Origin of the sequence: Pseudomonas sp. PDM24 (assembly GCF_019218905.1) — a bacterium.
Taxonomy (GTDB): Bacteria; Pseudomonadota; Gammaproteobacteria; order Pseudomonadales; family Pseudomonadaceae; genus Aquipseudomonas.
Genome location: NZ_JAHUWR010000002.1, coordinates 687731 through 745401 on the forward strand (window position 1 = coordinate 687731; position 57671 = coordinate 745401).

General features: G+C 58.2%; 52 protein-coding genes and 2 pseudogenes (2 of these 54 running past the window's edge). 14 read left to right on the forward strand and 40 right to left on the reverse strand.

The annotated features are described in order from the left end of the window. Positions 1–961, forward strand: partial view of a glycosyltransferase family 4 protein gene (locus tag KW837_RS11025; protein ID WP_218395698.1) — the 3' portion only. The gene continues 170 nt to the left of window position 1, outside the view; the window shows 961 of its 1131 coding nt (coding positions 171–1131); its start codon lies off the left edge, out of view; the stop codon is at positions 959–961. A gap of 99 nt (positions 962–1060) precedes the next feature. Here the strand turns inward: KW837_RS11025 and KW837_RS11030 are convergent, their stop codons facing one another. From KW837_RS11030 to rpmH, 26 genes and pseudogenes are all read right to left on the reverse strand, one after another. After that, entirely contained in the window at positions 1061–1438 is a 378-nt protein-coding gene (locus tag KW837_RS11030; RefSeq protein WP_218395700.1) for a DUF6124 family protein, read from the reverse strand. A 459-nt stretch (positions 1439–1897) separates the two neighbouring features. Then, positions 1898–2274, reverse strand: a pseudogene (locus KW837_RS11035) (DUF6124 family protein). A gap of 609 nt (positions 2275–2883) precedes the next feature. Then, positions 2884–3819: pseudogene (locus tag KW837_RS11040) on the reverse strand (pyridoxamine 5'-phosphate oxidase family protein); the annotation flags it as partial. Between the two features lie 63 nt (positions 3820–3882). Continuing rightward, positions 3883–4509, reverse strand: coding sequence for a glutathione S-transferase family protein (locus tag KW837_RS11045; protein ID WP_192345178.1), 627 nt, complete (start codon positions 4507–4509; stop codon positions 3883–3885). Between the two features lie 129 nt (positions 4510–4638). Further along, positions 4639–5541 (reverse strand): LysR family transcriptional regulator, encoded by a 903-nt coding sequence (locus KW837_RS11050; protein ID WP_123495610.1) that lies wholly within the window; start codon positions 5539–5541, stop codon positions 4639–4641. Positions 5542–5620: 79 nt separating this feature from the next. Next, a complete protein-coding gene (glmS, locus tag KW837_RS11055) occupies positions 5621–7453 on the reverse strand; it encodes a glutamine--fructose-6-phosphate transaminase (isomerizing) (protein WP_192345180.1) in 1833 nt (610 codons plus the stop codon). A gap of 1 nt (position 7454) precedes the next feature. Continuing rightward, positions 7455–8231, reverse strand: a complete 777-nt coding sequence (locus KW837_RS11060; protein WP_218395704.1) for a DeoR/GlpR family DNA-binding transcription regulator — start codon at positions 8229–8231, stop codon at positions 7455–7457. Positions 8232–8435: 204 nt separating this feature from the next. Continuing rightward, positions 8436–9803 (reverse strand): bifunctional UDP-N-acetylglucosamine diphosphorylase/glucosamine-1-phosphate N-acetyltransferase GlmU, encoded by a 1368-nt coding sequence (gene glmU, locus KW837_RS11065; RefSeq protein WP_218395706.1) that lies wholly within the window; start codon positions 9801–9803, stop codon positions 8436–8438. Positions 9804–9920: 117 nt separating this feature from the next. Then, positions 9921–10346 carry a F0F1 ATP synthase subunit epsilon gene (locus tag KW837_RS11070; protein ID WP_010465460.1) on the reverse strand — a complete coding sequence of 142 codons (426 nt, stop codon included), beginning with the start codon at positions 10344–10346 and terminating at the stop codon, positions 9921–9923. A 45-nt stretch (positions 10347–10391) separates the two neighbouring features. Continuing rightward, positions 10392–11771: a F0F1 ATP synthase subunit beta gene (atpD, locus tag KW837_RS11075; RefSeq protein ID WP_008007883.1), complete on the reverse strand. Its 1380-nt coding sequence runs from the start codon at positions 11769–11771 to the stop codon at positions 10392–10394. A gap of 27 nt (positions 11772–11798) precedes the next feature. Then, positions 11799–12659 (reverse strand): F0F1 ATP synthase subunit gamma, encoded by an 861-nt coding sequence (gene atpG, locus KW837_RS11080; protein WP_007903034.1) that lies wholly within the window; start codon positions 12657–12659, stop codon positions 11799–11801. Positions 12660–12709: 50 nt separating this feature from the next. Continuing rightward, positions 12710–14254 (reverse strand): F0F1 ATP synthase subunit alpha, encoded by a 1545-nt coding sequence (gene atpA / locus KW837_RS11085; protein ID WP_007903032.1) that lies wholly within the window; start codon positions 14252–14254, stop codon positions 12710–12712. Positions 14255–14275: 21 nt separating this feature from the next. Beyond that, a complete protein-coding gene (locus KW837_RS11090) occupies positions 14276–14812 on the reverse strand; it encodes a F0F1 ATP synthase subunit delta (protein WP_007903030.1) in 537 nt (178 codons plus the stop codon). A gap of 12 nt (positions 14813–14824) precedes the next feature. Then, the gene (locus KW837_RS11095; protein WP_063342029.1) at positions 14825–15295 is read right to left on the reverse strand and encodes a F0F1 ATP synthase subunit B; all 471 of its coding nucleotides are present in this window, start codon (positions 15293–15295) and stop codon (positions 14825–14827) included. Between the two features lie 57 nt (positions 15296–15352). Continuing rightward, entirely contained in the window at positions 15353–15610 is a 258-nt protein-coding gene (gene atpE, locus KW837_RS11100) for a F0F1 ATP synthase subunit C (RefSeq protein ID WP_002555987.1), read from the reverse strand. A gap of 133 nt (positions 15611–15743) precedes the next feature. Beyond that, complete coding sequence (gene atpB, locus KW837_RS11105; RefSeq protein ID WP_123495598.1) at positions 15744–16613, reverse strand: F0F1 ATP synthase subunit A; 870 nt, start codon at positions 16611–16613, stop codon at positions 15744–15746. Between the two features lie 16 nt (positions 16614–16629). Then, positions 16630–17037, reverse strand: a complete 408-nt coding sequence (locus KW837_RS11110) for a F0F1 ATP synthase subunit I (protein ID WP_007903021.1) — start codon at positions 17035–17037, stop codon at positions 16630–16632. A gap of 148 nt (positions 17038–17185) precedes the next feature. Beyond that, positions 17186–18058: a ParB/RepB/Spo0J family partition protein gene (locus KW837_RS11115; protein WP_123495596.1), complete on the reverse strand. Its 873-nt coding sequence runs from the start codon at positions 18056–18058 to the stop codon at positions 17186–17188. Positions 18059–18067: 9 nt separating this feature from the next. Continuing rightward, complete coding sequence (locus KW837_RS11120; protein ID WP_008007890.1) at positions 18068–18865, reverse strand: ParA family protein; 798 nt, start codon at positions 18863–18865, stop codon at positions 18068–18070. An 18-nt stretch (positions 18866–18883) separates the two neighbouring features. Next, complete coding sequence (gene rsmG, locus KW837_RS11125) at positions 18884–19528, reverse strand: 16S rRNA (guanine(527)-N(7))-methyltransferase RsmG (RefSeq protein ID WP_218395708.1); 645 nt, start codon at positions 19526–19528, stop codon at positions 18884–18886. Further along, positions 19525–21423, reverse strand: a complete 1899-nt coding sequence (gene mnmG, locus KW837_RS11130) for a tRNA uridine-5-carboxymethylaminomethyl(34) synthesis enzyme MnmG (protein ID WP_063342028.1) — start codon at positions 21421–21423, stop codon at positions 19525–19527. Before mnmG ends, rsmG begins: the two co-directional genes overlap by 4 nt. Before the next feature lie 553 nt (positions 21424–21976). Then, a complete protein-coding gene (gene mnmE / locus KW837_RS11135) occupies positions 21977–23347 on the reverse strand; it encodes a tRNA uridine-5-carboxymethylaminomethyl(34) synthesis GTPase MnmE (protein WP_218395710.1) in 1371 nt (456 codons plus the stop codon). Positions 23348–23426: 79 nt separating this feature from the next. Further along, the gene (yidC, locus tag KW837_RS11140; protein WP_192345184.1) at positions 23427–25115 is read right to left on the reverse strand and encodes a membrane protein insertase YidC; all 1689 of its coding nucleotides are present in this window, start codon (positions 25113–25115) and stop codon (positions 23427–23429) included. Between the two features lie 2 nt (positions 25116–25117). Then, on the reverse strand, positions 25118–25363 hold the full coding sequence (yidD, locus tag KW837_RS11145; RefSeq protein ID WP_052966011.1) for a membrane protein insertion efficiency factor YidD: 246 nt from the start codon (positions 25361–25363) through the stop codon (positions 25118–25120). Beyond that, on the reverse strand, positions 25356–25757 hold the full coding sequence (gene rnpA / locus KW837_RS11150) for a ribonuclease P protein component (RefSeq protein ID WP_032830545.1): 402 nt from the start codon (positions 25755–25757) through the stop codon (positions 25356–25358). Before rnpA ends, yidD begins: the two co-directional genes overlap by 8 nt. Positions 25758–25773: 16 nt before the next feature. After that, positions 25774–25908 (reverse strand): 50S ribosomal protein L34, encoded by a 135-nt coding sequence (rpmH, locus tag KW837_RS11155; protein ID WP_003213577.1) that lies wholly within the window; start codon positions 25906–25908, stop codon positions 25774–25776. Positions 25909–26475: 567 nt separating this feature from the next. Here rpmH and dnaA point away from each other — a divergent pair. From dnaA to gyrB, 4 genes are read left to right on the forward strand one after another with little or no spacing between them, the layout of a single operon-like run. Continuing rightward, a complete protein-coding gene (gene dnaA, locus KW837_RS11160) occupies positions 26476–27996 on the forward strand; it encodes a chromosomal replication initiator protein DnaA (protein WP_008007897.1) in 1521 nt (506 codons plus the stop codon). A 39-nt stretch (positions 27997–28035) separates the two neighbouring features. After that, positions 28036–29139 carry a DNA polymerase III subunit beta gene (dnaN, locus tag KW837_RS11165; protein ID WP_007903001.1) on the forward strand — a complete coding sequence of 368 codons (1104 nt, stop codon included), beginning with the start codon at positions 28036–28038 and terminating at the stop codon, positions 29137–29139. Between the two features lie 20 nt (positions 29140–29159). Continuing rightward, complete coding sequence (gene recF, locus KW837_RS11170) at positions 29160–30263, forward strand: DNA replication/repair protein RecF (RefSeq protein ID WP_218395712.1); 1104 nt, start codon at positions 29160–29162, stop codon at positions 30261–30263. Between the two features lie 5 nt (positions 30264–30268). Further along, positions 30269–32686, forward strand: a complete 2418-nt coding sequence (gyrB, locus tag KW837_RS11175) for a DNA topoisomerase (ATP-hydrolyzing) subunit B (protein ID WP_007902994.1) — start codon at positions 30269–30271, stop codon at positions 32684–32686. 72 nt (positions 32687–32758) lie between these two features. Here the strand turns inward: gyrB and KW837_RS11180 are convergent, their stop codons facing one another. Further along, on the reverse strand, positions 32759–33481 hold the full coding sequence (locus KW837_RS11180; RefSeq protein WP_218395714.1) for a response regulator transcription factor: 723 nt from the start codon (positions 33479–33481) through the stop codon (positions 32759–32761). Between the two features lie 456 nt (positions 33482–33937). Between KW837_RS11180 and KW837_RS11185 the strand changes: the two genes are divergently transcribed. Both KW837_RS11185 and KW837_RS11190 read left to right on the forward strand, forming a co-directional pair. After that, a complete protein-coding gene (locus KW837_RS11185) occupies positions 33938–34867 on the forward strand; it encodes a FecR domain-containing protein (RefSeq protein ID WP_256348707.1) in 930 nt (309 codons plus the stop codon). An 18-nt stretch (positions 34868–34885) separates the two neighbouring features. Further along, the gene (locus tag KW837_RS11190; protein ID WP_218395718.1) at positions 34886–37198 is read left to right on the forward strand and encodes a CHASE2 domain-containing protein; all 2313 of its coding nucleotides are present in this window, start codon (positions 34886–34888) and stop codon (positions 37196–37198) included. Between the two features lie 182 nt (positions 37199–37380). Here the strand turns inward: KW837_RS11190 and KW837_RS11195 are convergent, their stop codons facing one another. The 4 genes from KW837_RS11195 to glyQ form a co-directional block, all read right to left on the reverse strand. Next, complete coding sequence (locus tag KW837_RS11195) at positions 37381–38160, reverse strand: 1-acyl-sn-glycerol-3-phosphate acyltransferase (RefSeq protein WP_063342023.1); 780 nt, start codon at positions 38158–38160, stop codon at positions 37381–37383. 81 nt (positions 38161–38241) lie between these two features. Then, complete coding sequence (gene gmhB / locus KW837_RS11200) at positions 38242–38781, reverse strand: D-glycero-beta-D-manno-heptose 1,7-bisphosphate 7-phosphatase (RefSeq protein WP_162830932.1); 540 nt, start codon at positions 38779–38781, stop codon at positions 38242–38244. Positions 38782–38785: 4 nt separating this feature from the next. Beyond that, entirely contained in the window at positions 38786–40840 is a 2055-nt protein-coding gene (gene glyS, locus KW837_RS11205; RefSeq protein WP_008007908.1) for a glycine--tRNA ligase subunit beta, read from the reverse strand. Next, a complete protein-coding gene (glyQ, locus tag KW837_RS11210) occupies positions 40837–41790 on the reverse strand; it encodes a glycine--tRNA ligase subunit alpha (protein WP_003213601.1) in 954 nt (317 codons plus the stop codon). Before glyQ ends, glyS begins: the two co-directional genes overlap by 4 nt. A gap of 81 nt (positions 41791–41871) precedes the next feature. On the opposite strand from glyQ, the gene tag reads away from it, so the two are divergent. Both tag and KW837_RS11220 read left to right on the forward strand, forming a co-directional pair. After that, the gene (tag, locus tag KW837_RS11215) at positions 41872–42429 is read left to right on the forward strand and encodes a DNA-3-methyladenine glycosylase I (protein WP_063342022.1); all 558 of its coding nucleotides are present in this window, start codon (positions 41872–41874) and stop codon (positions 42427–42429) included. A gap of 40 nt (positions 42430–42469) precedes the next feature. Further along, entirely contained in the window at positions 42470–43357 is an 888-nt protein-coding gene (locus KW837_RS11220; RefSeq protein WP_008007909.1) for a lysophospholipid acyltransferase, read from the forward strand. 134 nt (positions 43358–43491) lie between these two features. Here the strand turns inward: KW837_RS11220 and KW837_RS11225 are convergent, their stop codons facing one another. From KW837_RS11225 to def, 5 genes are all read right to left on the reverse strand, one after another. Then, positions 43492–43806, reverse strand: coding sequence for a tetratricopeptide repeat protein (locus tag KW837_RS11225; protein WP_007902954.1), 315 nt, complete (start codon positions 43804–43806; stop codon positions 43492–43494). A 136-nt stretch (positions 43807–43942) separates the two neighbouring features. Beyond that, a complete protein-coding gene (gene trkA, locus KW837_RS11230) occupies positions 43943–45316 on the reverse strand; it encodes a Trk system potassium transporter TrkA (protein WP_218395720.1) in 1374 nt (457 codons plus the stop codon). Positions 45317–45338: 22 nt separating this feature from the next. After that, entirely contained in the window at positions 45339–46649 is a 1311-nt protein-coding gene (gene rsmB / locus KW837_RS11235; protein WP_218395722.1) for a 16S rRNA (cytosine(967)-C(5))-methyltransferase RsmB, read from the reverse strand. Beyond that, complete coding sequence (gene fmt, locus KW837_RS11240) at positions 46646–47605, reverse strand: methionyl-tRNA formyltransferase (protein ID WP_218395724.1); 960 nt, start codon at positions 47603–47605, stop codon at positions 46646–46648. The genes rsmB and fmt overlap by 4 nt, the downstream gene beginning before the upstream one ends. A 71-nt stretch (positions 47606–47676) precedes the next feature. Next, positions 47677–48183 carry a peptide deformylase gene (gene def, locus KW837_RS11245; protein WP_007902944.1) on the reverse strand — a complete coding sequence of 169 codons (507 nt, stop codon included), beginning with the start codon at positions 48181–48183 and terminating at the stop codon, positions 47677–47679. A 169-nt stretch (positions 48184–48352) separates the two neighbouring features. Between def and KW837_RS11250 the strand changes: the two genes are divergently transcribed. The 3 genes from KW837_RS11250 to KW837_RS11260 all read left to right on the forward strand — a co-directional run bounded on the left by KW837_RS11250 (position 48353) and on the right by KW837_RS11260 (position 51177). Next, complete coding sequence (locus tag KW837_RS11250) at positions 48353–49378, forward strand: LysM peptidoglycan-binding domain-containing protein (protein ID WP_063342017.1); 1026 nt, start codon at positions 48353–48355, stop codon at positions 49376–49378. A gap of 80 nt (positions 49379–49458) precedes the next feature. Then, a complete protein-coding gene (gene dprA / locus KW837_RS11255) occupies positions 49459–50565 on the forward strand; it encodes a DNA-processing protein DprA (protein WP_218395725.1) in 1107 nt (368 codons plus the stop codon). A gap of 54 nt (positions 50566–50619) precedes the next feature. Continuing rightward, a complete protein-coding gene (locus tag KW837_RS11260) occupies positions 50620–51177 on the forward strand; it encodes an L-threonylcarbamoyladenylate synthase (protein WP_218395727.1) in 558 nt (185 codons plus the stop codon). A gap of 135 nt (positions 51178–51312) precedes the next feature. Here KW837_RS11260 and KW837_RS11265 read toward each other — a convergent pair whose 3' ends face one another. Further along, positions 51313–52290, reverse strand: coding sequence for an NADPH:quinone reductase (locus KW837_RS11265; RefSeq protein WP_218395729.1), 978 nt, complete (start codon positions 52288–52290; stop codon positions 51313–51315). Positions 52291–52463: 173 nt separating this feature from the next. On the opposite strand from KW837_RS11265, the gene hemF reads away from it, so the two are divergent. Both hemF and aroE read left to right on the forward strand, forming a co-directional pair. Then, positions 52464–53378 carry an oxygen-dependent coproporphyrinogen oxidase gene (gene hemF / locus KW837_RS11270; protein WP_007902928.1) on the forward strand — a complete coding sequence of 305 codons (915 nt, stop codon included), beginning with the start codon at positions 52464–52466 and terminating at the stop codon, positions 53376–53378. An 81-nt stretch (positions 53379–53459) separates the two neighbouring features. After that, positions 53460–54281 (forward strand): shikimate dehydrogenase, encoded by an 822-nt coding sequence (gene aroE, locus KW837_RS11275; protein ID WP_218395731.1) that lies wholly within the window; start codon positions 53460–53462, stop codon positions 54279–54281. A 106-nt stretch (positions 54282–54387) separates the two neighbouring features. On the opposite strand, the gene KW837_RS11280 is transcribed toward aroE, so the two are convergent. The 3 genes from KW837_RS11280 to betC form a co-directional block, all read right to left on the reverse strand. Continuing rightward, entirely contained in the window at positions 54388–55956 is a 1569-nt protein-coding gene (locus tag KW837_RS11280) for a SulP family inorganic anion transporter (RefSeq protein WP_218395733.1), read from the reverse strand. A 154-nt stretch (positions 55957–56110) separates the two neighbouring features. Further along, on the reverse strand, positions 56111–57031 hold the full coding sequence (gene choX, locus KW837_RS11285) for a choline ABC transporter substrate-binding protein (RefSeq protein WP_218395735.1): 921 nt from the start codon (positions 57029–57031) through the stop codon (positions 56111–56113). Positions 57032–57047: 16 nt separating this feature from the next. After that, positions 57048–57671: the 3' end of a choline-sulfatase gene (gene betC, locus KW837_RS11290; RefSeq protein WP_218395739.1), read on the reverse strand. 891 nt of this gene lie beyond the right edge of the window; 624 of the gene's 1515 nt are visible here — the last part of the coding sequence; its start codon lies off the right edge, out of view — the gene reads right to left on this strand; the stop codon is at positions 57048–57050.

The following is a 57671-nucleotide window of genomic DNA, read 5'->3' on the forward strand; positions in this document are numbered from 1 at the left end:
CCATCGGGCCAAACTCGACATTCAGTTCGCTTCCACAGGCTTTTCTTACAGCGTCTTCAAGCAATTTCGCGAAATGGCCGCTGAGGCGGACGTGGTCAATTACCACTTCCCGTGGCCGTTCATGGACCTGGTGCATTTCTTCAGCGCCATGAACAAACCCAGCGTAGTGACCTACCACTCGGACATCATTCGTCAGAAGCACCTGCTCAAACTTTACCGGCCACTGATGAACCGCTTCCTCGCCAGCGCCGACCGGATCGTCGCCGCCTCCCCCAACTATCTGCACACCAGTGATGTGTTGCAGCAGTTTCAGGAAAAGACCCGCGTCATTCCCTATGGCCTGAACAAGGCCGGTTATCCACAGGCCGATAACGAACGCATGGACCATTGGCGGCAAAAGCTTGGGGATAAGTTTTTCCTGTTTGTGGGCGTGATGCGCTATTACAAAGGCCTGCACATTTTGCTCGACGCCTTGAAAGACGTAGATTACCCGGTGGTAATCGTTGGTGCCGGGCCGCTGGAAGCCGAACTGCACGCCCAGGCCGCAGCGTTGGGTTTGCGCAATATTCACTTTCTGGGGCGTCTTGGCGACGAAGACAAAGTCGCGCTCCTGCAACTGAGTTACGCGATCGTATTTCCTTCGCACCTGCGCTCCGAAGCGTTCGGCATTTCGCTGCTCGAAGGCGCGATGTACGGCAAACCGATGATCTCCAGCGAAATCGGCACCGGCACCAGCTACATCAACATCCACAACGAAACCGGGCTGGTGGTGCCGCCGAGTCATCCACAAGCGTTCCGTGAAGCCATGCGCACACTCTGGGAAAACCCGACGCTTGCAGCCGAAATGGGCGTGAAGGCAGAGGCGCGTTATCGGCAGTTGTTCACGGCGGAAGAAATGGGTCGCAAGTGGACGACGTTGTACGAAGAACTGCTGGAAGAAAAATCCCTGTCCTACGCATAACTCATGTGGGAGCGGGCTTGCTCGCGAAAGCGGTGTGTCAGGCAACATCAATGGTGAATGTCACAACGCCTTCGCGGGCAAGCCTCGCTCCTACAGGGGTCAGCTGTGTGATGCGGGTTTTGGCACGTTGAGGTTATCCAGCATCCGGTTCACCGCCAGCTCGGCCAGCATGACGATTTGCTGAATCGCCATGGCCGTGTTCCGATGCGGCCCTTCCAGATACCCTGCAAAATCACCCGCCATCACACTGGCCTGGGCCAACGATTCACAGGTGTGGGCCAACAGGTCTTCGTCTTTGATATCCGGCGCAACGATAAACATCGTGCTCGGCTTGCGGGCCGCGGGGGATTTGAGGGCTGAGGGGTTGAGGTAGTGATCGAGCGCGCGGTTAGCGGCTTCGTGGAGTTTTTTTGAATCGAGGGATTCGTAGGGAGAAACGTCGTCGGTTTCAGGGGGATTCGGTGTTGCTTTGAACATGGTGAAACTCCATTCGAGGACTGGAGTTCGCCAACACTGCGACCAAGCAGAAGGGTGGCGAACCGTACGCGGGTTGGTCGACCAGGGAATGGAACCCGGCAGGGCCTAAGCCCTCCCACGCACAGCTCGCCATGAAGCAAGCATAAAAGTGCGCCATTCTAAACCTGGGCGACCAAACCCGATCACTGAATTTGCAGCGACCCCCAAAGCCTATCCACCCCATTTCCGACCGACAACCGTCAAAACTTGTCGGAAACATCCCCCCAAAATCATCGTTTGTAGGACTGCCTGCGATCTGTGGATAACTCACCGACCGGGTCCCGGGCTTTTGTGGCGAGCGAGCTTGCTCGCGCTGGGCTGCGTAGCGGCCCCAAAATTTCTGATATACCAAAGATCTTGTGAGTGCTGCGCACTCAAGCGGGAGCAAGCTCCCTCGCCACAGTTCGCTTCTACAGGGGATCAGCTGTGTGGCGCAGGTTTTGGTACGGCAACGTTATCCAGCATCCGGTTCACCGCCAGTTCTGCCAGCATGACGATCTGTTGAATCGCCATCGCCGTATGCCGGTGCGGCCCTTCCAGATACCCCGCAAAATCACTCGCCATCACACTGGCCTGGGCCAACGATTCACAGGTGTGGGCCAACAGGTCTTCGTCTTTGATATCAGGCGCGACCATGTACATCGTGCTCGGCTTGCGGGCCATGGGGATTTGAGGGCTGAGGGGTTGAGGTAGTGATCGAGCGCGCGGTTAGCGGCTTCGTGGAGTTTTTTTGAATCGAGGGATTCGTAGGGGGAAACGTCGTCGGTTTCAGGGGGATTCGGTGTTGCTTTGAACATGGTGACACTCCGAATGAAAGGTTCTACCGCCACCGATCGCTGCGACGCGATTTGAAGGAGGCAGCTGTACGCGGGGTCGCAGACCGAGCCATTCGGAAACTCGGCATACCCGAAGGTATCCCGCGCACAGCCACCATTAAGCAAACGACTAGCACCGAAGCGCTGTGGTTTGGGCCGGCGATTATGCACCAAATGAACTGAACGGACTGCGACACCCGATCGCTGATGTGCAGCGACCCCCAAAGCCTATCCCCCCGACTTCTGACACGACAACCGCTAGAACTTGTCGGAATCGTCCTTCAGAACAGCCAAATCTGTAGGATATTCGCAATTGTTTTCAGGCCAGCCGAGATCAAATGTGGGAGCGGGCTTGCTCGCGAAGGCTGTTTAACATTCAACATGGAAGTTGTCTGACGCACTGCTTTCGCGAGCAAGCCCGCTCCCACAGGGGATTTTCTCCGTTGTCTGGTTCAGTTACAGATCCAACACCAACGCCGCAAACCCTGAGCCGGAATCGCGCAAAAAATCAGCACCTGTCCGTTATCCGGTCCTGCCGTCGGCGGCGGCTGTGGATAACTCACTGACCGCTGATCAACCAGGTTTTGCGGATGCATTCGCCTGCGCCCAAGTCCCGGTCAGCAAACTGGTGGGTGACACGCCGTCAAAGCGCCAGCGCAAGGCCAGCGCTGCGGGCCGTCGCACCACGCGCTCCACCTCGAATGTCCACAACCGCTCGGCCCCTTGAAAGGCTTCGACTTGCGGGCCTTCGAGGATGATTTGCGTGCGACCGCTGAGGTGCAGCAAGTCACCCGAATCGAAATCGATAAACAGCAAACCGGCTCGAGGATTGATTAGCAGATTGCCCAACGTATTGAAGAACAGGTTGCCGGCGAAGTCCGGGATGGTCAGGCGATTGCCCTCTACCTGGACGAAACCGGCCTGGCCACCCCGATGAGAAACGTCCACCGAGCGTTGGCCATCAACGTCCACATAACTGGCGACAAAGAAGGTATCAGCGCCGGCGATCATGGCTTTGGCCGCGTCATCCAGCCCGTTGAGGTGCTGCGCGACACGGGTCGCCGGATCCGCCAAGGGCACCGAGCGAAATTGGCGCAATTGAATGTATTTCGGGCAATTGCCGAAAGATTGCTGCACCGTCACCTCGAAGCCGCTCGCTGTCACAGCGCCAACTCGGCCATTGAGACGGTTGCGACGTCGCGTGTGCAGCTCAATACCGAGCAGACCGATCGCCGCTCCCTCTTGCAATTGCGCGGGGTCGTCGTGGCCAGGCAGGCTGGCGAACTGCAACAGCGCAGGCTCTGGAGAATGGGCAAAACCCGGCGCCCCTTCCAGAATGCTGGCCCAAGGGTTGCCATCAGCATCCACCGCGCCGTACAGCATGAACGGCAATTGCTGATAGAAGGTGCGGTGCTGATCCGGCATCTCGCTGCGAATCACCCTACGACCTAATTCGTCCATTCGCTCGGCGACACCTACACGAGCCTGCAACTGTTTCTCGCCTGCGTGCCAAGGTGAACGTTCCATAACGGCTTCTCCCCTGCGCTCATCGCGCATCAAGAACAGCCCGACTGAATCGGGCCGTGAGCATCAAGCGGTTGTTTGCAAACCGGCGACGGTGCGTGGCATGCCGACAAACCCTGGCAAGGCTTCAACCCGTGTCAGCCAGGCCCGAATGTTGGGGTAGTCATCCAGCGACACATTGCCTTCCGGGGCATGGGCGATGTAGCTGTACGCGGCGATGTCGGCGATGGTCGGCTCGCCACCGGCCAGATAGGGCGTTGCGCCCAGTTCCTGATCGATCACTTTGAGCCAGCTGTGGGCGTAAGCGATCACCTCTTGCGCGTTGTAAGGCGCACCAAATACGGTGATCAGCCTTGCCCTGCCCGGGCCGAAGGCAATCGGCCCGGCGGCGACCGACAACCAGCGCTGAACCTTGGCCGCACCGACCGGGTCGGTTGGCAGCCAGCGACCGTTGCCGTATTTCAGCGCAAGGTAGACCAGGATCGCGTTGGAATCGGCCAGCACCACACCTTGATCATCAATCACCGGCACCTGCCCAAACGGGTTGAGCGCCAGAAAATCCGCTTGCTTGTGGGCGCCCTTGGCCAAATCGACGAAGATCAGCTCGGTCGGCAGTTGCAACAAAGACAGCATCAGCTCCACACGGTGAGCGTGGCCAGAGCGGGGGAAGTTGTAGAGTTTGATCGCTTGCATGGTCGACTCCGCTGGGTGGTGGCGCCGTCCAGGAAGATCAGCGCCTATAGGGGGCCATCTTCCATCCGCAACCAAAACAACAGAATAACCAGCCAACGCAATCCATTATTTCAGCCAGTGCAATAACCTTCAGCCATGCAGGGCCGGGTGTTCGCGCAGGACGTTCACCACGAAGTCCACAAAACTACGGACCCGCACCGGGGCTTTGCGCCCACCCTGGTAGACCACATGAATGGGCAATGGCGGCAGTTCGAAGTCAGCCAGAACGATTTCCAGCTCACCGGCCGCGACTTTGCTCGCCACTTGATACGACAGCACTCGAGTCAGTCCCAACCCCATGGCAGCGGCTGTGATAGCCGCCTGATTGGCGGTGACCACAAGGCGCGGTTCCAGACGAATGCTGATCGGCTCTCCCGCATCAAGGAACGGCCAGCTTCTGTGCTGACCGATGGACGACGTAGCGATGATCGGGCCTGCGCTTAAATCTGCAGGATGCCGGGGCCGACCATGGTCAGTCAGGAATCCGGGGGACGCGCAGATCACCCGCCGCACTTCGCCCACGCGAATTGCATGTTGATTGCTGTCAGGCAACTCACCGATGCGCACAGCCACATCGATGCCCTCCTCGACCATACTCACCACCCGGTCGACCAGTAGAGCGTTGATGCTGACTTCAGGAAATTGAGACAAGTAACCGACCATGACCGGCGTAACGAACAGATCACCGAACAACACCGGCGCCGTGATCGTCAGTTGCCCACGGGGTTGGGCGTGGCTTCCGGCCGCCGAATCCTCCGCTTCCTGCACCTCGGTGAGAATTCTCCGACAATCCTCCAGATAACGCTGACCCGCCTCGCTCAAATGCACGCTGCGGGTGGTACGTGTCAGCAATTGGGTGCCAATGCGTTTTTCCAGCGCCGCCACGGCGCGGGTGACACTGGCCGCCGACATCCCCAAACGCCGCGCCGCCGCCGAGAAGCCTTGTTCCTGGGCGACGGTGGCGAAGACTTGCATTTCCTGGAAGCGGTCCATCGGGCATGTCCTTTATTCAGATAAAAAAAATCGCAACCATAGGCTGCGATTTTTATTGTTTCGATCACCTGTGGATAACTTATTCCACCGTCACCGACTTCGCCAGGTTACGCGGCTGGTCAACGTCAGTGCCTTTCAATACGGCCACATAGTACGAAAGCAGCTGCAGCGGAATGGTGTAGAGGATCGGCGACAGGATGTCATGGATGTGCGGCATATGGACGACATGAGTGCCTTCGCCATTGGTCATGCCAGCCTGCTCGTCGGCGAAGACGATCAGTTCACCCCCACGGGCGCGGACTTCCTGGAGGTTGGATTTCAACTTTTCCAGCAGTTCGTTGTTCGGCGCCACAGTGACTACGGGCATGTCGTTATCCACAAGCGCCAACGGGCCGTGTTTCAGTTCGCCCGCCGGATAGGCTTCCGCGTGGATGTAGGAGATTTCCTTGAGCTTGAGAGCCCCTTCCATCGCCACCGGGAATTGCGCGCCGCGACCGAGGAACAGTGTGTGGTTCTTCTCGGCGAACAGCTCGGCGATTTTTTCCACGGTGCTGTCCATGGCCAGGGCTTCGCCCAAACGGGTCGGCAGGCGACGCAGTTCTTCGACCAGTGTGGCTTCGACGCCTTCGGCCAACGTACCGCGAACCTGACCCAGAGACAGGGTCAGCAACAGCAGGCCAACCAGTTGAGTGGTGAAGGCTTTGGTCGAGGCTACGCCGATTTCGCGACCGGCCTGGGTCAGCAGCGTCAGGTCCGATTCACGCACCAGGGAGCTGATGCCGACGTTGCAGATTGCCAGGCTGGCGAGGAAACCGAGCTCCTTGGCATTGCGCAGCGCAGCCAAGGTGTCGGCGGTTTCACCTGACTGGGAGATGCTCACGAACAGGGTGTCGGGCTGCACCACTACTTTGCGGTAGCGGAATTCGCTGGCGACTTCGACCTGACATGGGATGCCAGCCAGTTCTTCGAGCCAGTAACGGGCAACCATGCCGGCGTGATAGCTGGTGCCGCAGGCGACGATCTGTACATTGCGTACCTTGGCGAACAGCTCGGCAGCTTGGGGACCGAATGCCTCGACCAGCACTTGGTTTTGGCTCAGGCGACCTTCGAGAGTGCGCTGTACTACGACCGGTTGCTCGTGAATTTCCTTGAGCATGTAATGGCGGAATTCGCCTTTGTCAGCCGCTTCGGCACCGTCGCGGTACTGAACGCTTTCACGCTGGACGAGCGCGCCATCGATATCCCAGATCTGCACGCTGTCGCGGCGAATTTCGGCGATATCGCCCTCTTCCAGGTACATGAAACGGTCGGTGACCTGACGTAGCGCCAATTGGTCGGAAGCCAGGAAATTCTCCCCCATACCCAGACCGATCACCAATGGGCTGCCACTGCGGGCCGCCACCAGGCGATCCGGTTGAAGGGCGCTGATCACCGCCAAACCGTAAGCACCGTGCAGCTCTTGCACGGTCGCTTTCAGGGCTACTGTCAGGTCGGGTTGCAGCTTGAGTTTTTCGTTCAGCAAATGCGCGATGACTTCAGTGTCAGTGTCCGACGTGAACACGTGACCCAGCGCCTTGAGTTGCTCGCGCAGGGCTTCATGGTTCTCGATGATGCCGTTGTGCACCACCGCCAGATCGCCGGAAAAATGCGGGTGAGCATTGCGTTCACACGGCGCGCCGTGGGTCGCCCAGCGAGTGTGGGCAATGCCCAGACGGCCGACCAGTGGCTCTTCGATCAGCGCCTGTTCCAGCTCGCTGACCTTGCCCGGACGACGCGTGCGCAAGAGCTTTTCATCATTGGTGTACACCGCCACACCGGCGCTGTCATACCCGCGGTATTCCAGACGCTTGAGGCCTTCGAGCAGGATGGCGGTAACGTTACGTTCTGCGACTGCACCGACAATTCCACACATGCTAGTTCTCCTGACTGACGGCGGCGCAAATCAAATTAATGCCGCGGGCCTGAATCTGATCGCGTACCTCAAGTGGCAGACGATCATCGGTAATGAGGGTATGGACGCTGCTCCATGGCAGTTCCAGATTGGGAATTTTGCGGCCGATCTTGTCGGCCTCGACCATCACGATCACTTCGCGGGCAACCTCGGCCATGACACGGCTCAAGCCCAGCAATTCATTGAAGGTGGTGGTCCCGCGCACCAGATCGATGCCATCGGCACCGATAAATAGCTGATCAAAGTCATATGAGCGTAGTACTTGCTCGGCCACCTGACCCTGGAAGGACTCGGAATGCGGGTCCCAGGTCCCGCCGGTCATCAACAGCACCGGCTCATGCTCGAGTTCGCTCAAAGCGTTGGCGACATACAGGGAGTTGGTCATCACCACCAGACCCGGTTGCTGACCGAGTTCCGGGATCATTGCCGCGGTGGTGCTGCCGCTGTCGATGATGATTCGCGCATGCTCGCGGATTCGCGTGACGGCGGCACGGGCAATGGCCTGTTTGTATTTGGAAACCGGTTGGCCGAGATCGGCGACCAGTTCCTGAGGCATGGTGACCGCCCCGCCATAACGACGCAGCAACAGACCGTTGCTTTCAAGCGCGGCCAAGTCCTTGCGAATCGTAACTTCCGAAGTTTCGAAGCGCTTGGCCAACTCATCCACACTGACTTCCCCCTGCTCATTGAGCAAGGCGAGGATGTTATGGCGGCGTTGGGGCGTGTTGCGCTTTGACATGACTTGGTTAGTTTCGATTCGAAAGATAACGTAAGCAATCAAAACCTATTAGCGAAACTTCGTCAAGCGCGACACGATAAAAATGATCTGTGGATAAAAAGCTTCGCGGGCAAGCCTCGCTCCTACGGACGGTGATATTCCGTAGGAGCGAGGCTTGCCCGCGAAAGCAATCTCATGGCCAGCACATCATGAACTGTGGATAACTCAGCTCTTCTTGATCTTCTCCGGCCGTTTCCAGCCATCGATGTTCTTCTGCCGAGCCCGACCCACGGCCAACTGAGCCTTATCCACATTCTGGGTAATGGTCGAACCCGCCGCCGTGGTCGCACCCGCTGAGATATCCACAGGCGCTACCAATGAGTTGTTGGAGCCGATGAATACATCTTCGCCCAACACGGTTTTCCACTTGTTGGCGCCGTCATAGTTACAGGTGATGGTGCCTGCGCCAATGTTGGTGCGCGCACCGATCTCGGCATCGCCCAGATACGTCAAGTGACCGGCCTTGGCGCCCTCGCCCATATGGGCGTTCTTCAGTTCAACGAAGTTACCCACATGCGCGCGAGCTTCCAGCACCGTACCCGGGCGCAAACGAGCGAACGGGCCGGCATCGCTGCCTTCACCGAGCATCGCGCCTTCGATATGGCTGTTGGCCTTGATCACCACGCCTTTGCGCAAGGTGCTGTCCTTGATCACGCAGTTCGGGCCGATCACCACGTCGTCCTCGATGACCACTTTGCCTTCGAGGATGACGTTGATGTCGATCAGTACATCCCGACCGACGGTGACCTCACCACGCACATCGAAACGTGCCGGGTCGCGCAGGGTCACGCCCTGAGCCATCAAACGACGAGCGGCGCGCAGCTGATAGTGACGCTCAAGCTCGGCCAGTTGCTTGCGATCGTTGGCGCCCTGCACTTCCATAGCGTCATGGGGGTGTTCGGTAGCCACCACCAGACCATCACTGACCGCCATGGCGATCACGTCGGTCAGGTAGTACTCGCCTTGGGCATTATTGTTGGACAGCCGGCTCATCCAGTCGCCCAAGCGCTCAAAAGGAACTGCCAGGATGCCTGTATTACCTTCAGTAATGGCGCGTTCGGCATCGTTGGCGTCTTTTTGCTCGACGATGGCGGTAACCTTGCCGGCGGCATCGCGGACGATGCGGCCATAACCCGTAGGGTCATCCAGCTCGACAGTCAACAGGCCCAATTGCTGCGGTGCAGCCAGCTTGAGCAACCGTTGCAGGGTTTCGACTTCGATCAAGGGTACGTCGCCGTAAAGAATCAGCACGGTATCGGACTCGATGAACGGCACAGCCTGGGCCACCGCATGTCCGGTACCCAGCTGTTGATCCTGCAGGACGAAATTCAGGTCATCGGCCGCCAGACGCTCGCGCACCGCTTCGGCACCATGTCCGATCACCACATGGATGCGTTGTGGATCCAGTTGCCGGGCCGTGTGGATAACATGGCCAAGCATTGAGTTACCGGCAACAGGATGCAGGACTTTAGGCAAGGCCGAACGCATGCGCGTGCCTTGGCCGGCAGCGAGGATAACAATTTCAAGAGACATGACAGGCTACTAATCCTGGGGGGTCAGCGGCTGCGACCGGGTGATGAAAGTCGGAAAAGAAAAAAGGGTAGCCGAGGCTACCCTTTTTAATCAATCGCGCAATAAGTCGATGGCCTATTAGTGGCCGAACTTCTTGCGGATCTGCTGGACGGTGCGCAGCTGAGCTGCAGCCTCGGCCAGACGTGCGGCAGCAGAACCGTAATCGAATTCCGCGCCTCGCTCATGCAAGGCCTTCTCGGCAGCCTTAACGGCTTCCTGAGCGGAGGCTTCGTCCAGGTCGGCAGCACGTTGCACGGTGTCGGCAAGAACCTTGACCATGTTCGGCTGAACCTCGAGGAAACCGCCGGAGATGTAATACACCTCCTCTTCCCCGCCCTGCTTGATCAAGCGGATAGGACCCGGCTTGAGATTGGTGATCAGCGGCGCGTGACCCAGGGCGATACCAAGATCACCCAGTGCACCGTGCGCAACCACCATCTCGACCAGGCCGGAAAAGATTTCCCCTTCCGCGCTGACGATATCGCAATGGACTGTCATAGCCATCTGATTGCCTCAACCTAAATTAGCGCCCGTTGCCGGGCGCCGGGATTACAGTTTCTTGGCTTTCTCGATCGCTTCTTCGATGCCGCCGACCATGTAGAACGCTTGTTCTGGCAGGTGGTCGTAGTCACCGTTGAGGATGCCTTTGAAGCCAGCAATGGTGTCTTTCAGGGAAACGTATTTACCCGATGCACCGGTGAAGACTTCAGCCACGAAGAACGGCTGCGACAAGAAACGCTGGATCTTACGAGCACGGTTTACCAACTGCTTGTCGGCTTCCGACAGCTCGTCCATACCCAGGATCGCAATGATGTCCTTCAGTTCTTTGTAACGCTGCAGAACATACTGTACGCCGCGAGCGGTGTCGTAGTGGTCCTGGCCGATTACGTTCGGGTCCAGCTGGCGCGAAGTCGAGTCGAGTGGATCGACCGCCGGGTAGATACCCAGGGAAGCGATGTCACGGGACAGAACGACGGTGGCGTCCAAGTGGGCGAAGGTGGTCGCTGGCGACGGGTCAGTCAAGTCATCCGCCGGTACGTATACCGCCTGGATCGAGGTGATCGAACCGTTTTTGGTCGAAGTGATACGCTCTTGCAGAGTACCCATCTCTTCGGCCAGGGTCGGCTGGTAACCTACTGCGGAAGGCATACGGCCCAGCAGTGCGGATACTTCAGTACCGGCCAGGGTGTAACGATAGATGTTGTCGACGAACAGAAGAACGTCGTTACCTTCGTCACGGAACTTCTCGGCCATGGTCAGGCCGGTCAGTGCTACGCGCAGACGGTTACCCGGCGGCTCGTTCATCTGACCGTAAACCAGTGCCACTTTGTCCAGAACGTTGGAATCCTTCATCTCGTGGTAGAAGTCGTTACCCTCACGAGTACGCTCACCCACACCGGCGAACACGGAATAACCGCTGTGCTCGATGGCGATGTTACGGATCAGTTCCATCATGTTTACGGTTTTGCCTACACCGGCACCACCGAACAGACCGACTTTACCACCCTTGGCGAACGGGCAAACCAGGTCGATAACCTTGATGCCGGTTTCCAGCAGGTCGTTGCCGCCCGCTTGTTCAGCGAAGGTTGGCGCAGGACGGTGAATGCCCCAGCGCTCTTCGGTGTCGATCGGGCCAGCTTCGTCGATCGGGTTACCCAGAACGTCCATGATCCGGCCCAGGGTCGCTTTACCGACTGGTACGGAGATGGCTGCGCCAGAGTCATTGACTTCCAGACCGCGCTTCAAGCCCTCGGTGGAACCCATCGCAATGGTACGAACCACGCCGTCGCCCAGCTGCTGCTGAACTTCCAGGGTGGTTTCGGCCGCGCTCACTACTTTCAGCGCGTTGTAGATGCTCGGTACGCTGTCGCGTGGAAATTCCACGTCGATAACGGCGCCGATGATTTGAACGATACGTCCGCTACTCATAGCTGGATCCTCTGAATATTTGAACCGTTAAACCGCGGCAGCGCCGCCGACGATTTCCGAGATCTCTTGGGTGATCGCAGCCTGACGCGCCTTGTTGTAGACCAGCTGCAAATCGCTGATCAAATCACCGGCGTTGTCGGTAGCGTTCTTCATCGCGATCATCCGCGCAGCTTGTTCAGCCGCGTTGTTCTCGACCACCGCCTGGTAGACCTGCGACTCCACGTAACGGACCATCAAGCCGTCAAGCAGCTCTTTGGCGTCCGGTTCGTACAGATAATCCCAGTGGTGCTTGAGTTCTTGATCCGGGGTTGCCACCAATGGAATCAACTGCTCCACGGTAGGCGATTGCGTCATGGTGTTGATGAACTTGTTGGACACCACGGACAGGCGGTCAATACGGCCGTCCAGGTAGGCATCCAGCATCACCTTGACGCTGCCGATCAGATCATTGATCGACGGCTCTTCACCCAGGTGGCTGATAGCTGCAACGACGTTACCGCCGAAGTTGCGGAAGAAAGCCGCACCCTTGCTACCCACTACACACAGATCAATCTCGACGCCGTTTTCGCGGTTTACCGCCATGTCCTTGACCAGGGCCTTGAACAGGTTGGTGTTCAAGCCACCACACAGACCACGGTCACTGCTCACCACAACGTAACCGACGCGCTTTACTTCACGGTCGATCATGAATGGGTGGCGATATTCCGGGTTGGCGTTGGCCAGATGGCCAATAACCTGGCGGATGCGCTCCGCGTAAGGACGGCTAGCAGCCATGCGCATTTGTGCCTTGCGCATTTTGCTGACCGCCACTTTTTCCATGGCGCTGGTAATCTTTTGCGTGCTTTTGATGCTCGCAATCTTACTGCGAATCTCTTTTGCGCCTGCCATGTAACACCTATCAGGTTAGCAAGCGGGAGCCTTGCGGCTCCCGCTGCGGCTTACCAGGTTTGGGTGGCCTTGAACTTCTCGATACCGGCTTTCATGCCAGCGTCGATTTCGTCATTGAAGTCACCCTTCACGTTGATCTTCGCCATCAATTCGGCGTGATCGCGGTTGAAGAAAGCAATCAGCGCTTGTTCAAAGCTGCCGATCTTGGCGATTTCGACGTCAGTCAGGAACCCACGCTCAGCGGCATACAGCGACAGCGCCATGTCAGCGATCGACATTGGTGCGTATTGCTTCTGCTTCATCAGCTCGGTAACGCGCTGACCATGCTCAAGTTGCTTACGGGTCGCTTCGTCCAGGTCAGAAGCGAACTGGGCGAATGCCGCCAGTTCACGGTACTGAGCCAGAGCGGTACGGATACCACCGGACAGCTTCTTGATGATCTTGGTCTGAGCGGCACCACCCACACGGGATACCGAAACACCGGCGTTCACTGCAGGACGGATCCCGGAGTTGAACATGGCCGATTCCAGGAAGATCTGACCGTCGGTGATGGAAATCACGTTGGTCGGAACGAACGCGGAAACGTCGCCAGCCTGGGTTTCGATGATCGGCAGTGCGGTCAGGGAACCGGTTTTGCCGGTCACTGCGCCGTTGGTGAACTTCTCTACGTACTCTTCCGAAACGCGGGATGCGCGCTCCAGCAGACGGGAGTGGAGATAGAACACGTCGCCTGGGTAAGCTTCACGGCCTGGTGGACGGCGCAGCAGCAGGGAAATCTGGCGGTAAGCCACTGCTTGCTTGGACAGATCGTCATAAACGATCAGCGCGTCTTCACCGCGGTCGCGGAAGAATTCACCCATGGTGCAACCGGAGTACGGAGCCAGGAACTGCAGTGCTGCAGATTCCGAAGCGCTCGCCGCCACGACGATGGTGTTAGCCAGTGCGCCGTTTTCTTCCAGCTTGCGAACCACGTTGGCGATGGTCGATTGCTTCTGACCGATGGCTACGTAGACACAGAAAATGCCGCTGTCTTTCTGGTTGATGATCGCGTCGATCGCCAGAGCGGTTTTACCGATCTGACGGTCACCGATGATCAGCTCACGCTGGCCACGGCCGACAGGGATCATGGCATCGACAGCCTTGTAGCCAGTCTGTACAGGCTGGTCTACCGACTTACGCCAGATCACGCCTGGAGCAACTTTCTCGACCGCATCGGTCTCGGTGTTGTTCAGCGGACCTTTGCCGTCAACTGGGTTACCCAGTGCGTCGACTACGCGACCCAGCAGTTCCTTACCAACCGGAACTTCGAGGATGCGGCCGGTGCACTTGGCGCTCATGCCTTCAGCCAGAGACTGGTAGGAACCCAATACAACGGCACCTACAGAGTCTTGCTCAAGGTTGAGAGCCATACCGAAGACGCCGCCCGGAAACTCGATCATCTCGCCGTACATGACGTCGGCCAGACCGTGAATCCGCACGATACCGTCAGATACGCTGACGACAGTGCCTTCGTTACGGGCTTGAGAGGTCACATCGAGCTTGTCGATGCGGCCCTTGATAATTTCACTTATTTCGGAAGGATTGAGTTGCTGCATTGCTCTGCTGCCCCTTCAAACTCAAGATTTCAATGCTTCGGCAAGGTTCGCGAGTTTGCCGCGAACCGAGCCATCGATAACCAGGTCGCCGGCGCGGATGACAATGCCCCCAATCAGGGATTTGTCTTCCTCGACTTGCAGGCGCACTTCCCGGTTGAGTCGTGCACTGAGAACCTTGGCGAGTTTGTCTTGCTGTTCTTGGTTCAATGCAAAAGCACTGGTCACTTCAACGTCTACCGACTTCTCTTGTTCAGCCTTGTACAGGTCGAACAGAGCGGATATCTCCGGCAAAAGCGGGAGACGGTCGTTTTCGGCAACGACGTTAATGAAGTTCTGTGCCTTGGCATCAAACTTGTCGCCGCACACGTCAATAAACGTGGCGGCCTTGTTTGCGCTCGTCAGTCGCGGGGCCTTGAGCACGCGCTGCATGGTGTCGTCTTGCGACACTGCTGCAGCCAGGCCGAGCATGGCTGACCAAGAGGCCAGTTGCTGGTGGGCCTGGGCGTGCTCGAAGGCTGCCTTAGCGTAAGGTCGGGCCAACGTGGTCAATTCTGCCATGATCGCCCTCGCTTAAATTTCAGCAGCCAGTTTGTTTACCAGCTCCGCGTGCGCGTTTTGATCGATTGTGGCACCCAGGATCTTCTCGGCGCCGCCGACAGCCAGTGCACCCAGTTGGGCACGCAGCGCGTCTTTGACACTGTTCAGTTCCTGCTCGATCTCGGCCTGAGCCTGAACCTTCACACGGTCAGCGTCGATACGGGCTTTTTCAACAGCCTCGTCAACGATCTGATTACCGCGTTTCTTGGCTTGCTCAATGATTTCAGCTGCCTGAGCTTTCGCTTCGCGCAGTTGCTGACCCACTTTCTCATGGGCCAACTCCAGGTCGCGAGCTGCTCGGCTGGCAGCGTCCAGTCCATCCGCGATCTTCTTCTGACGTTCGTGCAAAGCCGCGATGACCGGAGGCCACACGAACTTCATGCAAAACAGTACAAAAATGAAGAACGCAACGGACTGGCCAATCAGGGTTGCATTAATGTTCACGCCAACACCTCGCTCGTTCGTTGCACATCACACCAATCAACTCGAAGGTTCGAGTGATTAGCCAGCGAGTTGACCAACGAATGGGTTCGCGAAGGTGAAGAACAAAGCGATACCAACACCGATCATGGTTACGGCGTCGAGCAGACCGGCAACGATGAACATTTTGACTTGCAGCATTGGAACCATTTCTGGCTGACGCGCTGCGCCTTCCAGGAACTTGCCGCCCAACAGGCCGAAACCAATTGCGGTACCCAGTGCGCCCAGGCCGATCAACAGTGCAACAGCGATAGCGGTTAGACCAACTACAGTTTCCATCTTTCCTCCCGACTTTTACGTCGTATGGTTTAGGTTTTTTAGATTTTAAAGCGGTAAAACAAATCGTTTCATAGCCCTGTTCGGGCACCCACCCGCTTTACCGGGTGGGACATCAGACTAGTCGAGACTGGTCTTAATGGTTCTCTTCGTGCGCCATCGACAGGTAGACGATGGTCAGCATCATGAAGATAAACGCCTGCAGGGTGATGATCAGGATGTGGAACACAGCCCACGCCCACTGCAGAACTACGCCCAGGCCGCTAAGCCAGAGCAGACCGCTGCCGAACATCACAGCAATCAGAATGAAGACCAGCTCGCCGGCGTACATGTTGCCGAACAGACGCAGTGCCAGAGAGATTGGCTTGGCCACCAGCGTCACGAACTCCAGCAGGAAGTTCACCGGAATCAGCAGGGCTTGAACGAAGATGTTCTTGCTGCCGAACGGGTGCAGGGTCAGTTCGCCAATGAAACCGCTGATGCCCTTGACCTTGATGCTGTAGAAAATGATCAACGCGAATACCGACAGGGACATACCCAGGGTCGCATTCGGGTCAGTGGTAGGAACGGCACGGAAGACCAGGTGCGGGTCGCCCGTAATGATGGCAGCCAGCTTCGGAATCCAGTCAACCGGTACCAGGTCGACGGCGTTCATCAGGAACACCCAGACAAAAATCGTCAGGGCCAATGGCGCGATCAATGGATTACGGCCGTGGAAAGTATCTTTCACGCTGCCGTCAACGAACTCGATCATAACCTCGACGAAGTTCTGCAAAGCACCAGGCTGACCGGACGTCGCCTTCTTTGCCGCCATGCGGAAAAGAAGAACGAAAATCAGACCCAACGCGACCGACCAGCCGAGCGTATCGACGTGGAAAGCCCAGAAGCCCATTTCTTTGGCTTCTGCTGCGGTGTGGGCAAAACCCCACCCGCCAGTTGGATGCTGACCGAAGGTCAGGTTCTGCAAGTGGTGCTGGATATAGCCCGAAGCGGTTGTCTCTGCCATGGTTGCCTCAAACGCCCTAAGGTCTCGAAAGTCTTGTTCTCATTAGCAGGGGAGCGAACCAGCTAACCAGTTGGGTCAGCACGAAGACGCCGAATACTGCTAACGGCGCCAATGGCTTCACACCTGCGAACGTCAATGCAAACAGCACTGCCGTCAAAATCAGTTTGCCCGCCTCGCCGGCATAAAAAGACCGGACGATAGCTTGAGCTGCTCGGGCGCCGGAAAACCGAAATGCCCTGTGAGCGAAATAAATATTGGGAAGCAAGGCTATCAGGCCTCCGCAGAGTCCCGAGTACCCGGCAACGACTCCATGCCATTGCCAGAGCGCCAAAGCGGCAATCAGCAAAACGACAAATTGAGCCATTAACACCGGAAAAACTGCCAGGCGATGGAACGGCAAGCGGTCTGGCGTGCGGTTTTCCATCTCTTTTGCTCCCCAATGGTCGGCTGCCAGAATTCAATAACTTGGCATAATTTGTGCCGACAAAATGCGCGCAGAGTATAGGGGCGGTTCTGCCCCTATTCAACTGTCAGGTAGTGATTTCCGACTTCACGCTACATGAGGAATTGTTTCAGCGGATGTGTGCGAGCACACCTTGAAGCTCATCAAGAGAGTTGTAGCCGATCACCAGCTGCCCCTTACCCTTCTTTCCGTGGCGGATCTGCACCGCAGAGCCTAGGCGCTCGGCCAGACGCTGCTCGAGTCGGGTGATATCCGGGTCCGGTTTTGCCGGTTCCACAGGCTCCGGTTTGCCACTCAACCACTGGCGAACCAGTGCTTCAGTCTGGCGCACAGTCAGCCCCCGTGCGACAACGTGTCGCGCCCCTTCAACTTGTTGATTTTCCGGCAAACCGAGCAAGGCACGGGCATGACCCATTTCCAGGTCGCCGTGAGACAGCATGGTCTTGATGACTTCCGGCAGCGCAATCAGACGCAACAGATTGGCCACGGTGACGCGGGACTTACCCACAGCCTCGGCAACTTGTTGCTGAGTCAGCTGGAATTCCTGCTGCAAACGCTGCAAGGCCACCGCTTCTTCGATCGGATTGAGGTCTTCACGCTGGATGTTCTCGATTAGCGCCATGGCGATGGCGGTTTCATCCGGCACATCGCGAACCATTGCCGGGATGGTTTCCTGGCCAGCCTGTTGGCTGGCACGCCAGCGGCGTTCGCCGGCGATGATTTCGAAGCGCCCGCTGCCGATCGGGCGCACCACGATCGGCTGCATCACGCCCTGGGCCCTGATCGACTGCGCCAGCTCTTCCAGCGCCTGAGGATCCATGTCCCGACGCGGCTGGTACTTGCCACGCTGGATCAGGTCCAGGGGCAGGTGCTGCAGCTCACGCTGATCGGCTTGTACCGCTTGCTCTTCCAGCGAGCTGACAGTCGGACCACTCAGCAGTGCATCCAGTCCACGTCCGAGACCTCGTTTCTTGACGGCCATGGGGATTCCTTAAGTTGCCTGAGCAGCGGCGATGCGTGAGTTTTTGCGCTGACGGCGAACCATCTCGCCAGCCAATGCAAGATAGGCAATCGCGCCCCGCGATGATTTGTCGTACGCCAGCGCCGGCATGCCATAGCTTGGCGCTTCGGCCAAGCGGATGTTGCGTGGAATGACGGTGTCGTAGAGCTGATCGCCGAAGTGTTCCTTGAGCTGCGCCGATACGTCGTTCATCAGGCTCAGACGCGGGTCGTACATGGTTCGCAACAGGCCTTCGACTTTCAGGTTCGGGTTCAGCAGTTCGGCAATGCGCTTGATGTTATCCACAAGGTCGCTCAACCCTTCGAGCGCGAAGTACTCGCACTGCATGGGGATAATCACCCCGTCGGCGGCAACCAGCGCATTGAGCGTCAACATCGACAGCGACGGCGGGCAGTCGATCAAAATGTAATCGTAGTTTTCACGGATCGGCGCCAACGCACTGCGTAGACGGCTTTCCTTCATCTGCATTTCCAGCAGAACGACTTCGGCCGCGGTCAGGTCGCGGTTGGCCGGCAGCAATTGATAACCGCCATGCTCGGAATAGTGCATGGCCTGGGCCAGATCGCATTCGCCGATCAGCAGGTCGTAGACCGAGTTTTCCAGGCCGTGTTTATCCACACCGCTACCCATCGTGGCGTTGCCCTGTGGATCGAGATCGATCAACAGCACCCGACGCTTGGTAGCGACCAGGGAAGCTGCGAGGTTGATGCAGGTGGTGGTCTTGCCCACACCACCCTTTTGGTTCGCTATCGCGAATACCTTAGCCATTCTTGCTTGTGTTCCCAATCATGCCGTGCGGCGCAGTATCAGCAGATGGCGTTGGCCTTGGCAACCGGGTACGGCCAGGGCGTGTTCGCTATCGAGGTGGAAGTCTGCCGGCAATGCTACCAGCTCATCAGCGGGATGAACGCCCTTCATTGCCAGCCAACGTGTTTCGGTGTCGCCCAAATGGCGAGTCCAGTTGCTGAAGTTCTCCATGCTGCTGAACGCCCGGGAAATGATCCCGTTGAATGGCAGTTCCGGCTGGAAGGCTTCGACGCGACTGTGGATAACTTGCAGGTTATCCAGTTTGAGTTCGAGTTTGACCTGGGTCAGGAAGCGGGTTTTCTTGCCGTTGCTGTCCAGGCAGGTCACTTGCGACTCGGGAAACAGGATCGCCAGGGGAATCCCTGGCATGCCGCCGCCACTGCCCACATCCAGCCAACGGCCGTTTTCGATGAAGGACATAACGCTCAGGCTGTCGAGCAAATGCCGTGAAACCATTTCGTCTGGATCACGCACGGCCGTGAGGTTGTAGGCCTTGTTCCATTTTATCAACAGGGCCAGATAACCCAGCAGCTGTGCATGCTGGGCTTCCGTCAGGTTGACACCGAGCTGGCGCGCGCCTGTGGATAACTCTTCGGCGTGTTGCGAGGTAACCAACGAACTCAAGCGCTTTGCTCCAACTGACGGCCCGCGCCGCGTTTTTTCAAATGAATCATCAACAGCGAAATCGCTGCCGGGGTTACGCCCGGGATACGCGACGCCTGGCCCAAAGTCTCTGGACGGGTCGCGCCGAGCTTGCTCTGGATCTCTTTCGAGAGACCGGAGATGTTCGTGTAATCGATATCCACAGGCAGTTTGGTGTCTTCGCTGGCCCGCAAGCGCGCGATTTCATCCTGTTGACGATCGATGTAACCGGCATATTTGGTCTTGATTTCGACCTGTTCGGCGACCTGTGGATCTTCTGCGCCCCCACCGGTCACAGCGATCAGACCAGCGTAGTCGATTTCCGGACGGCTCAGCAGGTTGAGCAAATTGTATTCGTGGGTCAGCGGCGTACCGAATTTCTCGGAAATCGCATCGCCCTGCTCGGTACCCGGGCGAACCCAGGTACTTTTCAGGCGTTGCTCTTCCAGATCGATGCTTTCGCGTTTCTTGCAGAACGCTGCCCAACGCACGTCATCCACCAGACCCAATTCGCGACCTTTTTCGGTCAAGCGCAGGTCGGCGTTGTCTTCGCGCAGGATCAAACGGTATTCGGCGCGGGATGTGAACATCCGATACGGTTCCTGGGTACCCAGAGTAATCAGGTCGTCGACCAAAACGCCGATGTACGCTTCGTCGCGACGCGGGCACCAGGCGTCTTTGCCCTGCGCACGCAGTGCGGCGTTGGCTCCGGCCAGTAAACCCTGGGCGCCGGCTTCTTCGTAACCGGTGGTGCCATTGATTTGCCCGGCGAAGAACAGACCGCCAATCACTTTGGTTTCCAGGCTGTACTTCAGGTCACGCGGGTCGAAGTAGTCGTACTCGATGGCGTAGCCCGGACGAACGATGTGCGCGTTTTCCATGCCGCGGATCGATTGAACGATCTGCAATTGCACATCGAACGGCAAGGATGTGGATATCCCGTTCGGGTACAGCTCGTGGGTGGTCAGACCTTCCGGCTCGATGAAGACCTGGTGGCTTTCCTTGTCGGCAAAGCGGTGGATCTTGTCTTCGATCGATGGGCAATAACGCGGGCCGATGCCTTCGATCAACCCCGCATCGGAATACATCGGCGAACGATCAAGGTTGGCAGCAATAATTTCGTGGGTGCGGGCGTTGGTGTGGGTAATCCAGCAGCTGACCTGTTTCGGATGCTGCTCTTTGGAACCCATGAACGACATCACCGGAATCGGCGTATCCCCCGCTTGCTCGGTCATCACCGAGAAATCCACAGAGCGACCGTCGATACGCGGCGGTGTACCGGTTTTCAGGCGACCGACACGCAATGGCAGTTCACGCAGACGATGAGCGAGGGCAATCGACGGCGGATCACCGGCGCGACCTCCGGAATAATTCTGCATGCCGATGTGGATAAGTCCACCGAGGAAGGTGCCGGTGGTCAACACCACGGAATCTGCGAAGAAACGCAGGCCCATTTGGGTGACAACTCCGCGCACTTGTTCCTGCTCGACGATCAGGTCGTCAGCAGCCTGTTGAAATATCCACAGGTTCGGCTGGTTTTCCAAAGCTTCGCGAACAGCGGCCTTGTACAGAACCCGATCTGCCTGAGCGCGGGTTGCACGCACGGCTGGGCCTTTGCGGCTGTTCAATACGCGAAACTGAATACCGCCTTTATCGGTAGCCATGGCCATCGCGCCGCCCAGGGCATCGATTTCTTTAACCAAATGGCTTTTGCCGATCCCGCCAATGGCTGGGTTGCAACTCATGGCACCGAGGGTTTCCACGTTATGCGTCAGCAACAGGGTTTTTGCCCCCATACGTGCTGACGCCAGTGCTGCCTCGGTACCGGCATGACCGCCGCCGATGACGATCACTTCAAAACGGGAAGGGAAATCCACCACGCACCTCGTGCCTGCTTCAGTCAGGTAATCCGGAAATAGTTTGAGCTCAGGTTTTTGGACCTGGTCGGCAAGTATAGGGACTTCGCCCTTCCTAAAGAACCCTTTGCACAAAATTTAACCAGCTGTGGAGAAGTCGGGGTTATAGAAATTAAAAAGAGAGAAATTTATTAAATCTTTGTTTTTATGTTTATTTCTACTGAGCCACCTTTCTGTGGATAGATTGCTACAGCCCTTTATTTTCAATATGTACAGCGATTCAAAACCCTGTGGTCATGTACCAAGGAGGCCCTTGGATAACCGGTGTAAGCCTGTGGATGAAAGGGGTGGTTATCCACAGAGGTGGTTATCTTCAGTTTTGGGGCCCTGTTATCAACTGCCCTTAGCGGCACTTATTCACAGGGCTTAATCCACAGAAAAGCCGCCGAATGAGCAAATTCTGGGCAAGGGAAATCCGCTCAAGCGAAGAATCTGCTTCGGCACTGGGAAAAAAATTTCAGAAAAGGAGAGAGCAGACAGGCCCGAGTGGCCTGTCTGTGAACTGCGGAAGGGACTATTTACCGATACAGAAGCTGGAAAAGATCCTTCCCAGCAGATCATCGGAGCTGAATGCGCCGGTGATTTCGCCCAAAGACTGCTGCGCCTGCCGCAAATCTTCGGCCAACAGTTCACCAGCACCCGCTAACGTCAGCTGCGCACGGCCATGCTCAAGGGACGCACTCGCATGACGCAGTGCCTCCAGGTGACGCCTGCGAGCACTGAAGCTGCTTTCGGAGGTCTGCTCGTAACCCATGCAGGCCTTGAGGTGTTCGCGTAACAGGTCCAGTCCCATGCCAGCGGATTTGGCACTGAGACTGATGGTGACATGGCCATCGCCACTGACCTCCAGGGCAATCGCTTCCCCCGTCAGGTCAGCCTTGTTGCGGATAAGGGTAACTTTTGCCGGGTCCGGGCGGGTTTCGAGGAATTCAGGCCACAAGGCAAAGGGATCAAGAGCCTCGGGAGCCGTGGCATCGACCACCAGCAAGACCCGATCTGCCTCGCCGATAGCTTTCAATGCCCGTTCGACGCCAATTTTTTCCACCTGATCATCGGTATCGCGCAAGCCGGCAGTGTCGACCACGTGCAACGGCATGCCATCAATGTGGATATGTTCGCGAAGAATATCCCGGGTCGTGCCGGCAATCTCGGTCACGATCGCGGCTTCGCGTCCGGCCAAGGCATTCAGAAGGCTGGACTTGCCGGCATTCGGCCGGCCGGCGATCACCACGGTCATACCGTCACGCAGCAAGGCCCCCTGCCCGGCTTCACGCAGCACTGTGGATAATTCGTCGCGCACTTTGTCGAGCATGCTCAGGACATGACCATCGGCGAGGAAGTCGATTTCTTCTTCGGGGAAGTCGATGGCTGCTTCGACGTAAATACGCAGGCCTATCAGTTGCTCGGTGAGGTTATGCACACGCTGGGAAAACGCACCCTGCAACGAACGCAGGGCGTTTCGTGCCGCCTGTGCAGAACTTGCCTCGATCAAGTCGGCAATGGCTTCGGCCTGAGCCAGATCGAGCTTGTCGTTGAGGAAGGCACGCTCGCTGAATTCACCTGGTCGGGCCAGACGACAGCCCAGCTCCAGGCAACGTTTGAGCAACATATCCAGAACGATCGGCCCGCCGTGGCCCTGCAGTTCAAGCACATCTTCGCCGGTGAACGAGTTCGGTCCAGGGAAATAAAGCGCGATGCCTTCGTCCAGAACCTCTTCGTTTGCACTGAGGAACGGGCCGTAATGGGCAAACCGCGGTTTCAGTTCGCGACCGCTGATGGCTTTGGCCGCCAGACTCGCCAGCGGCCCGGAAATACGGACGATGCCCACACCGCCGCGACCTTGAGCGGTGGCGACGGCAGCGATGGTTTCACGAGGAACGCTCATAAACCGGTATCCAGACAAAAGTGACAGATAGCAAAACGCCCCACTAGGGGGCGTTTTGAGTGGTTATCCACAGAGTAAGTTACGCCTCGGCTTTTTTGGTAGCCGCTTCGATCTTACGCGTGATGTACCACTGTTGGGCGATGGACAGGCAGTTGTTCACAACCCAGTACAGCACCAGACCCGCCGGGAACCACAGGAAGAAGAAGGTGAAGATGATTGGCATCATTTTCATGACCTTCGCCTGCATCGGATCCGGAGGAGTCGGGTTCAACTGCTGCTGGATGAACATGGTTGCACCCATGATGATCGGCAGAATGAAGAACGGATCCTTGATCGACAGGTCAGTAATCCACAGCATGAACGGCGCCTGGCGCATTTCCACGCTTTCCAGCAGAACCCAGTACAGCGAAAGGAAAACCGGCATCTGCACCAGGATTGGCAAGCAGCCACCCAGCGGATTGATCTTCTCTTTCTTGTACAGCTCCATCATGGCTTGCGACATTTTCTGCCGGTCGTCGCCATGTTGCTCTTTCAGCGCAGCCAGTTTCGGTGCCACTGCACGCATGCGCGCCATGGATTTGTAGCTGGCAGCCGACAGAGGGAAGAAAATCCCCTTGATCAGCATGGTCAGGAAGATGATCGACCAGCCCCAGTTACCGACCAGCGCGTGGATATGTTGCAGCAACCAGAAGATTGGCTGGGCAATGAACCACAGAATGCCGTAGTCGACGGTCAGTTCCAGACCTGGGGACAACTCTTTCAGGACAGCCTGGCTTTTCGGACCTGCGTACAGAACGGCACTGGTTTCGGCTTTTGCACCTGGCGCGACAGTCATTGCCGGGGCGGTGTAGCCGATGATGTAGTTGCCTTTGCTGTCTTTACGGGTCTGGACGATGTTGTTCTCGCCCTTGACCGGAATCCACGCAGTCACGAAGTAGTGCTGCAACCAGGCAACCCAACCACCAGTGACGGTTTCTTTCAGCTGAGCCTTGTCCATGTCGCTCATCGACACTTTCTTGTACGGCTCGTTACTTGTCCACAGGGCGGCACCCAGGTAAGTCGCGGTGCCGGTGGCGGTGCTGGAAGAAGGATCGGAGCTGGCATCACGCTTCAATTGCGCGAACATTGCACCGGACCAGGGCTGAGCGCTCTGGTTGTCGATCAGGTAGGAAACGGTTACGTCATACAGGCCACGTTTCAGCGTGAAACGCTTGATGTAGTTGACACCGTCCTTGCTGAACTTCAGGTCAACAACCAATTGGTCTTGACCGTCAGCCAGTTGATAAATCTTCTTCTCGGAGGAGTAAACCGGACGACCGGCAGGACTTGCGTCCGGACCGTTGGTGCCGATCAGGCCACTCTGAGCCAGATAAGTCCGCTCGTTGCCGTTATCAAACAGCTGGAATGGAATTTCCGGATGATCCTGACGACGTGGATACAGTGGCAACGTCAACTGGGCAACATCGCCACCTTGTGGGTCGATTGCCAGGTTGAGCACATCCGTTTTGATCTGGATGAGGTCTTTGCTTGCAGCTACTGGTGTTTCAGCAGGTGCAGTTGCACTGGTATCGCTTGTGGCGCGTGGAATGTCGTCACTGACAGAAGCATTATTGCCAGTCGCCGTATCCGGCAGGCCCGGTGCGGTAGTACTGGAAGCAACATTCTGAGTCGGCAGGGCAGCCTGACCATAGTCCTGGTTCCATTTAAGGACCATAACGTAGGACACGATTGCCAGGGCGACGATCAGGATCGTGCGTTTGATATCCATGATTACTCGGCCATCGAAGAAGAACGGGAGGTAGGGATAGATGGAACCGGGTCATAACCACCGGGATTCCACGGATGACAGCGACCTAAACGACGAAAGGTCAGCCAGCCACCGCGCAGAAGGCCATGATTTTCTATGGCTTCATACGCGTAGCAGGAACAACTGGGGTAGAAACGACAGTGACTGGCCATCAGGGGACTGATGGCATAGCGATAAAACTGGATCGGAACGAGTGCCAGTTTACGCATCGGTACTGTCTACCCCTACAGTTTCGGTTTTGACTGCTGGTACCGGCTTGCTGCGTGCCAGACGTTTCCAGAGTTTGTCGAAATGCTGAATCAATTCGGGGCTTTCTACGTCACCCAAACCTTTGCGCGCGACGATAACGATGTCCCAACCGACCAGTAAATCCTGGTTCAGGCGAAACGATTCGCGCATCAGACGTTTGAGGCGATTGCGCTCGACGGAGAGCTTTACGCTCTTTTTCCCGATAACCAGCCCGAGACGGGGGTGATCAAGATCGTTATTGCGCGCAAGGAGCAGGAGATTTTTCCCCGGAACCTTGCCGGTAGGGGAGTCAAAGACTGCCTTGAAATGCCGGGGGGTAAGCAGACGCTTTTCCCGACTGAAGTCCTGACTCACCTCCAGTGCCGGCTTATCAAACTGCCAGACGCGCACGACCTTTGGCGCGGCGACGCGACAGAACGGCACGACCGTTCTTGGTAGCCATGCGAGCACGGAAACCGTGGGTACGAGCGCGTTTGATAGTGCTTGGTTGGAAAGTACGTTTCATTGTCGTGTTACCTGGTTCGTCCACAACGGGCCGGAATGGCCCCCGTTTTAAGAGACCGGGGATTCTAGAGAAAGCAAGCCTCTAGGTCAATTTCCAACCAGCGTTTCCTTATAAATAGATCTCCAGACGATTTACCCGGCGAAGGTCGTTCGCCAGATATAGAAATAAAGAAGGGAATTATTTAAAGCTTTTCTGTAAAGCTTATAAAAGCTAGAGGCACGTTCATCTGTGGATAACTGCCTTTAGCCCTTCTAAACCGTGATGTACAGAGAATGACAACTACGGTGGAAAACGGTGGTCAGCCTGTGCTGCGCTGTCGGATAAGCTGTGTGTGGAAAGGCCAGTTATCCACAGGCAGGTTATCCACCGAGTTTCGCCCCCACTTGTCCAGTGCCCTCATGGGCGGTTATCCACAGAGCTTATGCACATACCGTTGGTCTTCTTTTCGAGGGTTAACGCATTGATAAATCATGCCCTGTGCGCAACCTGCATGTGGATAAGTGGACGACTGGTCGCTACAATGACTGCTTGTTTTTGCCTCACCGGCTTTCAACTTAGGGGATATCCGTGTCAGTGGAACTTTGGCAGCAGTGCGTAGAGCTTTTGCGCGATGAGCTGCCTGCCCAACAATTCAACACTTGGATCCGTCCACTACAGGTCGAAGCCGAAGGCGACGAGCTGCGTGTCTACGCGCCGAATCGTTTTGTTCTCGATTGGGTCAATGAAAAGTACCTGGGGCGCGTCCTTGAACTGCTCGATGAGCATGGCAATGGCCTGGCGCCGGCGCTCTCCTTATTAATAGGCAGCAAACGCAGTTCGGCACCGCGTGCGGCACCTAATGCTCCATTGGCCGCCGCGGCGTCTCAGGCTCAGGCCGCTCAAGCGCCTGTCAGCGCTCCGGCGCCAGCCCCGGCAGCTGCATCGACCAAACGTGCGACACAAAAGGTTGCTGAAGTCAGTGAAGAGCCGTCTCGCGACAGCTTCGATCCAATGGCAGGCGCCAGTTCGCAACAGGCCCCGGTTCGCTCCGAACAGCGTACGGTGCAGGTCGAAGGCGCGCTCAAGCACACCAGTTACCTGAACCGCACCTTTACCTTCGAGAACTTCGTCGAAGGCAAGTCCAACCAACTGGCCCGGGCTGCGGCCTGGCAGGTGGCGGACAACCCCAAGCACGGCTATAACCCGCTCTTCCTTTATGGCGGTGTCGGCTTGGGTAAAACCCACTTGATGCACGCAGTGGGTAACCACCTGTTAAAGAAGAATCCGAATGCCAAGGTTGTGTACCTGCATTCCGAGCGTTTCGTTGCGGACATGGTCAAGGCTTTGCAGCTGAATGCGATCAACGAGTTCAAGCGCTTCTACCGCTCGGTGGATGCGTTGCTGATCGATGACATTCAGTTCTTCGCCCGCAAGGAACGCTCTCAGGAAGAGTTTTTCCACACCTTCAACGCCCTGCTTGAAGGTGGCCAGCAGGTCATTCTTACCAGTGACCGCTATCCGAAAGAAATCGAAGGCCTTGAAGAACGCCTGAAGTCACGTTTCGGCTGGGGCTTGACGGTTGCCGTCGAGCCGCCAGAGCTGGAAACCCGCGTGGCGATCCTGATGAAAAAGGCCGACCAGGCCAAAGTCGATCTGCCACACGACGCGGCGTTCTTCATTGCCCAGCGTATTCGCTCCAACGTCCGCGAACTGGAAGGCGCGCTCAAACGCGTGATCGCCCACTCGCACTTCATGGGCCGCGATATCACCATCGAGCTGATTCGCGAATCCCTGAAAGACTTGTTGGCGCTGCAAGACAAACTGGTGTCTGTGGATAACATTCAGCGCACCGTCGCCGAGTATTACAAGATCAAGATCTCCGACTTGCTGTCCAAGCGTCGTTCACGCTCGGTAGCACGTCCGCGTCAGGTCGCCATGGCGTTGTCCAAGGAATTGACCAACCACAGCCTGCCGGAAATCGGCGATGTGTTTGGCGGCCGCGATCACACGACTGTTTTGCACGCCTGCCGCAAGATCAACGAGCTTAAGGAATCCGACGCGGACATCCGCGAGGACTATAAGAACCTGCTGCGTACACTGACTACTTGATGAACACCAGCGCAGCTTATTAAGGCAAGGGACTAGACCATGCATTTCACCATTCAACGCGAAGCCCTGTTGAAACCCCTGCAACTGGTCGCAGGCGTCGTCGAGCGCCGACAGACCTTGCCGGTACTCTCCAACGTGCTGCTGGTTGTCGAAGGCCAGCAATTGTCGCTGACCGGTACCGACCTGGAAGTCGAGCTGGTCGGTCGTGTACAACTCGAAGAGCCTGCGGACCCGGGTTCCATCACTGTGCCTGCGCGCAAGCTGATGGACATCTGCAAGAGCTTGCCGAACGATGCGCTGATCGACATCAAGGTCGACGAGCAGAAGCTCGTGGTGAAGGCCGGCCGAAGCCGCTTCACCCTTTCGACCCTGCCAGCCAATGACTTCCCGACGGTGGAAGAAGGCCCAGGCTCGCTGACCTGCAGCCTTGAGCAAAGCAAACTGCGTCGTCTGATTGAACGCACCAGCTTCGCGATGGCGCAGCAGGACGTACGCTACTACCTCAACGGCATGCTGCTGGAAGTCTCGGCCGGGATCATCCGCGCCGTGGCCACCGACGGTCACCGTCTGGCCATGTGTTCGATGCAGGCCGATATCGGCCAACCTGATCGCCACCAGGTTATCGTGCCACGCAAGGGTATCCTTGAGCTGGCGCGCCTGCTGACAGAACCGGACGGCAACGTCAGCATCGTGCTGGGCCAGCACCACATTCGCGCCACCACCGGCGAGTTCACTTTCACCTCGAAACTGGTCGACGGTAAATTCCCTGACTACGAGCGTGTTCTGCCTAAAGGCGGCGACAAGCTGGTACTCGGCGATCGCCAGGCCTTGCGTGAAGCGTTCAGCCGTACCGCGATTCTGTCCAACGAGAAGTACCGTGGCATCCGTCTGCAACTGGCCAATGGTCAGCTGAAGATTCAGGCGAACAACCCGGAGCAGGAAGAAGCGGAAGAAGAAGTGGGCGTTGAGTACAACGGCGGCTCTCTGGAAATCGGCTTCAACGTGAGCTATCTGCTCGACGTACTGGGCGTGATGACCACCGAGCAGGTTCGCTTGATCCTGTCCGACTCCAACAGCAGTGCGCTGGTACAAGAGTCCGACAACGACGACTCGGCTTACGTTGTCATGCCGATGCGTCTGTAAACATGCTCAGCAGAACCTAGATGTCCTTAAGTCGCGTCTCGGTCACCGCGGTGCGTAATCTGCACCCGGTGACCTTCTCCCCCTCCCCCCGGATCAACATTCTTTACGGCGCCAACGGCAGCGGCAAAACCAGTGTTCTGGAAGCCATTCATCTGCTGGGGCTTGCCCGTTCGTTTCGTAGCAGCCGTCTATTACCCGTCATTCAATACGAGCAATTGGCGTGCACGGTGTTTGGCCAGGTCGAACTGGCCGAGGGTGGACACAGCGCGTTAGGGATATCTCGCGACCGGCAGGGTGAGTTCCAGATTCGCATCGATGGGCAGAACGCCCGAAGTGCTGCGCAACTGGCAGAGATCCTGCCGTTGCAGTTGATCAACCCGGACAGCTTCCGCCTGCTGGAAGGTGCGCCGAAGATTCGCCGACAGTTTCTCGACTGGGGTGTGTTCCACGTGGAACCCCGATTCATGTCCACGTGGCAGCGCTTGCAGAAGGCCTTGCGCCAGAGAAACTCTTGGCTGCGACATGGTACACTTGACGCCGTTTCGCAAGCGGTTTGGGACAGGGAACTGTGCCAGGCCAGCGCTGAAATAGATGAATACCGCCGCGCTTACATCAAAGCCTTGAAACCAGTCTTTGAACAGACCTTGAGCGAACTGCTTGAGCTTGAGGGCTTAACGCTCAGCTATTACCGAGGTTGGGACAAAGACCGTGAGTTGAGTGCAGTGCTCGCCGGGTCCCTTCAGCGGGATCAGCAAATGGGTCATACCCAAGCCGGACCACAACGCGCTGATTTGCGTCTTAGATTGGGCGCACATAACGCCGCGGACATCTTGTCTCGTGGCCAGCAGAAGTTGGTGGTCTGTGCATTGCGGATCGCCCAAGGGCACTTGGTTAGCCAGGCCCGTCGCGGCCAGTGTATTTATCTGGTGGATGACCTGCCGTCCGAACTGGACGAGCACCACCGTCGCGCGCTTTGCCGCTTGCTGGAAGACTTACGCTGCCAGGTCTTTATCACCTGTGTAGATCACGAATTATTGAGGGAAGGCTGGCAGACGGAAACGCCAGTCGCTCTGTTCCACGTGGAACAGGGCCGTATCACCCAGACCCACGACCATCGGGAGTGAAGGCATTGAGCGAAGAAAATACGTACGACTCAACGAGCATTAAAGTGCTGAAAGGCCTGGATGCCGTACGCAAACGTCCCGGTATGTACATTGGTGACACTGACGATGGCAGTGGTCTGCACCACATGGTGTTCGAGGTGGTCGATAACTCGATCGACGAAGCTTTGGCCGGCCATTGCGACGACATCAGCATCATCATCCACCCGGACGAGTCCATCACCGTTCGCGACAACGGTCGTGGCATCCCGGTAGACGTGCACAAAGAAGAAGGCGTCTCGGCGGCCGAGGTCATCATGACCGTGCTGCACGCCGGCGGTAAGTTCGACGACAACTCCTACAAGGTATCCGGCGGTCTGCACGGTGTAGGTGTGTCGGTGGTGAACGCACTGTCCAAAGAACTGATCCTGACCGTTCGCCGCAGCGGAAAAATCTGGGAGCAGACTTATGTCCACGGTGTTCCGCAAGAGCCGATGAAAATCGTTGGCGAAAGCGAAACCACTGGCACCCAGATCCACTTCAAACCTTCGGCTGAAACCTTCAAGAACATCCACTTTAGCTGGGACATCCTGGCCAAGCGGATTCGCGAATTGTCCTTCCTCAACTCCGGTGTCGGCATCGTCCTCAAGGACGAGCGCAGCGGCAAGGAAGAGTTGTTCAAGTACGAAGGTGGTCTGCGTGCGTTCGTTGAATACCTGAACACCAACAAGACTGCGGTCAACCAGGTGTTCCACTTCAATATCCAGCGTGAAGACGGCATCGGCGTGGAAATCGCCCTGCAGTGGAACGACAGCTTCAACGAGAATCTGTTGTGCTTCACCAACAACATCCCTCAGCGCGATGGCGGCACTCACCTGGTGGGTTTCCGTTCCGCACTGACGCGTAACCTGAACACCTACATCGAAGCTGAAGGTCTGGCGAAGAAGCACAAAGTTGCCACCACCGGTGACGATGCCCGCGAAGGCCTGACAGCAATTATTTCGGTGAAGGTGCCGGATCCGAAGTTCAGCTCCCAGACCAAGGACAAGCTGGTGTCTTCCGAAGTGAAGACCGCGGTCGAACAGGAAATGGGCAAGTACTTCTCTGACTTCCTGCTGGAAAACCCGAACGAAGCCAAACTGGTCGTCGGCAAGATGATCGACGCGGCGCGTGCGCGTGAAGCGGCGCGTAAGGCCCGTGAGATGACCCGCCGTAAAGGCGCGCTGGACATTGCCGGCCTGCCGGGCAAACTGGCTGACTGCCAGGAAAAAGACCCTGCCCTCTCCGAACTGTACCTCGTGGAAGGTGACTCTGCTGGCGGCTCCGCCAAGCAGGGACGCAACCGTCGCACCCAGGCCATCCTGCCGCTCAAGGGCAAGATCCTGAACGTCGAGAAGGCACGCTTCGACAAGATGATCTCTTCGCAGGAAGTGGGCACCTTGATCACCGCGCTGGGCTGCGGCATTGGCCGTGACGAGTACAACATCGACAAGCTGCGTTATCACAACATCATCATCATGACCGATGCTGACGTCGACGGTTCGCACATCCGTACCCTGTTGCTGACCTTCTTCTTCCGTCAGTTGCCGGAGTTGATTGAACGCGGTTACATCTACATCGCTCAGCCGCCGCTGTACAAGGTCAAGAAAGGCAAGCAAGAGCAATACATCAAAGACGACGACGCCATGGAAGAGTACATGACGCAGTCGGCCCTGGAAGACGCGAGCCTGCACCTGAACGAAGAAGCCCCGGGTATCTCCGGCGAAGCCCTCGAGCGTCTGGTGAATGACTTCCGTCTGGTGATGAAGACCCTCAAGCGTTTGTCGCGCCTGTACCCGCAGGAACTGACCGAGCACTTCATCTACCTGCCAGCGGTGAGCATGGAGCAACTGTCCGATCACGCAGCGATGCAGGATTGGATGGCTCAGTTCGAAGTTCGCCTGCGCACCGTCGAGAAATCCGGCCTGGTTTACAAAGCCAGCCTGCGTGAAGACCGTGAACGTAACGTCTGGTTGCCAGAGGTCGAGCTGATCTCCCACGGCCTGTCGAACTACATCACCTTCAACCGCGATTTCTTCGGCAGTAACGATTACAAGACGGTCGTATCGTTGGGCGCTCAATTGAGCACCTTGCTGGACGACGGCGCGTACATCCAGCGCGGCGAGCGCAAGAAGCCGGTCACCGAATTCAAGGAAGCACTTGAATGGCTGATGGCTGAAAGCACCAAGCGTCATACCATCCAGCGCTACAAAGGTCTGGGCGAAATGAACCCGGATCAGCTGTGGGAAACCACCATGGACCCGAGCCAGCGCCGGATGCTCAAAGTGACCATCGAAGACGCCATTGGCGCAGACCAGATCTTCAACACCCTGATGGGTGATGCGGTCGAACCTCGTCGTGACTTCATCGAAAGTAACGCCCTGGCGGTTTCCAACCTGGACTTCTGATCCGGCAGGACCGCTAAAACGAAAAAGGCCAACGCTAAGCGTTGGCCTTTTTTATTGATCGCCGAAAGGTCGTCATTCGCTAGCAGCAGTGGCCACGCTCTCAAGCCGATACCCATACCCGTAAATCGTCAGCAGTTGCCAACCGCGATCGGCCGTCAGGCCCAGCTTGTTGCGCAGGCGATAAATATGAGTATCCAGCGGGCGGGAGGACGCTATTTCTTCATGGGTCCAAAAACGCTCATACAAGTATTCACGGGACAAAGGTCGGCCCAGATTGGCGAACAGGCAACGGGCGAGCCGGTATTCCCGTTCGGTCAGGCTGATGGGGGTGGCGGCGCGGGTGACGGTGAGTTCGGCGTCGTCGAATTCGAGGTCATTGAAGGTCAGTATTTCGGTGGCCGCGGCGCGTTGCAGCCCATGCCGACGAAGCACCGCGCTGACCCGAGCCATCAGCTCATTGGGACGAAACGGTTTGCTCACGTAATCATCGGCCCCGGCGTTCAACGCCTGGACGATATCGCTTTCGGTATCGCGACTGGTGAGCATGATCGCGGCGGGTGGTACGTCCATGTGTTCACGGGTCCAACGCAACAACGCCAGACCGCTGATATCGGGCAGTTGCCAATCGAGGATCAGTAGATCGAAGGTCTCCCGCCGGAGTTGCCGTAGCAAGTCCTCTCCCCGCTCGAAACAATGCAGCGTCCACGCCTGCTCACCCGTGACGGGGATCTGTCGCAGTGTCTGTTCAACCCGGCGCAGTTCAGCGGGCTCGTCATCCAGTATTGCGACACGCATGCCGAGTGTTTCCTTTATCTCGTAAGTGCAAAGTGAAAATTCCTACGGGAGTTTAGGCTGATTGATCGAATCTGAACAATTGTGGCGAATTGCTGCGAAGGTCATTTATGCCGGTAAATTCGTTGTCGCTGAGCGGCACAGGGGCATTGGGATGTGCTCCGGCGCAGGGAGCGCCAAGTCACTTTGCAGGCCCGTCGATCGCCGGTTTTCGGCGGTACCCTGCTCAGGGGAAACACACGGAGTGCCTGCTCGGCTCCGACACAGGGATGTGTCATCTCCAATATCCTTTGCTCTCATAGCTATCTGCCAGAGCGTCCGCTCAGGTATCGTGCGTCAAATACTTGTGTGCGTTATCCGGCGTGATCTTCATAAGAGCATAAAAGCCAATCCATGAACCCCATGACCTTATTGCTCCCACGCCGTTCTGGCGTCTGTCTTTTACTGATGGTTGGCCTGATGGGATTGTTTGCCCAGAGTGCATCAGCGGCTGTCGCCTCGGCAAAACGTCTGTCTTATATCGATCAAAACCAACAATGCCGTGGTCAACCGCTGCCGGCAACGGTCGAGCATCTGACTGGCGAAGCCTGGAAGCTGGACGCCAAAGGCAAGCAGACGCCGCTGCAGGAAGGTATGTCGATCGACGAGCAGGAAGGCGTCAAAACCTCGCCTTCGGCATTTGTCAGCCTGTCCCTGGGTGATGGCTCGCGGGTGGTGTTGCCTTCCAGTTCCCATATCACCCTGCATCTCAATGACGAACATTCGATCCCTCAGGTCATTCTTGAGCAGGGCCAGGTTGAATCGTATGTGATCAAACGTGCCAGCGACCATGATCGCTTTCAGATCGTCACGCCGGTCGGTGTACTGGGCGTGAGGGGTACGCACTTTCGGGTGCGCAACGATGACGGTGGCGAGGCGCTGCTGGAAGTGTTGAACGGGCAAGTGGCGGTCAATCGTGATGAAAAAACGTCGGGTTTCCGCCCTGCCCGGCCCGTTGTCAAACGCCCCAAGGGCGTTGAAGCTGACGAAGTCCAGGTCATGGCCCGCCAGGGTTTGCGTATTCAGAAACAAGGCACGCTGACGCCAATCGACTTGTTACCCGCTCCACGTTTATTAGGTCAGGCCGGTCAGACGGGGAATGTGCCTGTGTGGCAATTGATCATGAAGCCCATCGAAGGGGCTAAGCGTTATCGGGCGCAAGTGGCGACCGACGCAGCCTTTCTGGACATCAAGCAAGAGCAGTTTTCCAGCACACCAGAGGTCAAGTTCCGCGGGCTGAAAGCGTTTTTCTACCATGTTCGCCTGTCGGCCTATGACGCTCAGGGGTTAGAGGGAGAGACCGGGGTGTATGACATTTTCTATTACCCCAGGACCACGCGTGTCCAATAGCGCCTTGGTCGACGACCGATGAAGAGACGACCAAGGAAGGATGACCGCGAGCCGACCCAGGCTCAGCGGTTGTTTCAGCGGATGGTGCGCGAGTGGCTGTGGGTCTGTCTGATCCTGTTGCCGCTTACGGCGATGCTGTCCATGAATCAGGGGCTGGCCCTGAGCAATCTGCTGTATGACAACCTGCGTCGGTTGAGTCCGCTGCCGGTGGATCCGCGAATACTCATCGTCACGATCGATGACTACAGCTTGCAGCAGCTTGGCCAATGGCCGTGGTCGCGGGCCATGCACGCGCAACTGCTGGATCGGCTCAGCGCTGCGAACGTTAAAGGCGTTCTATTCGACGTTATTTTCAGCGAACCCGATAGCCATCCCGCCAACGATCAGCTTTTGGCCCAGGCGGTCTGTCGGGCCGGGAATGTTTTCGTGCCGCTGTTGCGCGAAGGCGTCGCACGTTATGGGCAGCCCTTGGGAGAAATTGAACCGGTGGCTGCGCTGAGCCATTGCGCTAAAGGCGTCGGGCACATCAATGCCGAAGCGGACGCTGATGGGATCGTGCGCAGCGTGTATTTAAGCGAAGGCCCGGCGCAAAAAACACGCCCGCAACTGGCCTGGCTGCTGTACGAAGAAACCCTTACCGACAAGGGAAATGTACCGATGCCTGGTACCCCGGCCCTGCCATCGGCGCAAGGCTGGCAGCGAGCCCATGAAATACGGATTCCTTTCATCCATTCCGACGCGGGCTTTCCCACTGTGCCCTACGTCAGCGTATTGCGCGGCGAAGTTCCGCCCGAGTTGCTGCGCGATCGCTTGATCCTGATCGGCTCGACCGCTGCAGGCCTGGGCGACCGCTACGTGACACCGCAATCGGCCAGCCTCGGCACTACACCGGGTGTTGAGATTCAGGCGAATATCCTCAACGGGTTGCTGCAACAGCGCAACATCGTGGTTCTCGATCAGCGCTTGGCGGCGTTGCTATCGGTGATGATTGTCGGTGAGTTGCTGGGCCTGTTACTGGTGCGTCCGCGTCGCGCGCTATGGCTGACTTTGGGTGCAATGGCCGCCGCTCTACTGGGTTCGGGTGTACTGTTGCGGCTTGGTTGGTGGTGGTCACCGGCGGCGAGCCTGCTAGGGATGATGCTGGGCTACCTGATCTGGAATTGGCGAAGGCTGAACGCGGTGCTCGCTTATTTCGGCTGGGAACTGGCGCGCCTGGACAGCGAGCCAAAAGTCTTTCCCGAACGTCGTCGTACCCAGGCCCCGGCCGGTGATGTGCTGCAAGGGCAAATCGTCGCGCTGGAGCAGGCCATGAGCCGGACCCGCGATACCCGACGTTTCATTGCCGACGGGCTTGAATACCTGCCGGTGGCGACGCTGATCAGTGATCCGAGCGGACGTATTCTGCTGGCCAACCGCAAGGCTCGAGAAGTGTTTTGTCGTGGCCTGGTGGGCGAGGACATGCTCGAGCAACTGAGCGACTTGGGTTACCCGGTGCCGTCCAACGGAATGCCATCTGCGTTGTCGAGCCTGGAGCCGCTGGAGTTTCGTGACACCCAGGCACGCAGCCTGCGTCTGGACCTGGCGCCGCTGTTGCCGGCCGAGGGTGACTCCGTGATTGGCTGGCTACTAAGCCTCACTGACTTGAGCGTCGAGCGCGACGCCGAAGAACAGCGAGCCGTGTTGCTGCGTTTTTTGTCCCATGACCTCAGGGCTCCCCATTCGGCGATACTCGCCTTGCTCGACGTCCAGCGGCATCAGGTGCCCGGTGACACTCAAGTGTTCAACCAGATCGAGTTACAAGTGCGCAAGGCGCTGAACCTGACCGAGGCTTTTGTGCAGTTGGCAAAAGCCGAGTCCGAGGCCTATCAGTTTCAGCCGAGCATGTTCGCGATGTTGTTGCTCGATACCTTCGATCAGGCCTCCAGCATTGCTCATCTGAAGAACATTCAATTACTGCATGACCTCGACGAAGACGCTGAAGCGCTGGTCCTGGCCGATCAATCGCTACTGACACGGGCTCTGTTTAACCTGTTGGAAAACGCCATCAAGTACAGTCCGGCGGGCTCGCGGATCTCAGTGCGGGTGAGTTATGCCGAAGGTTGGCTACTGTGCGAGATCGCCGATCAGGGGCGAGGGATTGCTGTCGATGAACTTCCTGAGTTGTTCAGTCAGTATCGGCGTTTTACCTCGGCTCACGGCAGTGACGGCCTGGGACTGGGTTTGTCCATGGTCAAGGCGGTGGTGGATCGTCATGGCGGGAGGATTTCCTGTCGTAGCGTGGTGGGGCAAGGGTCGACGTTCAGCATCCAGTTACCGCTATTGAGCGAGTGATCCAGACGTTTTCAGCGAGCATAAAAAAACCGGCTATATCAGCCGGTTTTTTTACGTCCGAAATAAACTTATGCACCTTTTCGGATTTTTTACTTGCTTAGGAAATATGTATGTAAATCATAAACTTAATAACTAAATTCAGTGTTTTTCAACAAAACGGTACACAGGTTATCCACAGAATCTCAGACAGCCACTTGATCGGTCGCACTCGGGGCTGCCGGGGCTGCTGGCAGCGAGCCCATCTCGCGCTGCATCTGTTCGTTCCAGGCCTGCACCCGATCATTCAGGTCGGCAATGGCTCGCGGCCCACTGCCCTCGGCGTACATCGGCGCGCCAATGATCACGGTGATCACGCCTTGCTGTTTCGCCCAACCGGTTTTTGGCCAGAACTTGCCGGCATTGTGTGCAATCGGCAGTACCGGTAATGACGCATTGACGGCCAACGCGGTGCCACCGCGGGAAAACTTGCCGATGGTGCCATAGGGAACGCGAGTCCCTTCCGGGAAGATCAGTACCCAGACCTTGTCCTTGAGCAGCTCATCGCCCTTCTTCGCTACATGCTTGAGCGCAGCTTTCGGATTGCCGCGATCGATGGCGATCGGTCGCAGCATCGCCATGGCCCAGCCGAAGAACGGAACGTAGAGCAGTTCGCGCTTGAGCACCTGGCTCAGCGGCTCGAAGTAGGCCGAGAGAAAGAATGTCTCCCAGGTGCTCTGGTGGTTCGACTGAATCACGCAGGGCTGGTCCGGCACGTTCTCGGCACCTTTCACTTCGTAACGGATACCCAGAAAGACTTTGCTCAGCCATAAGGCGCAGCGGCACCAGTACACGTTGATAAAACGATAACGCGCCTTGAACGGCAGAAACGGCGCGATAAAAAAGCTCAGGGTGCACCAGAGCAAAGAGCTGGTGCCCAGCAGCAGGTAAAAGAGGAAAGTTCTGATGGCCTGCAGTATCGACATGGCGATATTTACCGTTGCGGGCATTGCCCGCCTATTCAAGCGCACTCCCGATCAGTCCTTGGCCAGGATGTCAGAAGAGCCTTAGTTGTGGATAAGTTCCGCGGCAATCGCCGCCAGATCGTCAAAAATCAAGGTGCCTGCCGGTAGGGTCTTGCCCTGAGTCTTTTCGCCTTTCCCGGTCTTTACCAAAACTGGCTGACAGTCGACGGCTTTGGCGGCTTCCAGGTCACCGAGAGTATCGCCGACGAACCATAGATTCGTCAGCGAAACGTTGTAATGCGCGGCGATGGTTTTCAACATCCCGGGTTTTGGCTTGCGGCAATCGCAGCCATCGTCTGGCCCGTGCGGGCAATAGACAATCAGCCCGACTTCGCCACCCTGCTCCGCCACCAGCTCGCGCAAGCGAGCGTGCATGGCATCCAGGGTGGCGATGTCGTAATAGCCGCGAGCGATGCCCGACTGGTTGGTAGCCACCGCCACCGTCCAGCCGGCCTTGCTCAACTGCGCGATCGCTTCGATCGAACCGGGGAGCGGAATCCACTCCTCCACCGACTTGATGTACGCGTCGGAGTCGTAATTGATCACTCCGTCCCGATCGAGAATCAGCAGTTTCAACAGCAGCCCCTTAGCCCAGCAGCGAAATGTCGGCGACGCCGAGGAACAAGCCACGCAGACGCGCCAGCAGCGCATAACGGTTGGCTCGCACCTTGGCATCTTCGGCGTTGACCATCACCGCTTCGAAGAACGCATCCACCGGCTCGCGTAAGGCAGCCAGACGTGCCAGCGATTCGCTGTACTGACGAGCCGCCGCCATCGGCTGGACAGCCTGGTCAGCCTGCTGGATCGCCGAATACAGGGAGAACTCGTTGGCGTTGTCGAAGTACTTGGCTTCAACGACCGAAGGAACAGAGCCTTCGACCTTGCTCAGCAGGTTCGAAACGCGCTTGTTCACAGCGGCCAGGGCTGCGGCTTCCGGCAATTTGCGGAACGCTTCTACCGCTTGTACACGCTGATCGAAATCCAGCGCCGAACCCGGCTTCAGGGCACGGACCGACAGGTAAGTCCCGACATCAACGCCTTCGTCTTCATAACGGGCACGCAAACGATCGAAGATGAATTCCAGCACCGAGTCATTCAGGCCGGCAGCTTTGACCTTGGTACCGAACGCATTCACGGCAAACGCCACGGCGTCGTTCAGGTCGAGGTCGAGCTTCTTGTCGATCAGGATCCGCAACACACCCAGCGCAGCACGGCGCAGGGCATACGGGTCTTTGCTCCCGGTAGGCAGCATGCCGATACCGAAAATACCCACCAGCGTGTCGAGCTTGTCGGCGATGGCCACGGCCGCACCGGTCAGGGTAGTCGGCAGTTCAGCGCCGGCACCGCGTGGCATGTACTGCTCGTTCAGCGCCAGGGCGACTTCTTCCGGCTCGCCGTCGTTGAGGGCGTAGTAGTAACCGGCGACACCTTGCATCTCCGGGAACTCACCGACCATCTCGGTCGCCAGGTCGCACTTGGACATCAGGCCGGCACGGGAAGCCCAGGCCGGGTTGCCACCAATGCGTTGAGCGATGAACGCGGCGAGCCTGGAAACACGTTCGGCCTTGTCGTAGACGCTGCCGAGTTTTTCCTGGAACACCACATTCTGCAGACGCAGGTTGAAGTCTTCGAGTTTCTGCTTCTTGTCTTGCTTGAAGAAGAACTCGGCGTCGGTCAAGCGTGGGCGAACCACTTTCTCGTTACCGGCGATGATCTGCTGCGGGTCTTTGCTTTCGATGTTGGCCACGGTAATGAAACGAGGCAGCAACTTGCCGTCGGCATCCAGCAGGCAGAAATATTTCTGGTTGTCCTGCATGGTGGTGATCAGCGCTTCTTGCGGCACGTCCAGGAAACGTTCTTCGAACGAGCACACCAGCGGCACCGGCCATTCAACCAGCGCGGTCACTTCGTCGAGCAGGCTCGGCGGCACGATCGCCGTACCTTCCTGCAGTGTCGCCAGTTCTTCTGTACGTTTGCTGATCAGCTCGCGACGCTCGTTGGCGTCGGCCAGCACATAGGCTGCACGCAGGTCGTTCAGGTAGTTGGCCGGCGAGGTGATGCGCACGCTTTCAGGATGGTGGAAGCGGTGACCACGGGAATCGCGGCCGGACTTCTGGGCAAGGATGGTGCAGTCGATGACATGGTCACCAAGCAGCATCACCAGCCATTGGGTCGGGCGAACGAATTCTTCCTTACGAGCACCCCAGCGCATGCGCTTGGGGATAGGCAGGTCGTTCAGGGAGTCTTCAACGATGGTCGGCATCAGGCTCGCGGTCGGCTTGCCGGCGATGCTTTGGCTGTAGCGCAGTTTTGGACCGCTCTGATCGATCTCGCTCAGGTCGACGCCGCACTTCTTGGCGAAGCCCAGGGCTGCTTGAGTCGGGTTGCCTTCGGCATCGAACGCGGCCTGACGCGGCGGGCCGTCGAGGTTGATGCTGCGATCCGGCTGTTGGGTCGCCAGCGCGGTAATCAGCACGGCCAGACGACGTGGCGCGGCGTAGACGGTTTTGGTTTCGTAGTTCAGGCCGGCAGCTTGCAGGCCTTTGTCGATACCAGCCATAAACGCTTCGGCCAGGGTATTCAGGGCTTTGGGTGGCAGTTCTTCGGTGCCCAGTTCAACCAGAAAATCTTGAGCACTCATTGTGCAGCCTCCAGCTTGGCCAGTACTTCATCACGCAGGTCCGGGGTCGCCATCGGGAAGCCCAGCTTGGCGCGAGCCAGCAGGTAGGCTTGCGCAACGGAACGCGCCAGGGTGCGGACCCGCAGAATGTATTGCTGACGCGCAGTCACCGAGATCGCCCGGCGCGCATCCAGCAGGTTGAAGGTGTGGGAAGCCTTCAACACCATTTCGTAGCTCGGCAACGGCAATGGCTGATCGAGTTCGATCAGGCGCTTGGCTTCGCTTTCATAGAAGTCGAACAACTCGAACAGCTTCTCGACGTTGGCGTGTTCGAAGTTGTAGGTCGACTGCTCCACTTCGTTCTGGTGGAACACATCGCCGTAGGTCACTTTGCCGAACGGACCGTCAGCCCAGACCAGGTCGTAGACCGAGTCCACGCCTTGCAGGTACATGGCCAGACGCTCCAGACCGTAAGTGATCTCGCCGGTCACCGGGTAGCACTCGATGCCGCCCGCTTGCTGGAAGTAAGTGAACTGCGTCACTTCCATGCCGTTGAGCCAGACTTCCCAGCCCAGACCCCAGGCGCCCAGCGTTGGCGACTCCCAGTTGTCTTCGACGAAACGGATGTCATGCACCAGCGGGTCGAGGCCCACGTGCTTGAGGGAGCCCAGGTACAGTTCCTGGAAGTTGTCCGGGTTCGGCTTCAGGACTACTTGGAACTGGTAGTAGTGCTGCAGACGGTTCGGGTTTTCGCCGTAGCGGCCGTCAGTCGGGCGACGACTGGGCTGCACATAAGCGGCGTTCCAGGTTTCCGGGCCAATGGCGCGCAGGAACGTGGCAGTGTGGAAAGTGCCGGCGCCTACTTCCATATCGTAGGGCTGAAGTACCACACAACCTTGCTCGGCCCAGTATTGCTGGAGGGCGAGGATCAAGTCTTGGAAGGTACGCACGGCTGGCGTAGGCTGGCTCACGAAATTCACCTGTTTCTTGGGCTGCGATTTAAAGAGCGGGAGTATACCCGATTCGGTCCTGCGCACGCCCCCTGGAGCCTTATGCCACGCTGCTTTTGGTGTACCGAAGATCCGCTGTACATGGCTTATCACGATCAGGAGTGGGGCACGCCGCTACGCGATGCGCAGGGTTTGTTCGAGTTGCTTTTGCTCGAAGGGTTCCAGGCCGGGCTTTCCTGGATCACTGTGTTGCGCAAACGAGAGCGTTATCGCGAGGTGCTGTTTGGCTTCGACGTGCAGCGTGTGGCACAGATGAGCGACGCGGAAATCGATGAATTGATGCTCGATCCGGGGATCATCCGCAATCGCCTCAAACTCAATGCCGCCCGGCGCAATGCCCAAGCCTGGCTGGCGCTGGAGGACCCGGTGGCGTTTCTCTGGTCGTTCGTCGGCGGAGCGCCTGTGATCAATCATTTCAAGGATCGCAGTGAAGTGCCGGCCGTGACACCGGTTGCCGTCGAGATGAGCAAAGGCCTGAAAAAGGCCGGATTCACGTTCGTCGGACCGACCATTTGTTACGCGTTGATGCAGGCCTCGGGCATGGTCATGGACCACACCCGGGATTGCGATCGCTACGCCACCTTGGCGAACGGCGGTTAGAATAGCCGCCTCGCGCACAGCACAAGATCAGGAGTGACCTGTGGATAAGTTGAAAGGCGCCTTGCTGGTAGGCGCTCTGCGTCTGTTTGCCCTGCTTCCTTGGCGGGCAGTGCAGGCGGTGGGTTCAGCAATTGGCTGGATCATGTGGAAAACCCCCAACCGTTCCCGCGACGTGGTACGGATCAACCTCGCCAAGTGCTTTCCGCAAATGGACCCCGCCGAACGCGAGCGTTTAGTCGGACAGAGCCTGAAAGACATCGGCAAGTCCCTGACCGAGAGCGCCTGCGCATGGATCTGGCCGGCTCAGCGTTCCATCGACCTGGTGCGCGAAGTCGAAGGTCTCGATGTGCTTAAAGACGCCCTCGCCTCCGGCAAAGGTGTGGTCGGCATCACCAGCCACCTGGGCAACTGGGAAGTGTTGAACCACTTCTATTGCAACCAGTGCAAACCGATCATTTTCTACCGTCCGCCCAAGCTCAAGGCGGTGGATGAGTTGCTGCGCAAGCAGCGGGTGCAATTGGGTAACCGGGTGGCCGCTTCCACCAAGGAAGGCATCCTCAGCGTGATCAAGGAAGTGCGCAAAGGGGGGGCAGTGGGCATTCCGGCTGACCCGGAACCGGCCGAATCCGCCGGGATCTTCGTGCCGTTCTTTGCCACTCAGGCCCTGACCAGTAAATTCGTGCCGAACATGCTGGCCGGCGGCAAAGCGGTCGGCGTGTTCCTGCATGCCCTGCGGCTGCCGGACGGTTCGGGTTACAAAGTGATCCTCGAAGCCGCCCCGGAGGCCATGTACAGCACCGATACCGAAACCTCTTGCGCAGCGATGAGCCAGGTGGTCGAGCGCTATGTGCGGGCTTATCCGAGCCAGTACATGTGGAGCATGAAACGCTTCAAGAAGCGTCCGCCAGGCGAAGAACGCTGGTACTGATGCTGCTGTGGATAATCCCCGGTAAAAATCAAAAGATCGCAAGCTTCGCCAGCGCCTACAAAAGGCGCGGCGTACACCCCGTAGGAGCTGCCGCAGGCTGCGATCTTTTGATCTTTGTCCTGCGTGACTTCTGATCAGTGCGCCTGACGCTCAAGCTTTTTCAAAAACACCATCATCTCCTTCTCGGCCTGCTTGTCGCCATGGTTGCGGGCGGCTTCCAGGCCCTGTTCCCAGGCCTGACGTGCCGCCGCGTAATCCGCCAGCGCCAGATGGGCCTTGCCCAATAGCTTCCAGGCCGCCGAATACTTCGGATCGAACTCGACGCAGCGCTGGAAATGCTCTGCGGCTTTGGCATTTTCACCCAGATCCAGATAACCCTTGCCCAGGCCGAAGCGCAGCAGCGAGTTATCCACACCCTTGGCGAGCATTTTTTCCAGGGATTCGATCATTGATGGCACCTTTGGTTTTTGGGTGAGTTCGAAATCGCTTTCGCGGGCAAGCCTCGCTCCTACGGGTCATGCGTGATCCATTGTAGGAGCGAGGCTTGCCCGCGAAGAGGCCCGTCCAGCCACTGCAAGTTCCGGATCAGAAGAAGCTCAACCCCACATGGAACAGCTTTTCCACATCCCGAATATGCTTTTTATCCACAAGGAACAGAATTACATGGTCGCCGGCTTCGATCACCGTATTGTCGTGGGCGATGATCACTTCTTCGTCGCGGATGATCGCGCCGATGGTGGTCCCCGGTGGCAGGCCGATGTTTTCAATGGCCTTGCCAATCACCTTGCTCGACTTTTCATCACCGTGGGCGATGGCCTCAATGGCTTCCGCCGCACCTCGACGCAATGAGTGCACGCTGACGATATCGCCGCGCCGCACGTGAGCCAGCAAGGTGCCGATGGTCGCCAATTGCGGGCTGATGGCGATGTCGATGTCGCCACCCTGGATCAGGTCGACGTAAGCCGGGTTGTTGATGATCGTCATCACCTTCTTCGCGCCCAGGCGCTTGGCCAGTAGCGACGACATGATGTTGGCTTCGTCGTCGTTGGTCAGCGCCAGGAAGATATCGGCGTCGGCGATGTTCTCCTCGATCAGCAGGTCGCGGTCGGAGGCACTGCCCTGCAACACCACGGTGCTGTCGAGGGTGTCCGAGAGATGGCGGCAGCGGGCCGGGTTCATCTCGATGATCTTCACCTGATAACGGCTTTCGATGGCCTCGGCCAAGCGCTCGCCAATCTGCCCGCCGCCAGCGATGACGATACGTTTGTAGCTCTCATCGAGGCGGCGCATTTCGCTCATCACCGCGCGAATATTCGCTTTGGCGGCGATGAAAAATACTTCATCGTCGGCCTCGATCACCGTATCGCCCTGGGGCAGGATCGGCCGGTCACGACGGAAAATCGCCGCAACGCGGGTTTCGACGTTCGGCATGTGTTCACGCAACTGGCGCAATTGCTGACCCACCAACGGACCGCCGTAATAGGCTTTCACTGCCACCAGTTGCGCCTTGCCTTCGGCGAAGTCGATTACCTGCAACGCACCCGGATGCTGGATCAGGCGCTTGATGTAGTTGGTAACGACTTGCTCCGGACTGATCAATACGTCGACCGGAATCGCTTCGTTATCGAAGAGTTCGGTGCGGGTCAGGTACGCGGCTTCGCGGACCCGGGCGATCTTGGTCGGTGTGTGAAACAGAGTGTGGGCGACCTGACAGGCCACCATGTTGGTTTCGTCACTGTTGGTCACTGCAACCAGCATGTCGGCGTCGTCGGCACCGGCCTGACGCAGGATGGTCGGCAGCGAACCGCGACCTTGCACGGTGCGGATGTCCAGTCGATCACCGAGATCGCGCAGGCGTTCGCCATCGGTGTCGACCACAGTGATGTCATTGGCTTCACTGGCCAGATGTTCTGCCAGCGAACCGCCGACCTGCCCTGCGCCGAGGATGATGATTTTCATCCAGTCACTCCCTTAAAACCGGTTAACCGCGCGCGGCGGCAATCTTGATCAGCTTGGCGTAGTAGAACCCGTCGTGGCCGCCTTCCTGGGCCAGTAATTGGCGACCATGGGGCTGCTTGATGCCGGCCTGACTGGCGATGTCGAGTTCACGGGCACCCGGTGTGCGAGCGAGGAACGCTTCGATGACATCGGTGTTCTCGGTCGGCAGCGTGGAGCAGGTGGCGTAAAGCAGAATGCCGCCCACTTCCAACGTTATCCACATGGCATCGAGTAGCTCGCCCTGAAGCACCGCCAGCGCGGCGATGTCATCGGGTTGGCGGGTCAGTTTGATGTCCGGGTGACGACGGATCACCCCGGTGGCCGAGCACGGCGCGTCCAGCAGAATGCGTTGGAATGGCTTGCCGTCCCACCAGCTCGCGGTGTCGCGGCCGTCGGCGGCGATCAGTTCGGCGCTCAGGCCCAGGCGTGCAAGGTTTTCCCGCACCCGCACCAGACGTTTGGCTTCCAGATCCACAGCCACCACGCCAGCCAGTTTGGGCTCGGCCTCAAGGATGTGGCAGGTCTTGCCGCCCGGTGCGCAGCAGGCGTCCAGAACCCGTTGGCCTGGCGCCAGATCCAGCAGATCGGCAGCCAGTTGCGCGGCTTCGTCCTGCACGCTGATCCAGCCTTCGGCGAAACCCGGCAAGCTGCGCACGTCGGCCGCTGCGTCGAGGATGATGCCGTCCTGACTGTAAATGCACGGCGTGGCAGCGATGCCCGCTTCAGTCAGCAACCCGAGATAAGCATCGCGGGTGTGATGGCGACGGTTGACTCGCAAAATCATCGGCGGGTGAGCGTTGTTTGCCGCGCAAATGGCTTCCCACTGCTCGGGCCAGAAGGCTTTGAGGGATTTTTGCAGCCAGCGCGGGTGAGCGGTGCGCACCACCGGGTCGTGCTCCAGCTCGGCCAGCAGCGCTTCGCTTTCCCGTTGGGCGCGGCGCAAAACGGCGTTGAGCAAGGCTTTGGCCCACGGCTTTTTCAGTTTGTCGGCGCAACCGACGGTTTCACCGATGGCCGCGTGGGCCGGAACCCTGGTATAGAGCAGTTGGTAGAGACCGACCAACAACAGCGCCTCGACATCGGCATCAGCTGCCTTGAACGGCTTTTGCAGCAACTTGACCGCCAACGCCGACAAACGTGGCTGCCAGCGAGCCGTGCCGAACGCCAGGTCCTGGGTGAAGCCGCGATCGCGGTCTTCGACCTTGTCCATTTGCGTCGGCAGAGAACTGTTGAGTGAGGCTTTTCCGTTAAGAACAGCAGCAAGTGCCTTGGCGGCAGCCAGACGTGGATTCATTGAGCGTCCGCCGCTTGACCGAGAACGGTGCCGACGGCGAATTTCTCACGACGGCTGTTGAACAAGTCGCTGAAGTTCAGCGCCTTGCCGCCGGGCAATTGCAGACGGGTCAGGCACAGCGCCTGTTCACCGCAGGCGACGACCAGGCCGTCCTTGCTGGCGCTGAGGATTTCACCCGGCGCGCCCTGCCCTTCGGCCAGGCTCGCAGCCAACACTTTCAGCGCTTCGCCGTTCAGCGTGCTGTGGGTGATCGGCCAAGGGTTGAAAGCACGAACCAGACGCTCCAGCTCAACCGCCGGGCGGCTCCAGTCAATGCGTGCTTCGTCCTTGTTCAATTTGTGTGCGTAGGTGGCGAGGCTGTCGTCCTGCACTTCGCCTTCCAGAGTGCCTGCAGCCAGGCCAGCAATCGCCTGCACCACGGCCGGTGGGCCCATCTCTGCGAGGCGATCATGGAGGCTGCCGCCGGTGTCTTCTGCGCTGATCGGCGTGGTGACTTTGAGCAACATCGGCCCGGTATCCAGACCCAGTTCCATACGCATCACGGTCACGCCGCTTTCGCTATCGCCCGCCTCAACGGCACGCTGGATCGGCGCCGCACCGCGCCAGCGTGGCAGCAATGAAGCGTGGCTGTTGATGCAACCCAGGCGCGGAATATCCAGCACCACTTGCGGCAGGATCAGGCCGTAGGCGACCACCACCAGCAAATCCGGTTTCAGTGCGGCGAGTTCAGCCTGAGCGTCTTCGTTGCGCAGGGTTGGAGGTTGCAACACCTGGATGTTGTGCTCCAGCGCCAACTGCTTGACCGGGCTCGGCATCAGCTTCTGCCCACGGCCTGCCGGACGGTCCGGTTGGGTGTAGACCGCAACAATCTCGTAAGGACTGTCGAGCAGAGCCTTGAGGTGTTTGGCGGCGAATTCCGGGGTACCGGCAAAGACAATGCGCAGTGGCTCAGTCATGGGAAGCTCTCAATTACAAAGCAGTCGCAAAAGAAAAAGGCTTGCCGCGGCAAGCCTTTGAAAGAAGGGCATCAAGCGTTCTGGCGATGGAGCTTTTCCAGTTTCTTCTTGATCCGGTCGCGTTTGAGCGTGGACAGGTAATCAACGAACAATTTGCCGTTGAGGTGGTCGCATTCATGCTGGATGCATACCGCCAGCAGGCCTTCGGCGATCAGTTCGTACGGTTGGCCGTCGCGGTCCTGGGCCTTGATCTTGACCTTTTGCGGGCGATCGACGTTTTCGTAGAAGCCCGGCACCGAGAGGCAGCCTTCCTGGTACTGGTCCACCTCGTCAGTCAGGACTTCGAACTCGGGGTTGATGAACACTCGCGGTTCGCTGCGGTCTTCGGAGAGGTCCATTACGACGATACGTTTGTGCACGTTGACCTGGGTCGCGGCGAGGCCGATGCCTGGCGCTTCATACATTGTTTCAAACATGTCATCGACCAACTGACGCACTTCGTCGTCCACTACAGCCACTGGTTTGGCGATAGTGCGCAGGCGCGAGTCGGGGAATTCGAGGATGTCTAAAATGGCCATAAGCTCAATTGCTGCACGTGTGAGGTAAAGTCGGGTCGATGGCCTGGCGAGTCCGAGGATGCAGGCTACCGTTGTGAACGTAGCTTCCCGCTTTTCAATAATGAGCCGGAAGCGAGCCACGAGGGCTCTGGCGTTTCACGCGAACGTACATAATAAAGGGATTCACCGCATGAGGAAATCACTACTCGCCTTGCTCCTTCTGGCCTCGGCCGGTTTTGCGCACGGGCAAGTGCAACTCAGGGAAGGTTTTCCACAGCAATACACCGTGGTGGCAGGGGACACACTCTGGGACATTTCCGCCAAATACCTGCGTGAGCCATGGGAGTGGCCGCAGCTTTGGCAGGCCAATCCACAGATCGAAAACCCCAATCTCATCTATCCGGGCGATACGCTGTCGCTGGTCTACGTCAACGGTCAGCCACGCCTGACCCTCAATCGCGGCGCTTCCCGGGGCACCATCAAGCTTTCGCCACGAATCCGCAGCTCGCCGGTGGCCGATGCCATTCCGAGCATTCCGCTGAAATCGATCAACAGCTTTCTGCTGAGCAATCGTATCGTCGACAAGGCAGAGGATTTCGACAAGGCGCCCTACATCGTCGCCGGCGACGCCGAACGGGTGCTCAGTGGCACCGGTGATCGAATATTCGCGCGTGGCCATTTCGACCCGGCACAACCGGTGTACGGCATCTTCCGTCAGGGCAAGGTCTACACCGATCCGCAGAGCAAGGAGTTTCTGGGGATCAACGCCGACGACATCGGTGGCGGCGAGATCATTGCCACTGAAGGCGACGTCGCCACCCTGGCCCTGCAACGCACCACTCAGGAAGTGCGACTCGGCGACCGCTTGTTTGGCGGTGAAGAACGCTCGATCAATTCGACCTTCATGCCCAGTGCCCCGACAACCGAAATCAACGGCTTGATCATTGATGTGCCGCGAGGGGTCACCCAGATCGGCGCGCTGGATGTCGTCACGCTGAACAAGGGGCAGCGCGATGGCCTGGCCGAAGGCAATGTGCTGGTGGTGATGAAAACCGGTGAAACCGTGCGTGACCGGATCACCGGCCAGCCATTGAAAATTCCCGACGAGCGGGCCGGTTTGCTGATGGTCTTTCGCACGTACGACAAGCTCAGCTACGGGCTTGTCCTTAACGCATCGCGCTCCTTGGCGGTGATGGACAAGGTGCGAAATCCCTAAGCCTGCTCACAAGTTACCAACAGAGTTATCCACAGCTTATTCCCAATTCGATGGGACTCTATAACGATCAAGGATGATCTATGTCGCTGTCTGCCTGTACGTCCATTTCCCCTGCGGAACTGGAAGCTCGTTTACGCCTGCACCGTTTGCCGGGACTCGGCCCTGCGCGTTTCAAGAAGTTGCTAGAGGCCTTCGGCTCTGCCTCCAAAGCCATCAGCGCACCGGCTAGCGCCTGGCGTGCATTGGGCCTGCCACTCGCCTGCGCGGAAGCCCGGCGCTCCAGCGAAATTCGTGACGGCGCCAGTCATGCATTAGCCTGGTTAGAGCGCCCGGGCCAGCATTTACTGATGTGGGACCAACCTGACTACCCCGCGTTGCTGGCGCAAATCAGCGATGCGCCGCCGCTGTTATTCGTCGCGGGCGATCCGGTAATTCTGGAAAAACCACAGCTGGCGATGGTCGGCAGCCGCCGTGCTTCGCGACCGGGCATGGACACCGCCACCGCGTTTTCCCGCACGCTGGCCGGCGCCGGTTTTGTCATCACCAGCGGTCTGGCCCTGGGCATTGATGCTGCCGCGCATCAGGCGGCTCTGGACGTTGGCGGGCAAACGGTCGGCGTACTTGGCACGGGGCTGGAAAATTTTTATCCACAGCGCAATCGGCGACTGGCGGACGCCATGATTGCCTCGGGAAGCGCGGTCCTTTCGGAGTTCCCGCTGGACGCCGGCCCTTCCCCCAGCAACTTCCCCCGGCGCAATCGAATCATCAGCGGTTTGTCACTCGGCGTGCTCGTGGTCGAGGCGAGTGTTGCCAGTGGTTCGTTGATCACTGCAAGACTGGCGGCGGAACAGGGGCGTGAGGTGTATGCGATTCCAGGGTCGATCCATCACCCCGGGGCAAAGGGTTGCCATCAGTTGATTCGCGACGGTGCGGTGCTGGTGGAAACCATCGAGCATATCCTCGAAGCCTTGCGCGGCTGGCAAAGGCTGCCGTTATCGCCGCAAACGCCGCAGACGACAGAGACTCATCCGCTGCTCATATTGCTCCACGCGGCGCCCCATACCAGCGAAGCCTTGGCGATCACCAGCGGCTGGGCATTGTCGAAAGTGTTGGCAGCGCTGACGGAACTGGAAATGGACGGCCGTGCGGTCTGTGAAAGTGGCCGCTGGCTTGCACGGGGACGCTAGGTTTTGCATGGAAGATCGGTAAACTGCCCAGAGCCTTATTCCGGAGAGTCTTTCATGGTTAACAGTTGGCGTGTGCAACAAGCCGCACGAGAAGTTCGCGCCGGGGCGGTCATTGCCTATCCAACCGAAGCTGTCTGGGGCCTGGGTTGTGACCCGTGGAACGAAGAGGCGGTGGATCGTCTGCTGCTGATCAAGGGACGGTCTGTGGATAAAGGTCTGATTCTGGTGGCCGACAATATTCGCCAGTTCGACTTCCTCTTCGAAGACTTCCCTGAATTGTGGATGGACCGCATGGCCAGCACTTGGCCGGGCCCCAACACCTGGCTGGTGCCGCATCAGAATATGTTGCCCCAGTGGATTACCGGTGTGCATGAAACGGTGGCGTTGCGGGTTAGCGATCACCCATTGGTGCGGGATTTGTGTGCGTTGGTCGGGCCGTTGGTTTCAACCTCGGCCAACCCTCAGGGGCGGCCGGCGGCGCGGACGCGGCTTCGCGTGGAGCAGTATTTCCGCGGGCAGCTTGATTGGGTGCTGGGCGGCAATCTGGGTGGGCGCAAGAATCCGAGCGTGATTCGTGATCTGGCGACCGGCCACGTTGTGCGCCCGGATTAAGACCTGTGGTGGCCCCATTCGCGAGCAAGCCCGCTCCCACAGTAGATTTTCAGTGAACACAGGCTTTGTGTTCGACATTGATCCAGTGTGGGAGCGGGCTTGCTCGCGAAGAGGCCCTTACAGGCAGCACAAATCTCAGGGCAATAAAACCGTCGAGCCAGTCGTACGCCGCGCCGACAATTCGGTCTGTGCTTTGGCCGCTTCAGCCAATGGATACCGCTGACTGATGTCCACCGTAAGCTTCCCGCTGATGATCATCTCGAACAGCTCATCGGCCATGCTTTGCAGGTTTTCAGCGTTGTTGGCGTAGGTCGCCAGAGTCGGTCGGGTCACGTACAGCGAACCCTTCCCCGCGAGAATCCCCAGATTCACGCCATCCACTGCGCCCGAAGCATTACCGAAACTCACCACCAGCCCCCGAGGCGCGACGCTGTCGAGCGATGTCAGCCAGGTATCTTTGCCTACACCGTCGTACACCACCGGCACTTTTTTACCATCAGTCAATTCCAGCACCCGTTGTGCGACGTTTTCATGGCTGTAATCGATGGTCGCCCAGGCACCCTTGGCTTTCGCCAGGGCGGCTTTCTCTGCTGAACTGACCGTGCCAATCAGCTTCACGCCCAAGGCCTTGGCCCATTGGCAGGCCAGGGAACCGACGCCTCCGGCTGCTGCGTGGAACAGAATGGTTTCGCCACCCTTGAGTTCATACGTCTGACGCAGCAAGTACTGCACGGTCAGGCCTTTGAGCATCACGCCGGCGGCTTGTTCGAAGCTGATGGCATCAGGCAGATGTACCAGATTGGCTTCCGGCAATACATGAACGTCGCTATAAGCACCCAATGGGCCGCTGCCGTACGCCACGCGATCGCCGATCTTGAAGCGGCTGACTTCGCTGCCGACTGCTTCGACCACACCCGCACCTTCAGCACCCAGGCCTGACGGCAAGGAGGGTGGCGCATAGAGGCCACCGCGGTAATAGGTGTCAATGAAGTTCAGGCCGATAGCCTTGTTGGTCACGCGCACCTGCAGCGGGCCGGGTTCGGCGGGCTGGTAATCGACATGCTCAAGCACTTCGGGACCGCCATGGGCGCGGAACTGGATACGCTTTGCCATCTGCACTTTCCTTAGGTCTTGGATTCTAGAGTTGTAGCGCGAAGCGTTCTATCGAACCCCCAAGCTTGATCTTCGTCAACTGCGACGGCACAAGATGCGGTGTTATCCTACGCAGCAATTTGCCGCCGGCCTGTATGAGCGCCGCGTAGCTTTGCCCGATTCAAGGTGATGCCATGACTACCCGCACCGAGGCCGTAAAAGCCTACCTGCTCGACCTGCAAGACCGCATTTGCGCTGCCCTGGAAGCTGAAGACGGCGGCGCGCGTTTCGTCGAAGACGCCTGGACCCGGCCTGCCGGTGGTGGCGGTCGCACCCGGGTGATCGAAAACGGCGCGGTCATTGAAAAAGGCGGCGTCAACTTTTCCCACGTCTTTGGCAGCGGTCTCCCACCCTCCGCCAGCGCTCATCGGCCAGAACTGGCCGGCCGAGGCTTCGAAGCCTTGGGCGTGTCTTTGGTGATTCACCCGCACAACCCCCATGTACCGACGTCCCACGCCAATGTGCGCTTTTTCATCGCTGAAAAAGAAGGTGAAGAGCCGGTCTGGTGGTTCGGTGGCGGCTTCGACCTGACCCCTTATTACGGTAATGAAGAAGATTGCGTGCACTGGCACCGCGTCGCCGAACAGGCCTGCGCGCCGTTCGGGCCAGACGTCTACCCGCGCTACAAAGCCTGGTGCGACAGTTACTTCCACATCAAGCATCGCCACGAGCCGCGTGGCATCGGCGGCCTGTTTTTCGATGACTTGAACGAGTGGGACTTCGACACCAGCTTCGCCTTCATGCGCGCCATCGGCGATGCGTTTATCGACGCTTACCTGCCGATCGTGCAGCGCCGCAAGAACGATGCGTTCACGGCCAAACAGCGTGAGTTCCAGGAGTTTCGCCGTGGCCGTTACGTCGAGTTCAATCTGGTCTATGACCGCGGCACGCTGTTCGGCCTGCAATCGGGCGGGCGTACCGAGTCGATCCTGATGTCGCTGCCACCGCAAGTGCGCTGGGCCTACGACTGGAAAGCCGAGCCGGGCAGTGAAGAAGCGCGCCTGACCGAGTACTTCCTGCAAGACCGCGATTGGTTGGCCAAGGCCTGATCCCAGGGTTTGAGTTTTTGCATCGTCGGGGCTGTAGTCAAGATCGCAGCCTTCGGCAGCTCCTACGGTTGAGGAATGTAGATGGATCGTTACGTCGTATTCGGTAACCCGATTGGCCACAGCAAGTCGCCGCTGATCCACCGTCTGTTCGCCGAGCAGACAGGGCAAAAACTGGACTACAGCACTTTGCTGGCGCCCCTCGATGATTTTTCCGGCTGTGCCCAGGCATTTTTCCGCGCAGGGCGTGGGGCGAATGTGACGGTGCCGTTCAAGGAAGACGCCTATCGTTTGGCGAACAGCTTGACCAAGCGGGCGCAGCGGGCCGGCGCAGTGAATACCCTGAGCAAACTGGCCGATGGCAGTTTGCTGGGCGACAACACCGATGGCGCCGGGCTGGTGCGGGATCTGACGGTCAATGCCGGTTTCAGTCTCAAGGGTAAACGCATCCTGCTGCTCGGGGCCGGCGGTGCGGTGCGCGGGGCTCTGGAGCCGCTGCTGGCGGAGCAACCGGCGTCAGTGATCATCGCCAACCGTACGGTGGAAAAAGCCGAATTGCTGGCGCAATTGTTCGCGGATCTGGGGCCGGTGTCGGCCAGTGGCTTCGATTGGTTGCTGGAACCGGTGGACCTGATCATCAACGCAACGTCTGCCAGTCTGTCAGGCGATGTACCGCCGATTGCCAGCAGTTTGATCGAGCCGGGCAAGACGGTTTGCTACGACATGATGTACGGCAAAGACCCGACCTCGTTCTGCCGCTGGGCCAGTGAACATGGGGCTGCCGTGTCGATGGATGGCTTGGGTATGTTGGCCGAGCAGGCGGCGGAAGCTTTCTACCTGTGGCGCGGTGTGCGCCCGGATACGGCGCCGGTGCTGGCCGAGCTCCGACGCCAGCTAGCCGCGTAACCCCTGTAGGAGCGAGGCTTGCCCGCGAAGAACGATGATGCGGTATGCCTGAATCACCGCGGCGCTCCCTTCGCGGGCAAGCCTCGCTCCTACAGGGGGCTGTGTTTCAATCTTCGAATCGGATCGGGCATTTCTCTGCGCCTTCGAGCTTTCTCAATTCCTCCACCACCTGCGGTCGTGCCCGCCGCAGGGTCAGGCTGCGATCCTGGCGCAGCAGTCGTCGCGCTTCCTGATGCAGCATTTCCACGCCCGAATAGTCGATGAAGTTGATCTGCTGCGCCTCGATCACCACCCGCGCACCGTGCATCCGTTGCAGGCGCACTTGCAGGTAATGGCTGGCGCCGAAGAAGATCGAGCCGCCAACTCTTAGAATGTCTTCGTCGCCCTCACGCCAATGCTGCACCCGAGGTTGCGAGGTGCGTTTGAGGTAGAAGAACAGCGAAGCCAGCACTCCAGCGTAGATCGCTGTTTGCAACTCCAGCAACAGCGTCGCGACACAGGTCAGCGCCATGACCAGAAACTCGGCACGGCTGACCCGCAGCAAGGCGCGAATGCCGCGATGGTCAACCAATCCCCAGGCGATCAACAAAATGCTGCCGGCCATGGCCGGGATCGGGATGTGCGCGATCAATACCGCGCCGAAGATGGCGAACAGCGCCACCCACACCGCGGAAAAAACGCCCGCCAGCGGTGAGCAGGCACCGGCGTCGTAGCTCAGGGCCGAGCGGGTGAAGGAACCGGCTGACAGCGAGCCGGAAAAAAACGCACCGACCATGTTCGAAAAACCCTGGGCGCGGACTTCTTGATTGGCGTCGAGCAACTGCTGGGAACGCGCCGACAAGGAGCGGGCAATCGACAGGCTCGTCACCAGCCCGAGCATGCCGACCGCTACCGCGCTGGGCAGCAGGCGCAACACCAGGTCCAGATCCAGCGGCAGCGGGCTGAAGGGCGGCAGCCGTCCGACAAAGGCGCTGACCAACTGCACATGGCCGAACATCGCTGGCCATAGCCACACCAGCGATCCGCTCAAGGCCAGAGCGATCAACAGCGTCGGCCAGCGCGGCACCAGCAGCTTCAACGCGATGCCCACCCCGACCGTGGCCAGGCCCAGTACCAGCGAGGGTTTGTCCACCTCACTGAGATGACTGAACAGCAGCAGCAGGCTGTTCAGCGCCGTGGCCTGGTTGGGCACATCCAGCCCCAGCAAGTTCGGCAGTTGCCCAATGGCAATCACCACCGCTGCGCCAAGGGTGAAGCCCAGCACCACCGAGTGAGAGACGAAGTTCACCAAGGCGCCGAAACGCAGCAAACCCAGCAGCCACTGGAAAATGCCCGCCAGGAGTGTCAGAAGCAGGATCAGCGTGACGTAGTCCTGCGACCCGGGGACGGCCAGAGGACTGATGCTGGCATACAGGACGATGGAAATGGCCGCCGTAGGACCGCAGATCAAATGCCACGACGAACCCCAGAGGCAGGCGATCAGCACCGGGATAATCGCGGCGTACAACCCGTATTCCGGTGGGAGACCGGCGATCAGGGCGTAGGCAATCGATTGTGGCAACGCGAGAATCGCGCCGCTCAGGCCGACAATCAGGTCACGGCCGACGCTGGCGCGGGTTTGCCGGGGCAACCAGGTCAGGAAGGGGAAGAGTGAATGACGGCTGGGGAAGGCCATGGGTCCTCTCGGGTGGGATTTTGCGCAAGGGTAGCAGGACCGACGCGGATCGTTCTCACTGTGGGAGCGGGCTTGCTCGCGAATGCGGGGTGTCAGTCGACACAAATGCCGGATTTGATGGCCCCTTCGCGAGCAAGCCCGCTCCCACATTAACTTAGAGTTTGGCTTTCACCGCCGGCAATGCATCCTTTCCATCCACTGTCTTCACCCCGTCCAGCCACTTATCCAGCACCGCCGGGTTGGCCTTGATCCACGCCTTGGCCGCGGCGGCATTGCTGATCTTTTTATTCACCACCTCGGCCATGATGCTGTTCTCCATTTCCTGGGTAAAACTCAGGTTGGTGAGCAGTTTGCCGACATTCGGGCAGGCCTGTGCATAACCTTTGCGGGTCAGTGTATAAACGCTGCCGGTGTCACCGAAGTATTTCTCGCCGCCCTTCAGGTAATGCATTTTCAGCTGTACGTTCATCGGATGTGGCGTCCAGCCGAGAAAGGTCACGAACTTCTGTTTCTTCACCGCCCGAGACACTTCGGCCAGCATCGCCTGCTCACTGGACTCAATCAGTTTCCACTGACCCATATCGAAGTCGTTCTTCTTGATGATCTCTTGCAGCGAGATGTTCGCCGGGGCGCCTGAGCCGATGCCATAGATCTTCTTGTCAAACTTGTCGGCGTACTTGTTCAAGTCATTAAAGTTATGCACACCCGCGTCCCAAACGTAATCCGGAACCGCCAGCGTGAACTCGGTGCCATCAAGGTTCTTCGCCAGTTGCGTAACGTCGCCATTGGCCACGAACTTGTCATAGAAACCCTGCTGCGCCGGCATCCAGTTACCCAGGAACACGTCCACCTGGCCATCCTTCAGACCGCCAAAGGTGATCGGCACCGCCAGCGTGTCGACCTTGGCCTTGTAGCCCATGCCGTCCAGCAGAAACCCGGTGATGGCGTTGGTTGCAGCGATGTCGCTCCAGCCAGGGTCGGCCATTTTCACCGTCTCGCAGCTTTGCTCGGCATAGGCCGAGGCACTGCCCAGAGCCAGAAGCCCGACCGTCAGTACTGTGGATAACCTTTGCATGGACTTCCCCTTAACATTATTGGTTTTGGCAGGGTTGTGGATAACGTGCTTTGCGTTCCAGATCGTCGAGGTCGATGTGGTTGCGCATGTACTGCTGGCTGGCGTCCACCAGCGGCTGGTGATCCCAGCTCTTCAGCTTGCCGATCGTCAGGGCGTCGGCGACGAAACGCCGGCGTCGCTGGCTGGCGAGCACCTGTTGGTGGATCGCCGGGATATCCCATTTGGCCCGCGCTTCGGCGAGAAACTCTTCGAAAAGCTGCCGATATTGCGGCGATTGGCTAAGTTCTTCCTGTTCCTTCGGATCGTTATGTACATCGAAGAGTAGGCATGGGTCGTCTTCGCTGTAGATGAATTTGTAAGCACCGCGGCGAATCATCATCAACGGGCTGATGGTGCCCTCAGCCATGTATTCACCGAAAACTTCATCGTGACCGCCCTGCCCTTGCAGATGCGAAACCAGCGAGCGGCCGTCCAGCGGCAAACCCGGCTCCAGCGAGCCACCGGCCAATTCCACAAAGGTCGGTAGCAGGTCGGCAGTGGACACCGCTGCGCTGACCCGCCCAGCCCCGAATTGCCCTGGTGCACTGATCAACAGCGGTACACGGGCAGCCATTTCGTACCAGTGCATTTTGTACCAGAG

What these genes read in the sequence shown, in the direction of transcription:
- atpG (WP_007903034.1), bottom strand. Translation starts at nt 12,659, where the DNA reads ATGGCAGGCGCAAAAGAGATTCGCAGTAAGATTGCGAGCATCAAAAGC.
- KW837_RS11250 (WP_063342017.1), top strand. Translation starts at nt 48,353, where the DNA reads ATGAGGAAATCACTACTCGCCTTGCTCCTTCTGGCCTCGGCCGGTTTT.
- yidD (WP_052966011.1), bottom strand. Translation starts at nt 25,363, where the DNA reads ATGCGTAAACTGGCACTCGTTCCGATCCAGTTTTATCGCTATGCCATC.
- atpE (WP_002555987.1), bottom strand. Translation starts at nt 15,610, where the DNA reads ATGGAAACTGTAGTTGGTCTAACCGCTATCGCTGTTGCACTGTTGATC.
- KW837_RS11260 (WP_218395727.1), top strand. Translation starts at nt 50,620, where the DNA reads ATGGTTAACAGTTGGCGTGTGCAACAAGCCGCACGAGAAGTTCGCGCC.
- aroE (WP_218395731.1), top strand. Translation starts at nt 53,460, where the DNA reads ATGGATCGTTACGTCGTATTCGGTAACCCGATTGGCCACAGCAAGTCG.
- mnmE (WP_218395710.1), bottom strand. Translation starts at nt 23,347, where the DNA reads ATGAGCGTTCCTCGTGAAACCATCGCTGCCGTCGCCACCGCTCAAGGT.
- KW837_RS11120 (WP_008007890.1), bottom strand. Translation starts at nt 18,865, where the DNA reads ATGGCTAAGGTATTCGCGATAGCGAACCAAAAGGGTGGTGTGGGCAAG.
- KW837_RS11265 (WP_218395729.1), bottom strand. Translation starts at nt 52,290, where the DNA reads ATGGCAAAGCGTATCCAGTTCCGCGCCCATGGCGGTCCCGAAGTGCTT.
- rpmH (WP_003213577.1), bottom strand. Translation starts at nt 25,908, where the DNA reads ATGAAACGTACTTTCCAACCAAGCACTATCAAACGCGCTCGTACCCAC.
- KW837_RS11185 (WP_256348707.1), top strand. Translation starts at nt 33,938, where the DNA reads ATGGGATTGTTTGCCCAGAGTGCATCAGCGGCTGTCGCCTCGGCAAAA.
- glmU (WP_218395706.1), bottom strand. Translation starts at nt 9,803, where the DNA reads ATGTCTCTTGAAATTGTTATCCTCGCTGCCGGCCAAGGCACGCGCATG.
- KW837_RS11115 (WP_123495596.1), bottom strand. Translation starts at nt 18,058, where the DNA reads ATGGCCGTCAAGAAACGAGGTCTCGGACGTGGACTGGATGCACTGCTG.
- trkA (WP_218395720.1), bottom strand. Translation starts at nt 45,316, where the DNA reads ATGAAAATCATCATCCTCGGCGCAGGGCAGGTCGGCGGTTCGCTGGCA.
- KW837_RS11050 (WP_123495610.1), bottom strand. Translation starts at nt 5,541, where the DNA reads ATGGACCGCTTCCAGGAAATGCAAGTCTTCGCCACCGTCGCCCAGGAA.
- dnaN (WP_007903001.1), top strand. Translation starts at nt 28,036, where the DNA reads ATGCATTTCACCATTCAACGCGAAGCCCTGTTGAAACCCCTGCAACTG.
- def (WP_007902944.1), bottom strand. Translation starts at nt 48,183, where the DNA reads ATGGCCATTTTAGACATCCTCGAATTCCCCGACTCGCGCCTGCGCACT.
- KW837_RS11280 (WP_218395733.1), bottom strand. Translation starts at nt 55,956, where the DNA reads ATGGCCTTCCCCAGCCGTCATTCACTCTTCCCCTTCCTGACCTGGTTG.
- recF (WP_218395712.1), top strand. Translation starts at nt 29,160, where the DNA reads ATGTCCTTAAGTCGCGTCTCGGTCACCGCGGTGCGTAATCTGCACCCG.
- atpD (WP_008007883.1), bottom strand. Translation starts at nt 11,771, where the DNA reads ATGAGTAGCGGACGTATCGTTCAAATCATCGGCGCCGTTATCGACGTG.
- KW837_RS11180 (WP_218395714.1), bottom strand. Translation starts at nt 33,481, where the DNA reads ATGCGTGTCGCAATACTGGATGACGAGCCCGCTGAACTGCGCCGGGTT.
- KW837_RS11060 (WP_218395704.1), bottom strand. Translation starts at nt 8,231, where the DNA reads ATGTCAAAGCGCAACACGCCCCAACGCCGCCATAACATCCTCGCCTTG.
- atpB (WP_123495598.1), bottom strand. Translation starts at nt 16,613, where the DNA reads ATGGCAGAGACAACCGCTTCGGGCTATATCCAGCACCACTTGCAGAAC.
- KW837_RS11110 (WP_007903021.1), bottom strand. Translation starts at nt 17,037, where the DNA reads ATGGAAAACCGCACGCCAGACCGCTTGCCGTTCCATCGCCTGGCAGTT.
- KW837_RS11090 (WP_007903030.1), bottom strand. Translation starts at nt 14,812, where the DNA reads ATGGCAGAATTGACCACGTTGGCCCGACCTTACGCTAAGGCAGCCTTC.
- fmt (WP_218395724.1), bottom strand. Translation starts at nt 47,605, where the DNA reads ATGACTGAGCCACTGCGCATTGTCTTTGCCGGTACCCCGGAATTCGCC.
- atpA (WP_007903032.1), bottom strand. Translation starts at nt 14,254, where the DNA reads ATGCAGCAACTCAATCCTTCCGAAATAAGTGAAATTATCAAGGGCCGC.
- rsmB (WP_218395722.1), bottom strand. Translation starts at nt 46,649, where the DNA reads ATGAATCCACGTCTGGCTGCCGCCAAGGCACTTGCTGCTGTTCTTAAC.
- tag (WP_063342022.1), top strand. Translation starts at nt 41,872, where the DNA reads ATGCCACGCTGCTTTTGGTGTACCGAAGATCCGCTGTACATGGCTTAT.
- KW837_RS11225 (WP_007902954.1), bottom strand. Translation starts at nt 43,806, where the DNA reads ATGATCGAATCCCTGGAAAAAATGCTCGCCAAGGGTGTGGATAACTCG.
- KW837_RS11045 (WP_192345178.1), bottom strand. Translation starts at nt 4,509, where the DNA reads ATGCAAGCGATCAAACTCTACAACTTCCCCCGCTCTGGCCACGCTCAC.
- KW837_RS11030 (WP_218395700.1), bottom strand. Translation starts at nt 1,438, where the DNA reads ATGTTCAAAGCAACACCGAATCCCCCTGAAACCGACGACGTTTCTCCC.
- KW837_RS11070 (WP_010465460.1), bottom strand. Translation starts at nt 10,346, where the DNA reads ATGGCTATGACAGTCCATTGCGATATCGTCAGCGCGGAAGGGGAAATC.
- KW837_RS11190 (WP_218395718.1), top strand. Translation starts at nt 34,886, where the DNA reads ATGAAGAGACGACCAAGGAAGGATGACCGCGAGCCGACCCAGGCTCAG.
- yidC (WP_192345184.1), bottom strand. Translation starts at nt 25,115, where the DNA reads ATGGATATCAAACGCACGATCCTGATCGTCGCCCTGGCAATCGTGTCC.
- glmS (WP_192345180.1), bottom strand. Translation starts at nt 7,453, where the DNA reads ATGTGTGGAATTGTCGGTGCAGTCGCAGAACGTAACGTTACCGCCATC.
- glyS (WP_008007908.1), bottom strand. Translation starts at nt 40,840, where the DNA reads ATGAGTGCTCAAGATTTTCTGGTTGAACTGGGCACCGAAGAACTGCCA.
- KW837_RS11195 (WP_063342023.1), bottom strand. Translation starts at nt 38,160, where the DNA reads ATGTCGATACTGCAGGCCATCAGAACTTTCCTCTTTTACCTGCTGCTG.
- hemF (WP_007902928.1), top strand. Translation starts at nt 52,464, where the DNA reads ATGACTACCCGCACCGAGGCCGTAAAAGCCTACCTGCTCGACCTGCAA.
- choX (WP_218395735.1), bottom strand. Translation starts at nt 57,031, where the DNA reads ATGCAAAGGTTATCCACAGTACTGACGGTCGGGCTTCTGGCTCTGGGC.
- dprA (WP_218395725.1), top strand. Translation starts at nt 49,459, where the DNA reads ATGTCGCTGTCTGCCTGTACGTCCATTTCCCCTGCGGAACTGGAAGCT.